Origin of the sequence: Streptomyces sp. NPDC006326, assembly GCF_040612915.1 — a bacterium.
Classification (GTDB): Bacteria; Actinomycetota; Actinomycetes; order Streptomycetales; family Streptomycetaceae; genus Streptomyces.
The window spans coordinates 169,881-226,432 of sequence record NZ_JBEXRC010000002.1 but is presented as its reverse complement, the minus strand read 5'-3'; the positions used below and the strand labels follow the sequence as shown (position 1 = coordinate 226,432).

52 protein-coding genes and 1 riboswitch (2 of these 53 cut by a window edge) are annotated in these 56,552 nt (G+C 69.9%); of the genes, 25 read left to right on the top strand and 27 right to left on the bottom strand.

Going from position 1 to position 56,552, the window contains the following annotated elements; genetic code table 11:
• The 6 genes from yidC to ABZ128_RS02690 form a co-directional block, all read left to right on the top strand.
• On the top strand, positions 1-437 hold the 3' end of the coding sequence (yidC, locus tag ABZ128_RS02715) for a membrane protein insertase YidC (protein WP_356845645.1). The gene continues 667 nt to the left of window position 1, outside the view; only the last 437 of its 1,104 coding nucleotides appear in the window; its start codon lies off the left edge, out of view; its stop codon occupies positions 435-437.
• A 15-nt stretch (positions 438-452) separates the two neighbouring features.
• Positions 453-965 (top strand): R3H domain-containing nucleic acid-binding protein, encoded by a 513-nt coding sequence (locus ABZ128_RS02710; RefSeq protein ID WP_030153171.1) that lies wholly within the window; start codon positions 453-455, stop codon positions 963-965.
• Positions 966-1,075: 110 nt separating this feature from the next.
• Positions 1,076-1,816 (top strand): 16S rRNA (guanine(527)-N(7))-methyltransferase RsmG, encoded by a 741-nt coding sequence (gene rsmG, locus ABZ128_RS02705; protein WP_356845644.1) that lies wholly within the window; start codon positions 1,076-1,078, stop codon positions 1,814-1,816.
• Positions 1,817-2,081: 265 nt separating this feature from the next.
• Complete coding sequence (locus tag ABZ128_RS02700) at positions 2,082-3,197, top strand: ParA family protein (protein WP_356845643.1); 1,116 nt, start codon at positions 2,082-2,084, stop codon at positions 3,195-3,197.
• A complete protein-coding gene (locus tag ABZ128_RS02695) occupies positions 3,194-4,300 on the top strand; it encodes a ParB/RepB/Spo0J family partition protein (RefSeq protein WP_356845642.1) in 1,107 nt (368 codons plus the stop codon). Before ABZ128_RS02700 ends, ABZ128_RS02695 begins: the two co-directional genes overlap by 4 nt.
• Before the next feature lie 126 nt (positions 4,301-4,426).
• Complete coding sequence (locus tag ABZ128_RS02690; protein WP_356845715.1) at positions 4,427-5,044, top strand: GNAT family N-acetyltransferase; 618 nt, start codon at positions 4,427-4,429, stop codon at positions 5,042-5,044.
• A gap of 91 nt (positions 5,045-5,135) precedes the next feature.
• Here the strand turns inward: ABZ128_RS02690 and trxA are convergent, their stop codons facing one another.
• From trxA to ABZ128_RS02655, 7 genes are all read right to left on the bottom strand, one after another.
• Positions 5,136-5,477 carry a thioredoxin gene (gene trxA / locus ABZ128_RS02685; RefSeq protein WP_356845641.1) on the bottom strand — a complete coding sequence of 114 codons (342 nt, stop codon included), beginning with the start codon at positions 5,475-5,477 and terminating at the stop codon, positions 5,136-5,138.
• A 64-nt stretch (positions 5,478-5,541) separates the two neighbouring features.
• Positions 5,542-6,501 carry a thioredoxin-disulfide reductase gene (trxB, locus tag ABZ128_RS02680; protein WP_356845640.1) on the bottom strand — a complete coding sequence of 320 codons (960 nt, stop codon included), beginning with the start codon at positions 6,499-6,501 and terminating at the stop codon, positions 5,542-5,544.
• Positions 6,502-6,625: 124 nt separating this feature from the next.
• Complete coding sequence (locus tag ABZ128_RS02675; RefSeq protein WP_356845639.1) at positions 6,626-7,549, bottom strand: hypothetical protein; 924 nt, start codon at positions 7,547-7,549, stop codon at positions 6,626-6,628.
• Positions 7,546-8,247 (bottom strand): RNA polymerase sigma factor SigM, encoded by a 702-nt coding sequence (sigM, locus tag ABZ128_RS02670; RefSeq protein ID WP_356845638.1) that lies wholly within the window; start codon positions 8,245-8,247, stop codon positions 7,546-7,548. Before sigM ends, ABZ128_RS02675 begins: the two co-directional genes overlap by 4 nt.
• 101 nt (positions 8,248-8,348) lie before the next feature.
• The gene (locus ABZ128_RS02665) at positions 8,349-10,067 is read right to left on the bottom strand and encodes a protein kinase family protein (protein ID WP_356845637.1); all 1,719 of its coding nucleotides are present in this window, start codon (positions 10,065-10,067) and stop codon (positions 8,349-8,351) included.
• A 117-nt stretch (positions 10,068-10,184) separates the two neighbouring features.
• A complete protein-coding gene (gene murJ, locus ABZ128_RS02660) occupies positions 10,185-12,359 on the bottom strand; it encodes a murein biosynthesis integral membrane protein MurJ (protein ID WP_356845636.1) in 2,175 nt (724 codons plus the stop codon).
• 46 nt (positions 12,360-12,405) lie between these two features.
• The gene (locus ABZ128_RS02655; protein ID WP_356845635.1) at positions 12,406-14,670 is read right to left on the bottom strand and encodes a DUF6049 family protein; all 2,265 of its coding nucleotides are present in this window, start codon (positions 14,668-14,670) and stop codon (positions 12,406-12,408) included.
• 185 nt (positions 14,671-14,855) lie between these two features.
• Between ABZ128_RS02655 and ABZ128_RS02650 the strand changes: the two genes are divergently transcribed.
• Positions 14,856-16,322: a CCA tRNA nucleotidyltransferase gene (locus tag ABZ128_RS02650; RefSeq protein WP_356845634.1), complete on the top strand. Its 1,467-nt coding sequence runs from the start codon at positions 14,856-14,858 to the stop codon at positions 16,320-16,322.
• Positions 16,323-16,365: 43 nt separating this feature from the next.
• On the opposite strand, the gene ABZ128_RS02645 is transcribed toward ABZ128_RS02650, so the two are convergent.
• From ABZ128_RS02645 to ABZ128_RS02635, 3 genes are all read right to left on the bottom strand, one after another.
• Complete coding sequence (locus tag ABZ128_RS02645) at positions 16,366-17,658, bottom strand: MFS transporter (protein ID WP_356845633.1); 1,293 nt, start codon at positions 17,656-17,658, stop codon at positions 16,366-16,368.
• 86 nt (positions 17,659-17,744) lie between these two features.
• Entirely contained in the window at positions 17,745-18,827 is a 1,083-nt protein-coding gene (locus ABZ128_RS02640) for an inositol-3-phosphate synthase (protein ID WP_356845632.1), read from the bottom strand.
• 49 nt (positions 18,828-18,876) lie between these two features.
• Positions 18,877-19,479, bottom strand: coding sequence for a helix-turn-helix transcriptional regulator (locus ABZ128_RS02635; protein WP_356845631.1), 603 nt, complete (start codon positions 19,477-19,479; stop codon positions 18,877-18,879).
• Positions 19,480-19,753: 274 nt separating this feature from the next.
• Here ABZ128_RS02635 and ABZ128_RS02630 point away from each other — a divergent pair, with 274 nt between their 5' ends.
• On the top strand, positions 19,754-22,327 hold the full coding sequence (locus tag ABZ128_RS02630) for a transglycosylase domain-containing protein (RefSeq protein WP_356845630.1): 2,574 nt from the start codon (positions 19,754-19,756) through the stop codon (positions 22,325-22,327).
• A gap of 81 nt (positions 22,328-22,408) precedes the next feature.
• Positions 22,409-23,869, top strand: coding sequence for a glycosyltransferase 87 family protein (locus ABZ128_RS02625; RefSeq protein WP_356845629.1), 1,461 nt, complete (start codon positions 22,409-22,411; stop codon positions 23,867-23,869).
• 31 nt (positions 23,870-23,900) lie between these two features.
• Here ABZ128_RS02625 and ABZ128_RS02620 read toward each other — a convergent pair whose 3' ends face one another.
• The 3 genes from ABZ128_RS02620 to ABZ128_RS02610 form a co-directional block, all read right to left on the bottom strand.
• Positions 23,901-24,932: an alanine racemase gene (locus ABZ128_RS02620; protein ID WP_356845628.1), complete on the bottom strand. Its 1,032-nt coding sequence runs from the start codon at positions 24,930-24,932 to the stop codon at positions 23,901-23,903.
• A 68-nt stretch (positions 24,933-25,000) separates the two neighbouring features.
• Positions 25,001-26,119: a peptidoglycan bridge formation glycyltransferase FemA/FemB family protein gene (locus ABZ128_RS02615; RefSeq protein WP_356845627.1), complete on the bottom strand. Its 1,119-nt coding sequence runs from the start codon at positions 26,117-26,119 to the stop codon at positions 25,001-25,003.
• Positions 26,120-26,251: 132 nt separating this feature from the next.
• The gene (locus ABZ128_RS02610) at positions 26,252-26,575 is read right to left on the bottom strand and encodes a hypothetical protein (RefSeq protein WP_356845626.1); all 324 of its coding nucleotides are present in this window, start codon (positions 26,573-26,575) and stop codon (positions 26,252-26,254) included.
• Between the two features lie 251 nt (positions 26,576-26,826).
• Here ABZ128_RS02610 and rpsF point away from each other — a divergent pair, with 251 nt between their 5' ends.
• From rpsF to rplI, 4 genes are all read left to right on the top strand, one after another.
• A complete protein-coding gene (rpsF, locus tag ABZ128_RS02605) occupies positions 26,827-27,117 on the top strand; it encodes a 30S ribosomal protein S6 (RefSeq protein ID WP_004950685.1) in 291 nt (96 codons plus the stop codon).
• A gap of 72 nt (positions 27,118-27,189) precedes the next feature.
• Positions 27,190-27,777 (top strand): single-stranded DNA-binding protein, encoded by a 588-nt coding sequence (locus ABZ128_RS02600; protein ID WP_356845625.1) that lies wholly within the window; start codon positions 27,190-27,192, stop codon positions 27,775-27,777.
• Positions 27,778-27,820: 43 nt separating this feature from the next.
• Complete coding sequence (gene rpsR / locus ABZ128_RS02595) at positions 27,821-28,057, top strand: 30S ribosomal protein S18 (protein WP_005315025.1); 237 nt, start codon at positions 27,821-27,823, stop codon at positions 28,055-28,057.
• Between the two features lie 18 nt (positions 28,058-28,075).
• Positions 28,076-28,522 (top strand): 50S ribosomal protein L9, encoded by a 447-nt coding sequence (gene rplI / locus ABZ128_RS02590; RefSeq protein ID WP_030292603.1) that lies wholly within the window; start codon positions 28,076-28,078, stop codon positions 28,520-28,522.
• A 114-nt stretch (positions 28,523-28,636) separates the two neighbouring features.
• Here the strand turns inward: rplI and ABZ128_RS02585 are convergent, their stop codons facing one another.
• Positions 28,637-29,974: an MATE family efflux transporter gene (locus tag ABZ128_RS02585; RefSeq protein WP_356845624.1), complete on the bottom strand. Its 1,338-nt coding sequence runs from the start codon at positions 29,972-29,974 to the stop codon at positions 28,637-28,639.
• A gap of 452 nt (positions 29,975-30,426) precedes the next feature.
• Between ABZ128_RS02585 and dnaB the strand changes: the two genes are divergently transcribed.
• Together dnaB and ABZ128_RS02575 are read left to right on the top strand one after the other, a co-directional pair.
• A complete protein-coding gene (dnaB, locus tag ABZ128_RS02580; RefSeq protein WP_356845714.1) occupies positions 30,427-31,884 on the top strand; it encodes a replicative DNA helicase in 1,458 nt (485 codons plus the stop codon).
• A 9-nt stretch (positions 31,885-31,893) separates the two neighbouring features.
• Positions 31,894-33,282 carry a serine hydrolase domain-containing protein gene (locus ABZ128_RS02575; protein ID WP_356845623.1) on the top strand — a complete coding sequence of 463 codons (1,389 nt, stop codon included), beginning with the start codon at positions 31,894-31,896 and terminating at the stop codon, positions 33,280-33,282.
• A 21-nt stretch (positions 33,283-33,303) separates the two neighbouring features.
• Here ABZ128_RS02575 and ABZ128_RS02570 read toward each other — a convergent pair whose 3' ends face one another.
• The 3 genes from ABZ128_RS02570 to ABZ128_RS02560 all read right to left on the bottom strand — a co-directional run bounded on the left by ABZ128_RS02570 (position 33,304) and on the right by ABZ128_RS02560 (position 35,952).
• Positions 33,304-34,476, bottom strand: a complete 1,173-nt coding sequence (locus ABZ128_RS02570) for a winged helix DNA-binding domain-containing protein (protein WP_356845622.1) — start codon at positions 34,474-34,476, stop codon at positions 33,304-33,306.
• A gap of 54 nt (positions 34,477-34,530) precedes the next feature.
• Entirely contained in the window at positions 34,531-34,992 is a 462-nt protein-coding gene (locus ABZ128_RS02565; protein ID WP_356845621.1) for a GNAT family N-acetyltransferase, read from the bottom strand.
• 72 nt (positions 34,993-35,064) lie between these two features.
• Positions 35,065-35,952 carry a GNAT family N-acetyltransferase gene (locus tag ABZ128_RS02560; protein WP_356845620.1) on the bottom strand — a complete coding sequence of 296 codons (888 nt, stop codon included), beginning with the start codon at positions 35,950-35,952 and terminating at the stop codon, positions 35,065-35,067.
• Between the two features lie 175 nt (positions 35,953-36,127).
• Between ABZ128_RS02560 and ABZ128_RS02555 the strand changes: the two genes are divergently transcribed.
• Entirely contained in the window at positions 36,128-36,778 is a 651-nt protein-coding gene (locus ABZ128_RS02555) for an HAD-IB family phosphatase (RefSeq protein WP_356845619.1), read from the top strand.
• 117 nt (positions 36,779-36,895) lie between these two features.
• Positions 36,896-38,101 (top strand): globin domain-containing protein, encoded by a 1,206-nt coding sequence (locus ABZ128_RS02550; RefSeq protein ID WP_356845713.1) that lies wholly within the window; start codon positions 36,896-36,898, stop codon positions 38,099-38,101.
• Between the two features lie 37 nt (positions 38,102-38,138).
• Here ABZ128_RS02550 and ABZ128_RS02545 read toward each other — a convergent pair whose 3' ends face one another.
• The 4 genes from ABZ128_RS02545 to ABZ128_RS02530 all read right to left on the bottom strand — a co-directional run bounded on the left by ABZ128_RS02545 (position 38,139) and on the right by ABZ128_RS02530 (position 41,385).
• A complete protein-coding gene (locus ABZ128_RS02545) occupies positions 38,139-38,618 on the bottom strand; it encodes an NUDIX hydrolase (protein ID WP_356845618.1) in 480 nt (159 codons plus the stop codon).
• Positions 38,619-38,705: 87 nt separating this feature from the next.
• Positions 38,706-39,611, bottom strand: coding sequence for a LysR family transcriptional regulator (locus ABZ128_RS02540; RefSeq protein ID WP_356845617.1), 906 nt, complete (start codon positions 39,609-39,611; stop codon positions 38,706-38,708).
• Between the two features lie 180 nt (positions 39,612-39,791).
• Positions 39,792-40,994, bottom strand: a complete 1,203-nt coding sequence (locus ABZ128_RS02535; protein ID WP_356845616.1) for a cystathionine gamma-lyase — start codon at positions 40,992-40,994, stop codon at positions 39,792-39,794.
• Positions 40,995-41,001: 7 nt separating this feature from the next.
• A complete protein-coding gene (locus tag ABZ128_RS02530) occupies positions 41,002-41,385 on the bottom strand; it encodes a phage holin family protein (RefSeq protein WP_356845615.1) in 384 nt (127 codons plus the stop codon).
• 89 nt (positions 41,386-41,474) lie between these two features.
• On the opposite strand from ABZ128_RS02530, the gene ABZ128_RS02525 reads away from it, so the two are divergent.
• The 4 genes from ABZ128_RS02525 (at position 41,475) to ABZ128_RS02510 (ending at position 43,739) form a co-directional block, all read left to right on the top strand.
• Entirely contained in the window at positions 41,475-41,792 is a 318-nt protein-coding gene (locus tag ABZ128_RS02525; protein WP_356845712.1) for a cupin domain-containing protein, read from the top strand.
• 149 nt (positions 41,793-41,941) lie between these two features.
• A complete protein-coding gene (locus ABZ128_RS02520; protein WP_356845614.1) occupies positions 41,942-42,169 on the top strand; it encodes a DUF5326 family protein in 228 nt (75 codons plus the stop codon).
• A 286-nt stretch (positions 42,170-42,455) separates the two neighbouring features.
• Positions 42,456-43,193, top strand: coding sequence for a helix-turn-helix domain-containing protein (locus ABZ128_RS02515; RefSeq protein WP_356845711.1), 738 nt, complete (start codon positions 42,456-42,458; stop codon positions 43,191-43,193).
• A gap of 96 nt (positions 43,194-43,289) precedes the next feature.
• Positions 43,290-43,739, top strand: a complete 450-nt coding sequence (locus ABZ128_RS02510; RefSeq protein ID WP_356845613.1) for an SsgA family sporulation/cell division regulator — start codon at positions 43,290-43,292, stop codon at positions 43,737-43,739.
• Positions 43,740-43,758: 19 nt separating this feature from the next.
• Here ABZ128_RS02510 and ABZ128_RS02505 read toward each other — a convergent pair whose 3' ends face one another.
• Entirely contained in the window at positions 43,759-45,174 is a 1,416-nt protein-coding gene (locus ABZ128_RS02505) for a YibE/F family protein (protein WP_356845612.1), read from the bottom strand.
• Positions 45,175-45,246: 72 nt separating this feature from the next.
• A riboswitch (TPP riboswitch) is annotated at positions 45,247-45,393 on the top strand.
• Between ABZ128_RS02505 and thiC the strand changes: the two genes are divergently transcribed.
• Positions 45,388-47,175, top strand: coding sequence for a phosphomethylpyrimidine synthase ThiC (gene thiC, locus ABZ128_RS02500; RefSeq protein ID WP_356845611.1), 1,788 nt, complete (start codon positions 45,388-45,390; stop codon positions 47,173-47,175). It overlaps the preceding riboswitch by 6 nt.
• A 77-nt stretch (positions 47,176-47,252) precedes the next feature.
• Here the strand turns inward: thiC and ABZ128_RS02495 are convergent, their stop codons facing one another.
• From ABZ128_RS02495 to ABZ128_RS02480, 4 genes are all read right to left on the bottom strand, one after another.
• Positions 47,253-48,383 carry a glycosyltransferase gene (locus ABZ128_RS02495; RefSeq protein WP_356845610.1) on the bottom strand — a complete coding sequence of 377 codons (1,131 nt, stop codon included), beginning with the start codon at positions 48,381-48,383 and terminating at the stop codon, positions 47,253-47,255.
• A 148-nt stretch (positions 48,384-48,531) separates the two neighbouring features.
• A complete protein-coding gene (locus ABZ128_RS02490; protein WP_356845609.1) occupies positions 48,532-49,374 on the bottom strand; it encodes a hypothetical protein in 843 nt (280 codons plus the stop codon).
• 149 nt (positions 49,375-49,523) lie between these two features.
• A complete protein-coding gene (locus ABZ128_RS02485; RefSeq protein ID WP_356845608.1) occupies positions 49,524-50,783 on the bottom strand; it encodes a metallophosphoesterase in 1,260 nt (419 codons plus the stop codon).
• Positions 50,784-51,012: 229 nt separating this feature from the next.
• Complete coding sequence (locus ABZ128_RS02480) at positions 51,013-52,128, bottom strand: LacI family DNA-binding transcriptional regulator (RefSeq protein ID WP_356845607.1); 1,116 nt, start codon at positions 52,126-52,128, stop codon at positions 51,013-51,015.
• Positions 52,129-52,489: 361 nt separating this feature from the next.
• Here ABZ128_RS02480 and hisC point away from each other — a divergent pair, with 361 nt between their 5' ends.
• A complete protein-coding gene (hisC, locus tag ABZ128_RS02475; RefSeq protein WP_356845606.1) occupies positions 52,490-53,569 on the top strand; it encodes a histidinol-phosphate transaminase in 1,080 nt (359 codons plus the stop codon).
• 34 nt (positions 53,570-53,603) lie between these two features.
• Here the strand turns inward: hisC and ABZ128_RS02470 are convergent, their stop codons facing one another.
• The gene (locus ABZ128_RS02470) at positions 53,604-53,972 is read right to left on the bottom strand and encodes a cyclophilin-like fold protein (protein WP_356845605.1); all 369 of its coding nucleotides are present in this window, start codon (positions 53,970-53,972) and stop codon (positions 53,604-53,606) included.
• A gap of 191 nt (positions 53,973-54,163) precedes the next feature.
• On the opposite strand from ABZ128_RS02470, the gene ABZ128_RS02465 reads away from it, so the two are divergent.
• On the top strand, positions 54,164-55,669 hold the full coding sequence (locus ABZ128_RS02465; protein WP_356845604.1) for a cytochrome ubiquinol oxidase subunit I: 1,506 nt from the start codon (positions 54,164-54,166) through the stop codon (positions 55,667-55,669).
• Positions 55,670-55,685: 16 nt separating this feature from the next.
• On the top strand, positions 55,686-56,552 hold the 5' portion of the coding sequence (cydB, locus tag ABZ128_RS02460; protein WP_356845603.1) for a cytochrome d ubiquinol oxidase subunit II. It continues 135 nt past the right edge of the window; the window shows 867 of its 1,002 coding nt (coding positions 1-867); the start codon lies at positions 55,686-55,688; the stop codon falls past the right edge of the window.

Sequence of the window (56,552 nt, the reverse complement as noted above, 5' to 3'; positions counted from 1 at the left end):
TGATCTTCGCGTTCATGGGCATCAACTTCCCCGTGGGTGTCCTCGTCTACTGGCTGACCACCAACGTGTGGACCATGGGCCAGCAGATGTACGTGATCAACCAGAACCCGACGCCGGGCAGCAAGGCGCAGGACCAGTACCTGACCCGTCTGCTGAAGCACGTCAGCTCGCACGGCGACGTCAAGGGCCGGGGCAAGAAGAAGATCGTCGCCGCGATCGTGGCCAAGGGGCCGGACCGCAACGACAACGAGCGCAAGTTCATCACGGCGCTGACGAAGCAGGGTCTGGCCGCCCAGCCGGACGGTTCCGTGGTCAAGAGTGTCGTGGCCACGGCGGACGCCGACTCGGCGAGCAGCGGTACGCCCAAGCGGCAGCAGCCGAAGCGGCAGACGAAGGCGCAGCGTCAGACGCCCCCCAAGCCCTCTTCCAAGAAGTAAGAAGGAGTCCCTCCCGTGACGGAAGGCACCACCACCGCCGCCGCTGAGAGTGGCGACACCCTGACCCGCCTTGAGCAGGAGGGTGAGATCGCGGCCGACTACCTTGAGGGTCTGCTGGACATCGCCGACCTGGACGGTGACATCGACATGGACGTCGAGGCCGACCGGGCCGCGGTGTCGATCGTCAGCGACTCCGCCAGCCGTGACCTCCAGAAGCTCGTGGGTCGTGACGGAGAGGTTCTGGAAGCTCTCCAGGAGCTGACGCGCCTCGCCGTGCACCGGGAGACCGGGGACCGCAGCAGGCTGATGCTGGACATCGCCGGCTTCCGCGCCAAGAAGCGCGAGGAGCTGGCGGCCCTGGGCGCCCAGGCCGCGGCGGACGTGAAGGCGTCCGGTGAGCCGCTGAAGCTGGCGCCGATGACGCCGTTCGAGCGCAAGGTCGTCCACGACGCCGTGGCGGCCGCCGGTCTGAAGAGCGAGTCCGAGGGCGAGGAGCCGCAGCGCTTCGTCGTTGTGCTCCCGGCCTGACCGCACGTCCGAGTGTTCGGCCCCGTCTGTCTCGCAGGCGGGGCCGATGTTTGTCAGCCTGGCAGTGCCGGTCCGGCGGTGTCGGGCAGCAGTGCCCTTTTTCACGATCCATGCGGTACGGAAGGACGGTCCCCGTGACGGAGGCAGCGGAGCTTCCCCCGGCGCCTGAGGAGGCGCGCGCGGTATTCGGCGAGTTTTTCCCGGAAGCTGTGCGGTACGCGGAGCTGCTGGCGGACGCGGGGGTCAAGCGCGGCCTGATCGGGCCGCGTGAGGTACCGCGCCTGTGGGAGCGGCACCTGTTGAACTGTGCGGTGCTCTCCGAGGTGGTGCCCGAGGGCGTCACCGTGTGCGACGTGGGTTCGGGGGCCGGCCTGCCCGGTATTCCGCTGGCCCTGGTGCGCCGGGATCTGAAGATCACCCTGCTGGAGCCGCTGCTGCGTCGGACGACCTTCCTCCAGGAGGCCGTGGAGCTGCTCGGGCTGGACCATGTCACGGTGGTGCGCGGTCGGGCCGAGGAGGTGCTCGGCAAGGTGCAGCCGGTGCACGTGGTGACGGCGCGGGCGGTGGCTCCGCTGGACCGGCTGGCCGGCTGGGGCGTACCGCTGCTGCGTCCCTACGGCGAGATGCTGGCGCTCAAGGGCGACACCGCCGAGGAGGAGCTGGTGGCGGCGAAGGTCGCCCTGGCGAAGCTGGGTGTGGTGAAGACCTCGGTGCTCCAGGTGGGTGAGGGCGTGGTGGATCCGCTGTCCACGGTGGTCCGCGTGGAGGTCGGGGAGAGCCCGGGCGGTGTGCGGTTCGCGGCGAAGCGGGCCAAGGCGGCCCGGGTGGGGCGTACGCGCAGGCGTCGTTGATCCTCGGCCGCGGTGATCGTTTGCCTGTCTTTTCGGGGCTGTTGGGCCCTATAGGTATGGATTTCGGAGTGTCGTAGCGGCCCGGAGACCCCGTCCGGGCATCGTGTTTCACGTGAAACGTCGCTCTCTGCTGCACGGAATCATCAGCCGCGGTCGTGCGGCTGCGTCCCCGCTTCACCGGAAGGAGGAGGGGGGGACGGAGTTGTCCACATCGGTGGATTCATCCACAGGAGTACGGGCCCCGCTGGTTCGCGACCCCGGTGACATGGCAGGCTCTGTTCATCGCGAGCCTGATGCCGAGGAGAGTGACACCGTGCGGTCCGACGCCAACCTCGCGGGGCCGATGGCCGACCCGGTCCCCGGTCCCCGCTCTGAATTCACCGATGTGGACGTCCCACCAGGGGCTTCCGCGGCGGTGACCGGGGGAGAAACACCGCCCCCGCCCCTGGTGGACAATGACACGCCCATCGGCCGGGCCGCCCAGATGGCGGTGGACGCCCTCGGACGCGCCGGTGACGGGCTGCCCCGGCCGGAACAGACCCGGGTCATCGTGGTCGCCAACCAGAAGGGCGGCGTGGGGAAGACCACGACGACCGTGAACCTGGCGGCCTCTCTGGCCCTGCACGGCGCTCGGGTCCTGGTGATCGACCTCGATCCGCAGGGCAATGCATCGACGGCCCTGGGCATCGACCACCACGCGGATGTCCCCTCGATCTACGACGTGCTCGTGGACAGCCGGCCGCTGCTGGAGGTCGTCCAGCCGGTCGTGGACGTGGAGGGACTCTTCTGCGCTCCGGCCACGATCGATCTGGCCGGCGCGGAGATCGAGCTGGTTTCGCTGGTGGCCCGCGAGAGCCGGCTTCAGCGGGCGATCCAGGCGTACGAGCAGCCGCTCGACTACATCCTGATCGACTGCCCGCCCTCGCTGGGACTGCTCACGGTGAACGCGCTGGTGGCCGGAGCCGAGGTACTGATCCCCATCCAGTGCGAGTACTACGCCCTGGAGGGGCTGGGCCAGCTGCTGCGGAACGTGGACCTGGTCCGGGCCCACCTCAATCCGGCGCTGCATGTCTCGACCATCCTGTTGACCATGTACGACGGCAGGACGAGGCTGGCCTCGCAGGTGGCGGAGGAGGTGCGCACGCACTTCGGCAACGAGGTGCTGCGGACGAGCATCCCGAGGTCGGTGCGGATTTCCGAGGCGCCGAGCTACGGGCAGACGGTGCTCACCTATGACCCGGGTTCCAGTGGCTCCCTCTCCTACCTGGAAGCAGCGCGCGAGATCGCGCTGCGGGGGGCCGGAATCCATTACGACGCCCAGCACGCCCACACGGGCGCGGGCATGAACAGCACGCAGAGCATGGCGGAGGGGATCCAGTGAGTGAGCGACGTAGGGGTCTGGGGCGGGGGCTCGGCGCGCTGATTCCCGCGGCGCCCCAGGAGAAGACGCCGTCGGTGGCCGGCTCGGGGTCGACGTCCCCGTCGGCGGTGCCGGTGCTGACTTCGGAGCGAGGGATCGCGGCGGCGAAGCTGGCCTCGCTCGCGCAGGCCGGATCGGCGGCGGTCGGCGATGTTTCACGTGAAACATCGGCGGTCGCGGTGGTGGCCGAGCCGGAGAAGGCCGAGCCCGAGACCGGCAGTGTGGCGGGGGCGACCTTCGCCGAGCTGCCCATGGACGCGATCACGCCGAATCCGCGACAGCCCCGAGAGGTGTTCGACGAGGACGCACTGGCGGAGCTGGTGACCTCCATTCAGGAAGTCGGTCTGCTCCAGCCGGTGGTGGTGCGGCAGTCGTCGCCCGGGCGCTACGAGCTGATCATGGGCGAACGCCGCTGGAGGGCGTGCCGGGAGGCCGGGCTGGAGCGCATCCCGGCGATCATCCGCGCGACGGACGACGAGAAGCTGCTGCTGGACGCCCTGCTGGAGAACCTGCACCGGGCCCAGCTGAACCCTCTGGAGGAGGCAGCCGCCTACGACCAGCTGCTCCAGGACTTCAACTGCACGCACGACCAGCTGGCGGACCGGATCGGCCGGTCGCGTCCGCAGGTCTCGAACACCTTGCGCCTGCTGAAGCTGTCGCCGTCGGTGCAGCGGCGGGTGGCTGCCGGCGTCCTGTCTGCGGGGCACGCGCGGGCACTGCTGTCGGTGGAGGAGTCCGAGGTCCAGGATCGCCTGGCGCACCGGATCGTCGCCGAGGGACTGTCGGTCCGGGCGGTCGAGGAGATCGTCTCCCTGATGGGCTCCGAGAACTCGGCGGTGGTGAAGCCGAAGGGCCCTCGGGCCGGAGCCCGGGTGGCCCCGGCGCTCAGTGAGCTCGCGACCCGTCTGTCGGACCGCTTCGAGACCCGGGTGAAGGTGGACCTGGGCCAGAAGAAGGGAAAGATCACCGTCGAGTTCGCCTCGATGGAGGATCTGGAGCGGATTCTGGGGACGCTGGCACCGGGCGAGGGCCGGGTGCTGGAACAGGGTCTGTCCGGGGAGTAGATCCCCGGGACATCGAGGGGCGGGTCATGCCGGTGGAGCCGGAGTGGCCCGCCCCTTCGTGTGCAGGGGGACCGACCGTCTTGTTGTGCGCTCGAAGAACGAATGGCCTGTGGATACCATGCGGTCATGGGGCGTCGGTTGGTACCACTCACGCTGGACAACCTCCAAGACCTGCCTCCACGTTGCAGATCCTGTGTGTTCTGGGAGCTGGATCCGGTCACGGGTGAGGCCGCCGTGAAGGCGGGGAACTCGGAGCTGGAGAAGGAAGCGTGGATCTCGGCCGTCCTTCTGGAGTGGGGTTCGTGCGGCCGGGTGGTCTACGTGGACGACGTTCCCGTGGGATTCGTCCTGTACGCGCCGCCCGCCTATGTGCCGCGGTCCACGGCCTTTCCTACCAGCCCGGTGTCTCCGGATGCCGTACAGCTGATCACTGCCTGGATCATGCCCGGATACCAGGGACAGGGGCTGGGGCGGGTGATGGTCCAGACGGTGGCGAAGGATCTGCTGCGGCGCGGCTTCCGGGCCATCGAGGCCTTCGGTGACGCCCGGTGGGACGGGCCGGCCTGTCTGCTGCCGGCGGATCACCTGCTTGCGGTCGGCTTCAAGACGGTGCGCCCGCATCCCGCGCATCCCCGGTTGCGGCTGGAGCTGCGGTCGACGCTGTCGTGGAAGGAAGACGTGGAAATGGCGCTGGACCGGTTGCTGGGTGCGGCACGCAAGGAGCCCGCACTGCGGCCGCTGTGAGCCGCCAGACATGCGAACGGGGCCGCCCCTTGAAGGGGCGGCCCCGTTTCACGTGAAACATTCCCGGCTACCGCCGGACGAGCTCAGACCATCAGGCGGTCTTGACCTCGATGAAGCCGTCCAGGTCACGCAGGATGGCGGCCTTCGGCTTGGCACCGACGATGGTCTTGGCGACCTCGCCGCCCTGGTAGACGTTCAGCGTCGGGATGGACATGACGCCGTACTTGGCGGCCGTGGCCGGGTTCTCGTCGATGTTGAGCTTGACGATCTCGATCTGGTCGCCGTACTCGGCCGCAATGGCCTCAAGCGAGGGGGCGATCTGGCGGCACGGACCGCACCAGGCTGCCCAGAAGTCCACCAGTACGGGCTTCTCGCTCCTGAGGACTTCGGCGTCGAAGTCGGCGTCGGTCACGTTCTTGAGGGTGCCGGCCACAGCGGCCTCCTAATTCTTCCTGCGGGGTGTGGGGTTGTGCTGGGGGGTGTCTGAGGGTCTCGGGTCAGACCGTCGCGTGGGCCTTCTCGGCATCCGCGAGGGCGGCGAGGAAGCGCTCGGCGTCGAGGGCAGAGGCGCAGCCGGTGCCCGCGGCGGTGATGGCCTGACGGTACGTGTGGTCCACGACGTCGCCGGCGGCGAACACGCCGGTGAGGTTCGTCCGCGTGGAGGGCGCCTCCACCTTGAGGTAGCCCTCCTCGTCCAGCACGAGCTGGTCCTTGAACAGCTCGGTGCGCGGGTCGTGGCCGACGGCGATGAAGAGGCCGGTCACGGGCAGCTCGGAGGTCTCACCGGTCTTGGTGTTGCGCAGGGTGAGGCCGGTGAGCTTCTGCTCGCCGTGGATTTCGGCGACCTCGCTGTCCCAGGCGAACTTGATCTTCGGGTCGGCGAAGGCGCGGTCCTGCATGGCCTTGGAGGCGCGCAGCGTGTCGCGGCGGTGGACGATGGTGACGGACTTGGCGAACCGGGAGAGGAAGGTGGCTTCCTCGATCGCGGTGTCGCCACCGCCGACGACGGCGATGTCCTGGTCCTTGAAGAAGAAGCCGTCACAGGTCGCGCACCAGGAGACGCCACGGCCCGAGAGCGCGTCCTCGTTGGGCAGGCCCAGCTTGCGGTGCTGCGAGCCGGTGGCCACGATGACGGCCTTGGCGCGGTGCACGGTGCCCGCGGTGTCGGTGACGGTCTTGATCTCACCCGTGAGGTCAACGGCCACGATGTCGTCGGGGACGAGCTCGGCGCCGAAACGCTCGGCCTGGCCGCGCATGTTGTCCATGAGGTCGGGGCCCATGATGCCGTCCTGGAAGCCGGGGAAGTTCTCGACTTCGGTGGTGTTCATCAGCGCGCCACCGGCGGTGACGGCGCCTTCGAAGACCAGCGGCTTGAGCGAAGCGCGTGCGGTGTACAGGGCGGCGGTGTAACCGGCCGGCCCGGAGCCGATGATGATCACGTTTCGTACGTCGCTCACGGGTTTCTTCCTCGTCTCTGTGGACTGCGCGCTGCTTGCCGGGGGCCGGTGTGGAGTCCCACCCGACCCAACGGATCCTACGGCGCATGCATTCCCGGTCCGTCCCGGTACGGACCCCAAGCTGTCAGCTCCGGGGGTAGGTCCTGGTCAGCAGCAGCTTGCCGGGGGCGGCCGCTGCCGCGTCCCGGCAGCCCGCGTCCACGAGGTAGGCGTCGACCCGGGCGGAGTCGCCGGGGTGCGGCAGGACGAGCAGATAGACGGCCGTGCCCTGGTAGTTGCCCTGTTCGCTGGCGAGCGGGTGGTCCGGTCGGCCGGTGGCGTCCTGCACACAGGAGGGGACCGGCTCGGCGGCGGCGCGGTCACCGGGGGCGAGCCCCGGACCGGGGCTGGTGGAGTCCGTCCCGTACGTGTTGTTCTCGTCGGGTGCCGTCTTCGCCGTCTGGCCGGGGAGGAGGAGGCGGTGGACGCTCTCCTTCAGCCCTTGGGCGGTATAGCCGCCGTCGACGGGGGCTTCGGCGGATGAGCTGGTGGCGGAGTTGCGTGCGGCGGTGTCCGGCTCGTTCGGACCGAGCAGGTTGCCGGCCAGGAAGATCCCGAGCGCACACACGGCGGCTCCGGCGAGGCCGGTGAGGACGGCGATCCGGCGGCGGGCCCGTCGGCGTCCGGGGCCGGTTGCGCCGACCGGGTGACCGGCCGGACGGGGGGTGGCCGGACCGGCGGTCGCGGCGGATGTTTCACGTGAAACATCGCGCGGGGCTCTCGGGGCGTCGCCGGGGGCGGAACCGGGCGTGGTGGAGTCGAGCAGCGCCTCGGCGGCGAGGGCGGCATCGATGCGCCCGGAGACGTCGGCGGGCATCCGGGGCGGCCCGGGCAGGGTGCCGAGGAGCGACCGGATCTCCTCCAGGGACGCGAGGACGTCGGCGCACAGGTCGCACTCGGCCAGGTGGCGGCGGACTTCGGCGGTCCGGACCGGGGAGAGGAGCCCCTCGGTCAGGTCGGAGATCTCCGAGACCTCCGGGTGCCGGATCGTGCCGGTCGTGGGAGTCACGTTCGTCCACCTCCGCCCTTCACCGTGTCTGCGTCCGGCGCTGCCTGACTGGGGTCTGCCGCTGGTGGGACGGCTGCCCCCGGCGTCCGGTTCCTTCCCCGCTCGGAGGCGCTGTTATCCACGGCATTCGAGCGCAGATGAGTGACCAGCGGAGCCAGTTTGGCCCGGCCGCGGGCGCACCGGCTTTTCACGGTGCCCGGGGGGACGTCGAGGATGCGGGCGGCTTCGGCGACGGGGTATCCCTGCATGTCGACGAGGACCAGGGCGGCCCGCTGGTCGGCCGGGAGGGTGCCGAGGGCGGCGAGGAGCTGGCGGTGGAGGTCGTGGCGTTCCGCAGGTGCCTCGGCGGACTCGTGGGGCTCCAGGAGGTGCTCCAGGCGCTCGGTGTCGTCCAGCGGAGCCGTCCGGCGGGAGGCGGCCTTGCGGGCCCGGTCGATGCAGGCGTTGACGGTGATGCGGTGCAGCCAGGTGGTGACGGCGGATTCGCCGCGGAAGGTGTGGGCGGACCGGTAGGCGGACACGAGGGCGTCCTGCACGGCGTCGGCGGCCTCCTCCCGGTCGCCGAGGGTACGCAGCGCAACGGCCCACAGCCGGTCCCGGTGGCGGCGTACGAGCTCCCCGAAGGCATCCGGATCTCCGGCCGCGTGCCGGGCCAGCAGCTCCTGGTCGCTGTCCCCGCCGGTCGTCGCGTCGTGCATCACACCTCCCCTCCGGAAGGGAGAGTACGGGTCGGGCGGGACGAATACGAGGGCCCGCCACGTGGCGGCGCAGCGGGCCCGGCGGGTGTTGGGGTCCGGTCCTATTCGGCCGTACCGAGCACCTTGATCTCGTTGATGCCGCCCCGATAGCCGCCGCCGGAGTCGGGCAGGGAGGTGATGTGGACCAGCAGGAAGCGGGTCTTCACCGGGGTCTCCAGGGTGGTCTTCAGGTTCTTCCCCGTGATGCCCAGCTTGACGATCTCGTGGGAGAAGTCCGAGAGGGAGTGCGCCGGGGAGGCCTCCGGGGCGGCGGCCCGCACCTCGACCTTCTGCCCTGCCGCGTACAGGTCGACGTCGACGCCGGCCACGTCCTGGACGCTGCCGAGATCGACCACGATTCCGCTGCCGTCGTCGTAGTCGTCCAGGTTGCCGAAGTTGGCGTAGCCGTAGAACACCTTGGTGATCCAGGCGGTGCCGGCGTTGCCGTCGACGGCCTTGTCCACGTCCTCCGGCTTGATCGGCTCCTTGCCGAAGACGGTGGCGTTGCTGATACGCAGCGGCTTGCCCGGCTTGATCTCCTTGGGGGCGTCGTCGGGCTTCGTCTGCGGGGTGGAGCCGCTGCTGCCGGAGCCGCCGTTGTTGCGGCCGAGGAGTGTGTCGGCGAGCTGCCAGCTGCCCAGGCCGAGGGCGGCGATCAGCAGGGCCGCGACAGCCCACTTGAGAGCCTTGCCGGTGCGGCTCTGCAGCGGGGGCGGCGGCGTGACGGCGACGGCCTGGGTGGCGGGCATGCCCGTGGGCATGGGCCGGCCGTAGCTGCCCTGCTGGTAGGTGGTGTGCTGGTACTCGGGGGGCGGGGTGAAGGCGGGCTCCGGCGGCCGGATGCGGGGCATCGCGGCGACGGCCTTGGCCAGTTCCTCCGGAGTGGTGCAGGGCGGCTCCTGGCGGGAGGCCGTGGCGCCGTCGTTGGCGAGGGCGCGCATCGCCAGCTCCCCCAGGCCCCGGTGGACACCGGCGCGGACCTGGTCCGGGGCGAGCAGGCCGACGCCCTTGGGCAGGCCGGTGAGGCCGTAGGCGTCGTTCTCGTAGGGCCAGCGCTGGGTGAGCGCGGCGTAGAGCAGGGCGCCGATGGCCTCGGTGTCGGTGCGCTGCGGGGTGTCGCTGGTGATGCCGCGCAGGGCGGCGTTCACCGCGAGGCCGCGGATGCGGTACTGGCCGGTGGAGGTGCGCAGTATCGCGCTGGGCGTCAGGCGCAGATGGGCCAGGCCCTCGCGGTGCGCGGCGGCCATGGCCTGGGAGACCTGGCTGACGAGCTGGTAGGCCTCGTGGGGTTCGAGGGGGCCGGAGGCGAGGAGGGTGGTCAGTTCGGTGGCGTCGGGCAGCCATTCGTGGACCACGTAGACGAGGTCGTTCTCCTCGACCGCGTCGAGGACGTGGACGAAGCGCGGGTCGCCGAGCAGAGCCGAGGAGCGCGCGGCGGCCAGGACGGCGCGGGCCCGTGGGTGGTCGGCGGGGAGCAGGTGGACGCCCACGGCCCGGCGCAGCTTCTCGTCCATGGCGCGCCAGCTGCTGAATCCGTCCAGACGGGTGACGCACTCTTCCAGGCGGTAGCGCCTGGCGAGCTTGTGGCCGCTGTGGAGTTCGGGTACGGCTGCGGAAGCCGTTTTTCTGCGTTCGCCGTCCTTGTCTGGCATGGATCCGTCCGCGGCTCGTCCGTTCTGGGTGTCCACCCCGTCGGCCGTGGCCTTCGCCGCATCTGCGGCCAGCGGCTTGTCGCCGCTGTTGTCGGCCACGTCGACGGCAGCCGTGCTACGTTCCGCCACCGTCGTTCCTGCCTCCCCATCCGTTACGCGCTGTCGGCCAGTCTGCGAAGCCATGCCAATTGTGCCCACAGTCCGGCCCTATGCACGACACGCGAAAGGGTCCGACGGTTGTGCGCATCAGCGTCCCAGGCGTCCACGGACCATGCCGACCATGGCGTTGAGCTCTTCGATCCGCATCCGCTTGGCCGCGACGAGGAACACCACGGCCAGGGCGACGCCTCCGGCAGCCAGGGCGGCAAGGGAACCGGTGACTCCGCTGCCGAGCCACTGGGTGACCCCGTAGGCGGCTGCGCCCGCCACGGCTGCCGCGGGGACGCACGCACCCGTCAGGCGGGCGTAGGTGCGCATCACGTGGGCACCGTCGAGGTCGCCGCCGAGCCGCTTGCGCAGCCGGCGCCAGGCGACACCGACGCCGACGGTGTAGCCGAGGCCGTAGGCGGCGGCCATGCCGACCACGGCCCAGCGGGCGGGCAGCACGAAGAACGCGGCAGTGGAGACGGCCGCGTTGACGCCGGCGACGATGACGGTGTTGTAGAAGGGCGTACGGGTGTCCTCGTAGGCGTAGAAGCCGCGCAGGACGACGTACTGGACCGAGTAGGGGATCAGGCCGAGGCCGAAGGCCATCAGGACGTAGCCGATGTTGCGGGCGCCCGCGCCGGATCCGGCGTAGAGCAGGGTGGCCATCGGGACACCGAGCGCGAGGAACGCGAACGCGCAGGGCACGATCGCGACGGCCGAGGTGCGCAGCCCGTAGGAGATGTCGTCGCGGACCGCGGCGGCGTCCCCGTCGTGCGCGGAGCGGGAGATGCGGGGCAGGACGGCCGTCATGACGGAGACGGTGATGATGGCCTGCGGCATCTGCCACAGCAGGAGTGCGTAGTTGTAGGCGGTGATGCCCGTGCCCGGGTGGCCCTGCTTCTCGGCGACCGAGCCGGCCCAGGTCGCGAGCTGGGTCACGACGACCAGGCCGACCTGGTTGGCCAGGACGAAGAAGAACGTCCACTTCGCCAGGCGGGCGGCCTTGCCCAGGCCGTGGCCCCTCCAGTCGAAGCGCAGCCGCGGCGTGAAGCCGGCGTCGTGCAGGTAGGGCAGCATCGCGAGGGCCTGGACGGTCAGGCCCAGCAGGGTGCCGATGCCGAGGAGGCGGATGCCCTCGGGGGTGACGGTGGTGGCGCTGACCCCGGAGGTGGTGAAGCCGCCGAAGGCCCAGATGAAGGCGCCGAACGTGGCGATGACGACGATGTTGTTGAGGACGGGGGTCCACATCATTGCGCCGAAGCGCCCGCGGGCGTTGAGGATCTGACCGAGCACCACGTGGACGCCCATGAAGAACATGGTGGGCAGGCAGTAGCGGGCGAAGGCGACCGCGACGTCCATCTGGTGGGGGTCGGAGGCGATCTTCGGCGACATCATCGTGATGAACACCGGTGCGGCGAGGACGCAGAGGGTGGTGATGGCGGCCAGGAGGACGACGACCAGCGTCAGGAGCCGGTTGGCGTAGGCCTCACCCCCGTCGCTGTCGTTCTTCATGGCCCGGACCAGCTGCGGGATGAAGACGGCGTTGAGGGCGCCGCCGCCGACCAGCACGTAGATCATCGTGGGCAGGGTGTTGGCGATCTGGTACGTGTCGTTGAACGTGCCGACGCCGATGGCCCCGGCAATGACCAGGGTCCGCAGGAAGCCGGTGATGCGGGAGACGATCGTGCCGGCGGCCATCAGCGCGCTGGACTTCAGCAGGCTGGAGGCGCGCCCCGCGGGCTTGCTCGGTGCCGGGACGGCGAGCGGGGCCTCTTCGGCGGGGGTGCCGGGCGTCGCCTGCTGGTCCCGGTAGAGGTGGGCGAAGGCGTCGGGCTCGGGCTCCTCGTCCGCGGCCTGGCTGACGAGCGAGTCCACGCCGACGAACTGCGTGGTGGCGGCGCGGTCGCCGTAGGGCAGGTGACGGGAGGGCCCGGACGGCTCGGGAGGCGGGGTCTGGGCCCATACGCGCGGGTCGGGACCGTGGGCGGGCGTCTGCGGCGCCCCGTAGAGCGGGCCGGGCTCCTGGTAGGTGCCGGGCGGCGGCGGGGGGTGCGAGGCGCGGTCGTAGAGCGCCTCGGCGACCGGGTCCTGAGCCGAGAGGTCCTGCGAACGGTACGGGTCGTGCTCGTAGGCGTCCTGGAGGTACGGGTCGCGGTCCGGTGCGGGCGAAGGCACGGGAACCTGCCCGGGCACGGGGGTGCCCGGGCCAGTGCCCTGGGAGGGCGCGGGCCCGCCAGTGCCCTGCGCGCGGTCACCGTCGTACGGCGCGTTCATCGAAACCCCACCTCATCGTCCCCAGGCCGACCGGCCACGGCATCGCTCAATGGTCCACTGTCTCACCGGTGCCGGACGGGCCGGTGCTTTGCGGTCCGGTGTCCGGGGTCCCGTCACTCGGCTGCGTGCTCTCCCCGGCGGCCGCGCGGGCCGCGACGCGCTTGCGGCTGGCGTACATCTTGATGCCCGCCAGAACGAGGAGGAGGACGCCGCCCGCGATGACCAGCATCACGGTGGGGGTGATCTCGGTGGCCTCGACGGTGAACCTGCGTTCCTTGCCGTAGGGCACGCCGTCCTTGGTGAAGAGCTGCGCGGTGACCTCGACCGGGCCGCTCGCGGTGGCGTTGGCGGTGAACTTTACCGTCTGGCTGTGACCGCCCTGGACGGTCACCTCCTGCTCGGCCTGTCCGCTGTCGCCGAACATCAGGCGGGTGGGGTTGGCGGACTTCACGCGCAGGACCAGGCCGTGAACGTCCTGGACGAGGCTGTTCTGGACGCTGACCGGGATGGTCGCGCTGTGCCCGGACAGGGTGGCGTCCGACTTGGGGACGACCTTGACCTTCTCGGTGAGGCCGATCAGGTAGTCCTGCACCTGGTCCCGGTAGAGCCGGGCCTCCTCGGGGCGGCCGCGCCAGGAGGTGGACATCTCCCGGTTGGTGGTGTTGCCGAAGGGGATCTCGACGCGGTCGGGCGCCGTGAGGATCACCTTGAAGTGGTCCAGGGTGTTCTGGGTGGTGCGGATCTTCTCGAAGGCCGAGACCGGCAGTTCCGTCTTGTGCAGGGCCTCGGGGTACTGCCCGGCGCCCGGGACCTGCGTGTTCACCCCGGCGTCGGGCTTGGCGGCGGCTGCCGCGTCGAGGTCGGCCGGCTGGGTCCAGCGGCCGGCCTGCAGGCCCCGCAGCGCCTCCGCCATCGTCTGCGCCTGGCTGGCGGAGGGCATCCGCTGCGGGGTCACGACGAAGCTGCGCTGGTTGTCGGTCTTCTGCAGGTTGAGGGCGAGGCTGTGGGCGAGGAACTGCTGCACGGCCAGGGTGGAGCTCGCTGCGCTCAGCATGTCGCCCTCGAAGGCGGTGGAGAGCTCGGCGTCGGCGACGACGGCCGTGGCGCCCGCACCGATGGGCCGGGCTGCCGAGGGGGTGTAGCCGAGGGCGCCGGTCTCCTGGAGGCTGTCACTGCGGGTGAGGACGTTGTGGGCGCCGGCCGAGGTGGCGACGTTGACGATCGCCGGGTCGATGGCGCCCTCCAGGGGCCACGAGAAGTCGGTGGACGGAGTGACGTGCAGGACGGTCTCCACGGCCTGCTTCGCCTTGTCGGTGGCGGGCCGGAGCTGGCCCAGGGTGCCCGAGACGTCCTTGCCCTGGTGGGCGAGGGAGGCGATGTCCGGGTCGGCGAACGGCAGGGCGACGACCTTCTTGCCCTGGACGGCCGCCTCCAGGGAGCTCAGCCACTGCTCGGCGACGGCCTTGTTCTTGCCCTGGACGATGCGCCCGTCGGGCGTCCGGTACCGGTACCCCTTGGTCATGGCGTCGACCGTGTAGAGCAGGTCCGGGTCGATGACCCAGGTGACGGGCAGTTCCCTGCCGAGCGAGACCATCCGCTCCAGGCGGCCGCCGGTCCCGAGCTCGGCGGCGAGGGAGTCGTCGAGGAAGACCGGGGTCTGCACCTCGTCCGAGCCGGTCTCCGCGGTCAGGTGCGTGGAGGAGATCAGCGGCCACAGGTAGGTGAGCTGTGAGCGCTTGGCGGCCGGCTCCGGCTGCCAGGGCAGGAAGGTCCGCCTGATGCCGAGGACCTGCTCGTACGGGCGGGAGTCGGTCTCCCCTGACACGGAGACACCCAGCTGGTACACGCCGTCCTTGTCCAGCTCCAGCTTGGCCACCGGGACCCGCAGGGTGAAGTCCTGGCCGGCCTTCGAGGGCAGCGAGGCGATCTTCACGGAGTAGGCCTGGTCGATCTCTGCCGGGTCCGTGCCCGCCCGGAAGCCGCTGCGCTCCGCCGCCTCGTCGATGGAGGACCGGTCCCCCAGCGCGGGACCGACCCGCAGCCCCACGTGGGCCCCGTTGATCGTTTCGCGGCCGTTGTTGACCACGGTGCCGGAGATGGTGAGGGTGTCGCCCTTCACGGGGGCGGTGGGGCTCAGGCCGGTCAGCTGGACGTCGACCGAGGACGTCTCCGCCGCCCGCGCCAGGGGGACGGGTGAATGGACCAGAGCGGCGAGCAGAGGTGTCCCGGCCAGCAGGGCGATGGTGCGCCGCAGCCAGCGGCGCCGGGCAGGTGCGGGGGAGGTCCCCTGGATGTCTGCCGCCTCGGCCACGCGCTAGCCCGTCCCTCGAAGTGTCAGTGGTCGTCGTCTGTGCGTCCACGCATGGTAACGAGACCCGCTGTGCGCGAGTGCCGCGCCTTGCTCCACATGATCGGGTCCGGCTCCCGGGTGCCGGAGGGCGGGGTGGCCACAAACACGGAAGCTCTCGCCGGGCCGGGCACGTACCCTTTTCTGTTGTGCCGAACGCCAACGAAGACAATCCCAGTGCCCTGAGTCAGGTGCAGCGCCGCGCGGTCAGTGAACTGCTGCGGGTCGCCCCTGTCGCCGACGAGCTCGGCCGCCGTTTCCAGGAGGCGGGTTTCCGTCTCGCCCTGGTCGGCGGGTCCGTCCGCGATGCGCTGCTGGAGCGTCTCGGCAACGACCTCGACTTCACCACCGATGCCCGGCCCGAGGACGTCTTGAAGATCGTCCGGCCGTGGGCCGACTCGGTGTGGGACGTCGGCATCGCCTTCGGCACCGTCGGGGCACAGAAGGAAGCCCGCGTCGGGGATGCCGACCGCACCTTCCAGATCGAGATCACCACGTACCGCTCGGAGGCGTACGACCGCACCTCCCGCAAGCCCGAGGTCTCCTACGGCGACTCCATCGAGGAGGACCTGGTCCGTCGCGACTTCACGGTGAACGCGATGGCCGTCGCGCTGCCGGAGAAGGAGTTCGTGGATCCGCACGGCGGTCTGGAGGACCTCCGGGCCGGCGTGCTGCGTACCCCCGGAACCCCGGAGGACTCGTTCTCCGACGACCCGCTGCGGATGCTGAGGGCGGCCCGGTTCGCCGCTCAGCTCGACTTCGAGGTGGCGCCCGAGGTGGTGGCCGCGATGAAGGCGATGTCCGAACGGATCGAGATCGTCTCGGCGGAGCGGGTGCAGGGCGAGCTGAACAAGCTGCTGCTCTCCGCGAACCCGCGCAAGGGCCTGGGGCTCCTCGTGGACACCGGGCTCGCCGCCCACGTCCTGCCCGAGCTGCCCGCGCTGCGGCTGGAGAGCGACGAGCACCACCGGCACAAGGACGTCTACGAGCACTCGCTGATCGTCCTGGAGCAGGCCATCGCGCTGGAGGAGGACGGCCCCGACCTGGTACTGCGCCTGGCCGCCCTGCTGCACGACATCGGCAAGCCCCGTACGCGCCGGTTCGAGAGCGATGGACGGGTCTCCTTCCACCACCACGAGGTGGTGGGTGCCAAGATGACCAAGAAGCGCATGACCGCGCTGAAGTACTCCAACGACATGGTCAAGGACGTCTCCCGGCTGGTGGAGCTGCACCTGCGCTTCCACGGCTACGGGGACGGGGAGTGGACCGACTCCGCGGTGCGCCGCTACGTCCGGGACGCGGGTCCGCTGCTGGAGCGCCTGCACAAGCTCACCCGGTCCGACTGCACCACGCGCAACAAGCGCAAGGCCAATGCCCTCTCCCGTACCTACGACGGTCTGGAGGAGCGCATTGCGCAGCTCAAGGAGCAGGAAGAGCTGGATGCGATCCGGCCCGACCTGGACGGGAACGAGATCATGCAGGTCCTGGGGGTCGGTCCGGGTCCGGTGATCGGCAAGGCCTACGCGTTCCTGCTCGATCTGCGGCTGGAGAACGGCCCCATGGGACGGGACGAGGCGGTCGCCGCGCTCAAGCAGTGGTGGGCCGCGCAGGGCTGAGCTCCGGGCCGTCCGCGGCGGAGCTCTTCCGCGGACGGCCGGTTCAGCCCTCGGTCCGGGGCGATGTTTCACGTGAAACATCGCGCTGCCGGGCGAGGAGGACCACGGTCAGGGCGTAGAGCGCGGCGACGCTCACGACCAGGAGGACGGACCGCCCGTCGGGGGGCAGCATCAGCGCGGCCACGGCGGCAGCCCCGACGAAGGCGACGTTGACCAGCACGTCGTAGACGGAGAAGACCCGGCCCCGGTAGGCGTCGTCCACACGGAACTGCACGACCGTGTCGGTGGAGATCTTGGCTCCCTGAGTGGCGAGCCCGAGGACGAAGGCAGCGACCAGCATCGGGCCCGGTGCGAAGAACAGGCCGAGTGCGGGGACCAGGACCGCGGCTCCGCCGGCGCAGGCCATGGTCCAGCCCCGGGTGCCCAGCCTGCCCACCATCCAGGGGGTGACCAGGGCGGCGGCGAAGAAGCCGGCCCCTGAGGCGCCCACGGCGACGCCCAGCAGGGCGAGGCCCTCGGACTCGCTCGCCGACCAGGAGTAGCGGCAGAGCATCAGCAGGGCCACGGTCAGTGCCCCGTAGCAGAACCGCATCATCGTCATCGCGGTGAGTGCCTGGGCGGCTTCCCGCCGCCGGTGCAGATGCCTCAGCCCCTCGGCCATCCCCCGGACGGTGAGGGCGACTGCGTCGAGGGCCGAGGGATGGACCACGCCGGGCGGGTGGTCGGGTCCGAGGAGCCCGGCGGCCAGCCTCAGGGAGACGAGGGCCGCGCACAGGTAGAAGGCGGCGCCGAGCAGGACGACCAGGGCGTTGGATCCGGAGGCCAGCAGGCGCAGGAGGAAGGCCAGCCCTCCGCCGGCGGTTGCGGCCAGGGTTCCGGCGGTGGGGGACAGGGCGTTCGCCGTGACGAGCTGGTCGGGGGCTACGACACGGGGCAGCGAGGCCGCGAGCCCGGCCAGGACGAAGCGGTTGACCGCGGTCACGGAGAGCGCGGAGGCGTAGAAGAGCCAGTCGGGGACGTGCGCGACGATCAGCACGGCCGTGACGCAGGCGAGGAAGGCCCGCAGGAGATTGCCGTAGAGCAGGACCTGGCGGCGGCGCCAGCGGTCGAGCAGAACCCCGGCAAAGGGTCCGATCGCCGAGTAGGGCAGCAGCAGTACCGCCATCGCCGAGGCGATGGCGGCGGGCGAGGTCTGCTTTTCCGGGGAGAAGACCACATAGGTGGCGAGCGCCACCTGGTAGACGCCGTCGGCGGCCTGGGAGAGCAGCCGTACGGCGAGCAGGTTGCGGAAATCCCTCAGGCGCAGGAGTACGCGCAGATCACGTACGACAGGCATGAGGGAAAGGGTCACATACGCGGAGGGTCCCCGGGCATATTGCCCGGGGACCCTCCGCGGAAGAACAGCCGAAGACCAGGTGTCCTCTAGCGCTCGACCTCGCCCTTGATGAACTTCTCGACGTTGGCCAGCGCCTCGTCGTCGAAGTACTGCACCGGCGGGGACTTCATGAAGTAGCTGGAGGCCGACAGGATCGGGCCACCGATGCCGCGGTCCTTGGCGATCTTCGCGGCGCGCAGGGCGTCGATGATGACACCGGCGGAGTTCGGGGAGTCCCACACCTCAAGCTTGTACTCAAGGTTCAGCGGAACGTCGCCGAAGGCACGGCCCTCAAGGCGGACGTAGGCCCACTTGCGGTCGTCGAGCCAGGCCACGTAGTCGGACGGGCCGATGTGGACGTTCTTCTCGCCGAGCTCACGGTCGGGGATCTGCGAGGTGACGGCCTGCGTCTTGGAGATCTTCTTCGACTCCAGGCGGTCGCGCTCCAGCATGTTCTTGAAGTCCATGTTGCCGCCGACGTTGAGCTGCATGGTGCGCTCAAGACGGACACCGCGGTCCTCGAACAGCTTCGCCATCACGCGGTGCGTGATGGTGGCGCCGACCTGCGACTTGATGTCGTCGCCGACGATCGGGACACCGGCCTCGGTGAACTTGTCGGCCCACTCCTTGGTGCCGGCGATGAAGACCGGGAGGGCGTTGACGAAGGCGACCTTGGCGTCGATGGCGCACTGGGCGTAGAACTTCGCCGCGTCCTCGGAGCCGACGGGCAGGTAGCAGACGAGAACGTCGACCTCGCGGTCCTTGAGGACCTGGACCACGTCGACCGGGGCCTCGGAGGACTCCTCGATCGTCATGCGGTAGTACTTGCCCAGGCCGTCCAGGGTGTGGCCGCGCTGCACGGTCACACCCTTGTTCGGGACGTCGCAGATCTTGATGGTGTTGTTCTCGCTGGCGCCGATGGCGTCCGAGAGGTCGAGGCCGACCTTCTTCGCGTCGACGTCGAACGCGGCGACGAACTCGACGTCACCCACGTGGTAGTCGCCGAACTGGACGTGCATCAGACCGGGGACCTTGGCCGCCGGGTCGGCGTCCTTGTAGTACTCGACGCCCTGCACCAGCGAGGCGGCGCAGTTGCCCACGCCGACGATGGCTACGCGAACCGAACCCATTCCGGTTGCTCCCTGTTTGTTCTCGGACGAGGCCTGCGAGATGCAGGCCTCACTTTGCAGTTTCGTCGGGCGGACCGGACCGTCTCCGGTCCCGTCCCGCCCGCTCGCTCTCGATGAGCTCGTTCAGCCAGCGCACTTCGCGCTCCACGGACTCCATGCCGTGCCGCTGCAGCTCAAGCGTGTAGTCGTCGAGGCGCTCCCGTGTCCGGGCGAGCGAGGCGCGCATCTTCTCCAGGCGCTCCTCCAGCCGGCTGCGGCGGCCCTCCAGGACCCGCATGCGCACCTCTCGCTCGGTCTGACCGAAGAAGGCGAAGCGGGCGGCGAAGGACTCGTCCTCCCAGGTTTCGGGGCCGGTGTGGGACAGGAGCTCCTCGAAGTGCTCCTTACCTGCTGCCGTCAACCGGTAGACGATCTTGGCGCGGCGCCCTGCGAGTGAAGCGGCGAGAGCGTCTTCCGGGGCGTTTCCCGGCTCTTCGATCAACCAGCCGTTGGCGACCAACGTCTTGAGGCAGGGATAGAGCGTTCCGTAGCTGAACGCCCGGAACACCCCCAGCGAGGTGTTGAGCCGCTTGCGCAGCTCGTAGCCGTGCATGGGGGATTCGCGAAGCAGGCCGAGGACGGCGAATTCGAGGATGCCTGAGCGCCTGCTCATCCGCCTGCCCTCCTTCGCCCCTGAGTCTTTATACCGAGCTGATGTATCGGCTCGATACATCCAGACGATAGAACGGGCCGCCCCCGGCGACAAGTGGCGATCTGGTGACCGGCGTCACATCACCAATTCGTACGAGGCGACTTGCCTGTTTTGGGGTGAACTTCGGCACTGTTCGGGTTTTGCGCGTGCGTAGTCTGTGCGCCATGACAACGGGGGGAACCGGAACTCACCTGCCGCTTCCAGGCCACTCGCCTGCCCGAGGAGTAGTCGTTCGATGAGCGAGCACCGCCGCAAACCGCCGCAGCCCGAAGGTGGCGGACGCGCCGCGGCCCGTCGGGCCGCCCAGCAGCGCCCTGGCCGGGGCGCCGGGCCCGCACGGGACGTCCCGACCGCGTCACCCAGCGGACCCTACGCAGCGCAGCCCGGCCACGGCAGCCGCGCCGAGGCCCGCCGGGCCGCCCAACGAGGGCCCGCGGGCCGCGGACGCGGCACGGGCCGCGGCGGCAGAGGCGGAACCGGCCGCCCGGACAGCCGGTTCATCAACTACCCGCGCTCCGACAAGGAGGGCTGGAAGCGCTTCCTGCCCTCCTGGAAGCTCGTCGGCGGCACGGCCCTGGGCTTCTTCGCGATCATCACGGCGGGCGCCGGCATCGGTATCGCCGCCGTGAACACGCCCGACCCCAACCTGGCGGCGCAGGCGCAGAACAACGTCTTCTACTGGGCGGACGAGGGCGGCCAGCCGGGAGCGCAGATGGTCGCCACCGGCGGCTCCATGAACCGCCAGATCGTCCCCATCGACCAGATCCCCAAGTCGATGCGCAACGCCGTGATCGCCGCCGAGAACGAGTCCTTCGAGACGGACAAGGGCGTCGACCCGATGGGCATCGCCCGCGCCGTGTGGAACATGGCGAAGGGCGGCTCCACCCAGGGCGGCTCCACCATCACCCAGCAGTACGTGAAGAACACGTACCTGGACTCCGACCAGACGCTCAAGCGGAAGGTCACCGAGCTCTTCATCTCGATAAAGCTGGGCGTGTACGAGGAGAAGGACACCATCCTCGCGGGCTACCTCAACACCGCCTACTACGGGCGCGACGCCTACGGCATCCAGGCGGCGGCCCGGGCCTACTTCGGCAAGGACTGCAAGGACCTCAACCCGTCCGAGAGCGCCTTCCTCGCCTCCGTCCTCAAGGGGCCCAACCTCTACAACCCCGACGGCGGCATCGGCACCGCGGCCACTCCCGAGCAGAACGAGAAGCGGGCGCGGCTGCGCTGGGCCTGGGTCCTGGACCGCGAGGTCGCGGTGGGCCGGATGGAGAAGTCCGAGCGGGACAAGTACAAGGACTTCCCGGCCCGTGTCGACTCCGAGCAGGCCCGCAGCCTCGCGGGCCAGACCGGCTACCTGGTCGAGACGGCCAAGCAGTACGTGATGAAGGTCGCGCACCTCACCCCCGAACAGATGGCGCGCGGCGGCTACCAGATCCACACCACCTTCCAGAAGTCGAAGGTGGACGCCCTGTCCAAGGCCGTCGAGGAGACCCGCAACGACTTCCTCGACGAGAAGAAGCGCCCCGAGTACGACACCTTCGTCCAGTTCGGCTCCGCCTCCGTGGACGTCAAGAGCGGGGCGATCGTGGCCCTGTACGGCGGCCCCGGCATGGACAAGAAGTACTTCAGCAACAACGCCAACACCACCGGTGTCCCGGTCGGCTCGACCTGGAAGCCGTACGTGCTGGCGGCGGCCATGCAGTACGGCACCCAGAACTCCAGGGGCAAGGGCATCTCGGCCGACAGCAAGTACAACGCCGACGACCTGACCGTGATCAACAACCGCGACGGCAAGCCGCTGCTCGGCTCCGACGGCAAGCCGTTCCGGCAGAAGAACGAGAGCACCACCCCCTACGGGTACGTGACCCTCAACGAGGCGATGGAGAAGTCCATCAACGTGCCGTTCGCGCAGCTGGTCTTCGACGTCGGCCACAGCAAGGTGCGGCAGGTGGCCGAGGCCACGGGCATCCTCAAGGACTCGATGGACCCGAACAACAACGCCTCCTTCGCCCTCGGAACCTCGACGCCGAGCGCCATCCGCATGGCCGACTCGTACGCCACCTTCGCCGCCTCCGGTACCCACCACGAGCCCTTCTCCGTGACCAAGGTCGAGAAGGACGGCAACGCCCTGCCCGGTTTCGAGCCCCCCAAGGAAGAGCGGGCGATGGACAGCTCCATCGCCGACAACATCACCAAGGTCCTGCGCAACGTCGTCGAGAACGGCACCGGAACCAAGGTCAAGAAGCTCGGCCTCAACCGGCCGGCCGCCGGAAAGACCGGCACCACCGACCAGAACAAGTCGGCCTGGTTCGTCGGCTACACCCCGGAGCTGTCCACCTCGGTCACCCTCTTCCGTACCGACCCGAACTCGGCGGACAAGAAGCTGATCTCCATGAACCACGTGGGCGACATCGACTCCATCCACGGTGGTGACATCCCGGCGGAGATCTGGACCAAGTACATGAAGGAAGCGCTCAAGGGCACCCCGGTCACCGACTTCCCCGAGGCGGACCCCATCGGCGTGACCGCGGACGCCTCCGGGGCTCCCTCCCCCACCCCCTCGGCGGCGGTCCCGCCCTCGATGTCCCCGTCGCCCTCGATGAGCCCGTCCCCGTCCCCCAGCCCGACCCCGTCCCGGGGCGGCAAGCCGTCCTGCAAGCCGTGGGACCTGTACTGCGTGCCCGATCCCACCGGAACTCCCACGGGCGGGGGCACGGGTTCGCCGTCACCGACCGGCTCCGGCAAACCCGGCCGCCCGGGCGGCACCGGCTGGGGCAGCAGCCTCGGCACATCGGGCTAGCCCGCCCCGCTCCGACGAGGGCCGTCGCACCCGTTGCGGCGGCCCTCCCCCGTGCCCGCCCCCGTACGGCAGGATGAGCCCATGACGAAGGTGCACGAGGACCGGCCCGTACTGCCCACCCAGCAGGACGAGGTCGCCGCGGCCGGGAGCGAGCTCATCGGCGGCCCGCTGGGCCGCCACGCCCGGACGGGCGGACACTGGCTGAGCCCGGTCCGCGTGGTGGTCCTCGTGGCTCTGGGCATGTTCGCGCTGGGCATGGTCCAGAAGCTGCCCTGCTACGACTGGGCGTGGTTCCGCGGAGCCGGCTCTCAGTACACGCACGCCTGCTACTCCGACATCCCTCACCTGTTCGTGGCGCGCGGCTTCGCCGACGGCCTCACGCCCTACTTCGACCGGCTCCCCGGCGACATGGAGTACCTCGAATACCCGGTGCTGACCGGGCTCTTCATGCAGGTGGCCTCCTGGCTGACCCCCGGCGGCGGCAGCATGCAGCACCGCGAGCAGATGTACTGGATGGTCAACGCGGGCATGCTGATGGCCTGCGCCGCGGTGATCGCCGTCTGCGTGGCTCGCACCCACCGCCGCCGGCCCTGGGACGCGCTGCTCCTCGCCCTCGCTCCGGCCTTCGCGCTCACCGCGACGATCAACTGGGACCTCCTGGCGATCGCCCTGACCGCTGCCGCGATGCTGATGTGGTCCCGCGGCCGCACACTGCTCTTCGGCGTCCTGATCGGCCTGGCCACCGCGGCAAAGCTGTATCCGGTCCTGCTGCTCGGGGCGGTGTTCGTACTCTGCTGGCGGGCCGGGAAGTGGAGGGCGTTCGGCTCCGCCGTGCTCGGGGCGGCGGTCTCCTGGCTCGTGGTGAACCTGCCGGTCATGATCCCCGCCTGGGACGGCTGGAAGAAGTTCTACACCTTCAGCCAGGAACGCCCGATCGACTTCGGGTCCGTATGGCTGCTGATCTCCCAGCGCTCCGGGAACCCCCTGGAGGACGCCAACACGTACGCGACCGGACTGACCCTGCTGCTGTGCGCCGGCATCGGCGTGCTCACGCTGACGGCCCCGCGGCGCCCGCGCTTCGCGCAGCTGGCCTTCCTCGTCGTGGCCGTCTTCATCCTGGCCAACAAGGTCTACTCGCCGCAGTACGTGCTGTGGCTCATCCCGCTCGCGGCCCTCGCCCGGCCCCGCTGGCGCGACTTCCTCGTCTGGCAGGCCGGCGAGGTCGTGTACTTCCTCGGGATCTGGCTGTACCTCGCCTACACGACCAGCGGGGACAAGCACCAGGGCCTGCCGGTGGAGGGCTACCAGCTGGCCATCGCCGCGCACCTGCTGACGACCCTCTACCTGTGCGCGGTCGTCGTACGCGACGTCCTGCTGCCCGACCGGGACGTCGTACGCCGTGACGGCTCGGACGACCCCTCCGGGGGCGTGCTGGACGGAGCCGAGGACGTGTTCGTGCTGTCCGACGCCGCGAGGGCGCCGCAGGATGCAGCGCCCTCGCAGGGACAGCGGGTTGAGTGGGGCACGGCCCCCCGGGACTGACCGGCGTCGCGCCGCGCCCGTCCCGGGCCGATCAGGCGTCCATCACCCGGTCGAACTGGGTGGTGGTGTGCCGCAGGTGGGCCACCAGCTCGTCGCCGACCTTCGGCTCCGGCGCGTCCGAGGGCACGAACAGGATCGAGACCTGCATGTGCGGTGGCTCCGCGAACCAGCGCTGCTTGCCCGCCCACACGAACGGCGACAGGTTCCGGTTCACGGTGGCCAGGCCCGCCCGGGCGACGCCCTTGGCGCGCGGCATCACCCCGTGCAGGGCCTTCGGGGCCTCCAGGCCCACCCCGTGCGAGGTGCCGCCCGCGACCACGACCAGCCAGCCGTCCGAGGCGGCCTTCTGCTGGCGGTAGCCGAACCGGTCGCCCTTGGTGACGCGCGTGACGTCCAGGACGGCGCCGCGGTATTCGGTCGCCTCGTGGTCGCCCAGCCACAGCCGGGTGCCGATCCGGGCCCGGAAGCGGGTCTGCGGGAACTGCTGCTGCAGCCGCGCCAGCTCCTCGGCCCGCAGGTGGCTGACGAACATGGTGTGCAGCGGCAGCCGGGCCGCGCGCAGCCGGTCCATCCAGCCGATGACCTCTTCGACGGCGTCCGAGCCGTCCGGCCGGTCCAGCGGCAGGTGCAGGGCGAAGCCCTCCAGCCGGACGTCCTCGACCGCCGAGTGGAGCTGCCCCAGGTCCTGTTCGGAAATGCCGTGGCGGCGCATCGAGCTCATGCACTCGATGACCACGCGGGCGCCGACCAGGCCGCGGACCCCGTCGAGCGAGGACACCGAGCGGATGACCCGGTCCGGCAGCGGCACCGGGTCCTCGCCGCGCCGGAACGGGGTGAGGACGAGCAGGTCGCCGCTGAACCAGTCCTTGATGCTGGCGGCCTCGTACGTCGTCCCGACGGCCAGGATGTCGGCGCCCATCCGGGTCGCCTCCTCGCACAGCCGCTCGTGCCCGAATCCGTAGCCGTTGCCCTTGCAGACCGGGATCAGTCCGGGGAACTGGTCCTGGACCTGCTTCTGGTGCGCACGCCAGCGCGCGGTGTCGACGTAGAGCGTGAGCGCCATGCCCGTCCGGAGCCTCTCTCGAAAAGCTGCGTGTGCAGCGGTGCGGTGTGGTGGGGTGCGGCGGCAGGTCAGCGACGGGACATGTAGATGTCGAGCGCCTTGTGCAGCATCTTGTTGAGCGGGAAGTCCCACTCGCCGACGTACTCGACGGCCTCGCCGCCCGTGCCGACCTTGAACTGGATCAGGCCGAACAGGTGGTCGTTCTCGTCCAGCGTGTCACTGATCCCGCGCAGGTCGTACACGCCGGCACCCAGAGCGTACGCATCGCGCAGCATCCGCCACTGCATCGCGTTCGACGGCCGCACCTCGCGCTTGTGGTTGGCGGACGCGCCGTACGAGTACCAGACGTGCTGGCCGACGGTGAGCATGGTGGCGGCGGCCAGGGGCTCCCCGTCGTGCTTGGCGATGTAGAGCCGCATCCGGTTCGGGTCCTCGGAGTTGAGGGCCGTCCACTGGCGCTGGAAGTAGCTCAGCGGCCGCGGGCGGAACTTGTCGCGCTCGGCCGTGATCTCGTACAGCTCCTGCCACACCGGCAGGTCCTCGTAGCCGCCCTGGACGACCTCGACACCGGCCTTCTCGGCCTTCTTGATGTTGCGGCGCCACAGCTGGTTGAAGCCCTTGAGGACGTCGTCCAGCGAGCGGTTGGCGAGCGGCACCTGGAAGACGTAGCGGGGCTGTACGTCGCCGAAGCCGGCGCCGCCGTCCTCGCCCTGCTGCCAGCCCATCCGGCGCAGCTTGTCGGACACCTCGAAGGCGCGGGGCTCGATGTGCGAGGCCTCCACGTCGCGCAGGCGCTTGACCTCGGGGTCCTGGATGCCGGCCTTGATCGCGGCGGCGTTCCAGCGGCGGATGACGACGGGCGGGCCCATCTTCACCGTGAACGCGCCCTGCCGCTTGAGGTGGGCCAGCATCGGCTGGAGCCATTCCTCCAGGTTCGGGGCGTACCAGTTGATGACCGGACCCTCGGGGAGGTACGCGAGGTACCGCTTCACCTTGGGCAGCTGCCGGTACAACACGAGTGCGGCGCCGACGAGTTCATCGTTCTGGTCGAACCAACCGAGGTTCTCGGACCGCCACTCGTTCTTCACGTCGGCCCACGCCGGGACCTGGCAGTGGCTCGCCGAGGGCAGGCTCTGGAGGTATCCCAGATGCTGCTCTCGGCTGATGGTCCTCAGGGACAGGCTCATGCGGGGCGTCTCCTCCGGCGGCTTCGCTGGCTATGGCGCGAAGCCTACTGCGACAAGGGCGCCACCCTTCTGGGGGACGGGCCGTGCCCGGGCCGGGTGCGGGCCGGCGCCCTGTCGCGGAGGAGTCCCCGGTCAGCCCAGCCAGCCGCCGAAGAGGCCGCCGTGCGCCATGCCGAGGAAGAAGCCGATGGCCGAGGCCCCAAGGCCGATGATCAGTGCGAAGCGCTCGCGTGTCGTGACGGAGATGAACTGCCCGTACGCGCCGGTCAGGATTCCGATCAGCCCGGTCCACGAGCTGAGCAGGTGAAGGTTGTGGAAGAACGCCGTGACGAACGCCACGGCACCGAGGACCAGAGTGACCGCCAGCAGGGTGTCCTGCAGCGGATGGGGCTTGCCGTCGGTCGAGAAGAGGGAGATCGACTGGGACGAGGGCTGGCGTCGCATTGCCTGTGCCATCGGAAGGCACCTCCTGGCTGAGCAGAGCGGTGCTGCGGCGGAGGTCACCGACAGAGCCGGAGACATAGCACCGCGCACACCCGGTGCATACAGAGTGTGGCCTCTTCCTGCCGGATTTCAACCGGAAGGAGTCGAGCAGGTAGTCTGTACGGTCTGCGCGGTGTCTGCTCTGTGGACACCGTGCGCACGCATCACGACCCTCCTGCCACGGAACGACCGTGGCCGCTGAGTCCAAAGGAGGTGGGTTCCACATGCGTCACTACGAAGTGATGGTCATCCTCGACCCCGATCTTGAGGAGCGCGCTGTCTCCCCGCTGATCGAGAACTTCCTCTCCGTCGTCCGTGAGGGCAACGGAAAGGTCGAGAAGGTCGACACCTGGGGCCGTCGTCGTCTCGCTTACGAGATCAAGAAGAAGCCCGAGGGCATCTACTCGGTCATCGACCTCCAGGCCGAGCCTGCGGTCGTCAAGGAGCTTGACCGACAGATGAACCTGAACGAGTCGGTTCTCCGGACCAAGGTCCTTCGCCCCGAGACCCACTGAACTCCGGTTCAGCGGTAATCGGGACCGAGTAGCACAGCAGCCCAGCAGCAATCCCCGCCGAGAGGTTCACCCATGGCAGGCGAGACCGTCATCACGGTCGTCGGCAATCTCGTCGACGACCCCGAGCTGCGCTTCACCCCCTCGGGTGCGGCGGTCGCGAAGTTCCGTGTCGCGTCCACCCCCCGCACCTTCGACCGTCAGACCAATGAGTGGAAGGACGGCGAGAGCCTGTTCCTGACCTGCTCGGTGTGGCGGCAGGCGGCCGAGAATGTCGCCGAGTCCCTCCAGCGGGGCATGCGCGTCATCGTGCAGGGCCGGCTGAGGCAGCGGTCGTACGAGGACCGTGAGGGTGTCAAGCGCACGGTCTACGAGCTGGACGTCGAGGAAGTCGGCCCCAGCCTGAAGAACGCCACGGCCAAGGTCGCCAAGACCACGGGTCGCGGCGGCCAGGGCGGGTACGGCGGCGGCCAGCAGCAGGGCGGCGGCGGTGGCTGGGGCGGAGCCCCCAGCGGCGGCGCACCCCAGGGCGGCGGAGCTCCCTCCGACGACCCGTGGGCGTCCAGCGCGCCGGCCGGCGGCCAGCAGCAGGGCGGCGGGGGCGGCTGGGGCGGAAGCTCCGGCGGTTCCGGCGGCGGCTACTCGGACGAGCCTCCCTTCTAGGGAAGCCCGCATCCAAACTTCTTGATCACACAGGAGAGACACCATGGCGAAGCCGCCTGTGCGCAAGCCTAAGAAGAAGGTCTGCGCGTTCTGCAAGGACAAGACCGCGTACGTGGACTACAAGGACACGAACATGCTGCGGAAGTTCATTTCCGACCGCGGCAAGATCCGTGCCCGCCGCGTCACCGGCAACTGCACGCAGCACCAGCGTGACGTCGCCACGGCCGTGAAGAACAGCCGTGAGATGGCGCTGCTGCCCTACACGTCCACCGCGCGATAAGGAAAGGGTGACCGACCAATGAAGATCATCCTGACCCACGAGGTCTCTGGCCTCGGTGCCGCCGGCGATGTCGTCGACGTCAAGGACGGTTACGCTCGCAACTACCTGGTCCCGCGCGGTTTCGCGATCCGCTGGACCAAGGGTGGCGAGAAGGACGTGGCGCAGATCCGCCGCGCCCGCAAGATCCACGAGATCGCGACCATCGAGCAGGCCAACGAGGTCAAGGCCAAGCTTGAGGGCACGAAGGTCCGTCTGGCCACCCGCTCGGGTGACGCCGGCCGCCTCTTCGGCTCCGTGACCCCGGCCGACATCGCCACGGCGATCGAGGCTTCCGGTGGTCCGAAGGTCGACAAGCGCCGCGTCGAGCTGGCTGCCCCGATCAAGACCCTCGGTTCGTACCAGGTCTCCGTGCGTCTGCACGCCGAGGTCGCCGCGAACGTGGGCGTCGAGGTTGTCGCCGCCTAAGTGCTGCGTATGAAGGGCCGCACCCCCTGGGGTGCGGCCCTTCGTCGTTTCTCGTTGTTTCACGTGAAACGTCGCCCCCGGCGGGCCGTGTTTCACGTGAAACAACGTCCGGGCTCAGCGGGTCGCGCCTGCCACCAGCCACCGGCCCGAGCGAGCGCGCAGCTGGAGGGTGGCCATCCGGACCAGCATCATCACCGTCATGGCCCACCACAGGGTGGTCAGGCCGCCGCCCACGACCGGGACGAGCAGAGCGGCCGGGGTGAAGACCGCCAGGGTGACGAGCATGGCCCATGCCAGGTAGCGGCCGTCGCCCGCGCCCATCAGGACCCCGTCGAGCACGAACACGACGCCGGCGACCGGCTGGGCGACGGCCACGACGAGCAGGGCGGGCAGTAGGGCGTCCACGACCGCCTGGTCGCTCGTGAAGAGCGGGATGAACAGGGGGCGCGCGGCGACCACCAGCGTGCCCAGCAGGACGCCGCAGACGATCCCCCACTGCACCATGCGGCGGCAGACGGCCTTGGCGCCGATGGTGTCACCGGCGCCGAGGTAGCGGCCGATGATGGCCTGCCCTGCGATGGCGATCGCGTCCAAGGCGAAGGCCAGCAGGCTCCAGAGCGAAAGCAGGATCTGGTGGGCGGCGATGTCCACGTCGCCGAGGCGAGCCGCGACCGCGGTCGCGAGCATCAGAACGGCGCGCAGGGAGAGGGTCCGGACGAGCAGGGGCACGCCGGCCTGGGCGCAGGCCCGTATGCCGGTCGCGTCGGGCCGCAAGGACGCCCCGTGTCGGCGCGCTCCTCGGACGACCACGGCGAGGTAGACGGCTGCCATGGCGCCCTGGGCGAGGACCGTGCCCCAGGCCGATCCGGCGATGCCCAGGCCGGCTCCGTAGACGAGAGCGGCGTTGAGGCCCGCGTTGAGGGCGAAGCCGCCCACGGCCACGTAGAGCGGGGTCCGGGTGTCCTGGAGGCCGCGGATGACACCGGTGGCGGCAAGGACCATGAGCATGGCCGGGATGCCGAGGGCCGAGATCCGCAGATAGGTGACCGCGTAGGGGGCGACGGTGTCGGAGGCCCCGAAGAGGGCGACGAGCTCGGGCGCCGTGGGCACGACCGCGGCGACGACGGCCGTGCCGAGCAGGAGGGCGAGCCACATGCCGTCCATGCCCTGACGGATGGCTGCCTGCAGATCGCCGGCTCCGACCCTGCGGGACACGGCCGCAGTGGTGGCGTAGGCGAGGAAGACGAAGACGCTCACTGCGGTGGTGAGCAGAGCAGCGGCGATGCCGAGGCCGGCCAGTTGGGGGGTGCCGAGGTGCCCCACGATGGCGCTGTCGGCCATGACGAACAGGGGCTCCGCGACGAGCGCGCCGAAGGCCGGGACGGCGAGCGCGAGTATCTCTCGGTCGTGCCGTCTCGGGGCAGCCTCCGGCCGGACGAGGGCTTGGGTCATGAGTCCAATCTAATCTTCCACAGGTAATAGACGCAAGGTGCATGTAGTCCTTACTTCAACACCTGCTGCGACGTTCTGGGCACCCCATTGGAGGCGAACTCGAACCTGGCGCCAAGAAAATTTCGACCCACAGGGCGCGGAGAGGAAAACCGCAGGTCACATGGGGTGCAGGGGGTGGCTGGGTGATTTTGTCCACAGCGTCGTCCCCCGCTCCGTGCACAGCTTCCGGGGACTTACCCACAGCATTCGCTCCGTCATCCACATCTCATCCACACAGCCTGTGGATAACAAGATTGGCTGACGTCGCTCCCGGGCCTACCGTTGGGCGTTGCCCGGCTCGGCCACCGCCGGTCCGGGCGTCCCGAATGTCAGAGCCGTGTCGTAGAAACTGTCGCACGGCGAGGTCCGCGTTGCGGACGGGAGGAGGCGGCCCGGTGAGCATGCCCGAGCCCTTGGACGACCCCTGGGCCGACAGCGGTCCCGGTGACCGTCTGCCCACCCGTTCCCGCCGCGGCAGCGAGGGCCGGGGCAGGGACGAGCAGCACGAGCGGGGTCGCGAGGGAGGCTCCTGGGACGGCGGCGGCGGGTTCGAGCGCGTTCCGCCGCAGGACCTCGATGCGGAGCAGTCCGTACTCGGCGGCATGCTGCTGTCCAAGGACGCGATCGCCGACGTGGTCGAGGTGATCAAGGGGCACGACTTCTACCGGCCCTCGCACGAAACGATCTACCAGGCCATCCTCGACCTCTACGCCAAGGGGGAGCCGGCCGACCCGATCACGGTGGGCGCCGAGCTGACCCGGCGCGGCGAGATCAGCAAGGTCGGCGGCGCCTCCTACCTGCACACCCTCGTGCAGTCGGTACCGACCGCGGCGAACGCCGAGTACTACGCGGAGATCGTCCACGAGCGGGCCGTCCTGCGCCGCCTGGTCGCCGCGGGTACGAAGATCACGCAGATGGGATACGCGGCGGACGGTGACGTCGACGAGATCGTCAACAGCGCCCAGGCCGAGATCTACGCCGTCACCGAGCAGCGGACCTCCGAGGACTACCTGCCGCTCGGCGACATCATGGAGGGTGCGCTCGACGAGATCGAGGCGATCGGCTCCCGCAGCGGCCAGATGTCGGGTGTCCCCACCGGCTTCACCGACCTCGATTCGCTGACCAACGGCCTGCACCCGGGCCAGATGATCGTCATCGCCGCCCGTCCCGCCATGGGCAAGTCGACGCTCGCCCTGGACTTCGCCCGGGCCTGCTCCATCAAGAGCAACCTGCCGAGCGTCATCTTCTCCCTCGAAATGGGGCGCAACGAGATCGCGATGCGCCTGCTGTCCGCCGAGGCGCGGGTGGCGCTCCACCACATGCGCTCGGGGACGATGACGGACGACGACTGGACCCGGCTCGCCCGCCGGATGCCGGACGTCTCCGCTGCCCCTCTCTACATCGACGACTCGCCCAACCTGTCGATGATGGAGATCCGGGCCAAGTGCCGGCGCCTCAAGCAGCGCAACGACCTCTCGCTCGTCGTCATCGACTATCTCCAGCTGATGCAGTCGGGCGGCTCGCGCCGTCCCGAGAGCCGCCAGCAGGAGGTCTCGGACATGTCCCGAAACCTCAAGCTGCTGGCCAAGGAGCTTGAGGTCCCCGTGATCGCGCTGTCCCAGCTGAACCGTGGTCCCGAGCAGCGCACCGACAAGAAGCCGATGGTCTCCGACCTGCGTGAGTCGGGCTCGATCGAGCAGGACGCCGACATGGTCATCCTGCTGCACCGTGAGGACGCGTACGAGAAGGAGTCGCCCCGCGCCGGTGAGGCGGACCTGATCGTGGCCAAGCACCGCAACGGCCCGACGGCGACGATCACGGTCGCCTTCCAGGGCCATTATTCGCGGTTCGTGGACATGGCCAACACGTAGCATCCGTCCATGGATGCCCACGCTGAAGACCTGGATCTGCTCCCCTCCACGCGGCGCGCGCTGCGGCACCGTATTGCCGTCGCCCAGAGCGAAGGCCGTGCGCCCTCGGTGGTGGCCGCGGTCCTGCGGGACGGTGCGGTGGTCTGGGAGGGCTCCCGGACCTCGGTCGAGGGGCACGGGCCGGACGGGAACGTGCAGTACCGGATCGGCTCGATCACCAAGACTTTCACGGCCGTTCTCGTGATGCGCCTGCGGGACGAGGGTCTGCTGGGGCTGGGGGATCCCCTGGAGAAGCACCTGCCGGGGTCGGGGGCCGGCGAGGTGACCGTCGGACAACTCCTGGCGCATACGGGCGGGCTCGCGGCGGAGACCCCGGGTGAGTGGTGGGAGCGGACCCCGGGTGCCCAGCGTCCGGAGCTCGCGGACGTGCTGGGGGAGGAGCCCTTCCGTTTCGAGCCCGGGCGGCGCCACCACTACTCCAACCCGGGCTACACCCTGCTGGGTTCACTCGTCGAGGCGGTGCGCGGCAAGCCCTGGGAAGAGGTGCTGCGGACCGAGGTGCTGGACCCGCTGGGACTGCACCGGACGACGGCGCAGCCGCAGGCTCCGCACGCGGGCGGATGGGCCGTGCACCCCTGGGCGGACCTCATGATGCCGGAGCCCGCGCAGGACCTGGGCCTGATGGCCGCGGCCGGCCAACTGTGGTCGACCACCCAGGACTTGGCACGGTTCGCCCGGTTCCTGCTGCGGGGTGACGAGCAGGTCCTGAGCCCGGAGACGGTACGCGAGATGCGGACGTCGGCGGCTCCCCCGGAGCCCGGCTTCGCCGACCTGGGATACGGGCTGGGGCTGCAGCTGGCGGAGAGCCGCGGACGCCGGCTCGTCGGACACAGCGGCTCGCTGCCGGGCTTCGTCGCAGGTCTGTGGGCGAGCGAGGCGGACGACCTGGCGGCCGTCGTACTGGCGAACTGCACCTCCGGCCTGCCGGCCGCGACGGTGGCCATGGACCTGGTGAACCTGGTGGCAGACGCGGAACCGCGGATGCCCGAGCCGTGGAAGCCGTTCCCCGAGGAGCATCCGGTGGCGCTGGACCTGTGCGGCCCCTGGTACTGGGGTACGGCGCCGCACCTCGTGCGGCTGACCGCCGACGGGCTCCTGCACCTGGGACCGGTGGGCGCGATGGGGCGTACGGCCCGCTTCCGGGCGGAGCCGGACGGCACCTGGCGGGGCCTGTCCGGCTACTACGCGGGCGAGACGCTGCGCGCGGTACGGCGGACGGACGGTGCCGTGAGCCACCTCGACCTCGGGTCGTTCGTGTTCACGCGGGAACCCTATGACCCGGAGGCCCCGGTGCCCGGCGGCGTGGACCCGCAGGGCTGGCGCGGCATCGGCCGCTGAGACCGCGCGCTCCTCGGCTGCCTAGGCGGTGAGCTCCCGCTCCAAAGGAGTGCGAAACCGCGGGGTGATGCGGGCGTCGCCCACCCAGCGGCCGAGGCGGGCGGCCTCGGTGGTGATCGCCTCCTCGGCGGTGCGACCGCGGTCGGCCAGCAGCCGCCAGACGATCTCGCCGTCGGCGCGCTGCGCCCAGCCGCCGACGATCTCCCCGTTCCACCAGACGGTCGGACCGATGTTGCCGGCGTAGTCGAAGAGGATGCTCCGGTGGGCGGCGTCCAGGTGGAAGCTTCGGTCCGCCCAGCCCATGCTGCTGGGGTCGAGGCCGGGGAGGAAGGCGGCCCAGGGCTCGGGAGCGGATTCGGACCCGGTGTCCCCCGGGCTGACGAGAGCGAGGGTGCCGTCCTCCAGGCGGACCTGGTCGGGCCCGACGGCGGCGAGGGCCTTGCGGACGTCGGTGAGGTTCCAGCCGGTCCACCAGGCGAGGTCGGCCTCCGTGGCCGGCCCGTAGGAGCGGAGCCAGCGGCGGGCGATCTCGGCGCGGGCTTCGGCGGCGGGTACGTCGGGCCAGGGTGCGGTGTGCACCCAGCGGTACTGGCTGGAGGTCCACGAGCCGCGCGGCCGGTCCCGGCGGATCCTGCCGTCGGCGGCCAGGAGGCGGATGACGCGGGTGGCGACGCCGGTCTCGGCCTCGTACTTCTTTCCCCGCCCGACGGTGATCTTCCGGCGGAGGGCCGGTACAGCGGCCGAAAGCTGGCTGCCCGTGGAAGGGCCTCGCGTGTCCAGGGCGTCGAGTGCGGCTGCCTCGGCCTGGGCGAGCCAGTCGGCGTCGAGGCCTTGGCCGTCCTCCTGGAGGTGTTTGAGCAGCGTGCGCCGTTCCTTCAGGGCGATGCCGCGTGCGGTGGAGGCGTACACGTACGGCGCAAGGGCGGTGGACACGGCGAACAGCGTGTTGCGCATGCTCAGCAGCCGGACGAGGCTGACGTCCTCGTACAAGGCCTTCTCGATCACGGCGGGGCCCCCCTCCGCCAGGCGGGCGCGGGCGGAGAGGAAGACGGTCGCCGCGTCCGTGGCGTGGAGGGCGACCACTGCGTCCGCCACCTCGGGCACCGCGTCGGCGTGGGCCGAGGGGGCCAGACAGTGGCGACGGCCGAGCCGGTTCCGGCGCTCGGCGACCGTGATGAGGGGAAGGGCGCTCATCTTCCCGATCGTAGGCCGGGCCGGCTGTACGGGCCCCGCTCTCGACGTGTTCGATCAGAGGGGGAGTTTGAAGCCGACGTGGGACGCGGTGAAGCCGAGCCGCTCGTAGAAGCGGTGCGCGTCGGTCCGGGTCGCATCCGAGGTCAGCTGGACGAGTTGGCAGTTCTCCCGCCGGGACTGGTCGATGGCCCATTGGATGAGCCGGGTGCCCAGACCACCGCCCCGCTCGTCGGCGTGCACCCGCACGCCCTCGACCAGGGAGCGGGTGGCTCCCCTGCGGGACAGGCCCGGGATGACGGTGAGCTGGAGGGTGCCCACGACACGGCCCGCGCGGACGGCGACGACCAGGTGCTGGTGGGGGTCGTCCGCCAGACGCTTGAGGGCCGTCAGGTAGGGGGTGAGATCGCCGGGGGACTCCCGAGTGGCCCCGAGGGGGTCGTCCGCGAGCATCGCCACGATGGCGGGCAGGTCTTCTTCGGTGGCGGGCCGGATGTCGAACTCGGCGGCGTCAGCCATGGAGTGTTCCTTTCCTGGAGCTACGGGGGGCCGGTCGGGGCCGGGCCCGGCCCCGACTCCGCGGGACATCCGCTAGCCGGCTGCCACGGTGAGCGGGGCCCAGCGGCGGGTCCAGTCGCCGGGCAGGCCGGGCAGGCCGCGGGTCATGACGGCATTGAAGGCCACCGAGACCATGCCCCGGTTCTTGAGCCAGGCGAGGAGTTCCTCGTGCCGTACGTCGATGTCGGTGCGCAGGGGCCGGTCGGTCGTGGCGGCCAGCGCACCGACGAGCGCCTGGGCGCCGGCTGTGTCGCGCGCGACCAGCGGGCCCACGACATGGGTGTCCATGTTGGGCCAGAGCGCACCGTATCCGAGGAGGTTGCCGCTCTCGTCCTCCGCCACCAGCAGCCGGTCCGCGAAGGCGGGAAGCCGCGTGATCATGTGGGTCCGGTCGGTACCGAACACCTCGGTGTCCAGGCGGAGGATGCGCGGGATGTCCTCGCCGGCGGCAGGCCGCACCCGTACCCCATCCGGCTTCGAGACTGCGGCGTCGGCTCGGAAGTCCCCCATGAGCATCTCGGCGCGGCCCGTGGTCTCGAAGCCGAGTTCCTCGTAAAGAGGACGGCCGTACGGCGTGGCGTGCAGGGTCAAGGGGATGCCCATGAGCACCCCGTCGCAGATGTGCGTCATCAGGCGGCGCCCCAATCCCTGGCGGGCGTAACGGCCGGCGACGAGGACCATCCCGATGGCGGCCAGGTCCGGCTTCGCGTGAGGGCTTCCGTACGAGGTGACAACGCAGGCGGCGGCAAGGCCCTGCCCATCGGGAGCATCGATGCCATAGCCGTTTCCGGCGGCGAGCAGCAGCCCCCACTTGTGATCCTCGCGGGGCCAGCCCCGGTCTTCGGACAGGTCGGCGCAGCGGCGGAGATCGTCCACAGTCAGCGCACGGATCGGCAGGTCGGTGAGGTGTGGTCGTGTCACCGGCTCAGCCTGGATCATCAAAGTGTGGCCCGTCCAGGGGATTTGAGATCTACGTTTCACGTGAAACGAGGTGGCGTTCCCAGGGCAGGAACCGATGTTTCACGTGAAACCACGAGACGTTTCACGTGAAACAGACCTCGCTCTCCCGGCGACGAACAAGCTAGCCTCGGCTGCCATGACCCTCCTGCATCTCTTCGATCTCGACGGCACGCTGATGTATGGCTCGGCGGCGCCGACCGAGATCTCCCGGCAGCTCGGCCTCGGTGCGGAGATCGCCGAACTGGAGCGGTCCTTCAGTGCGCGGGAGATCGGGCCGCACGAGTTCTCGGTGGCCGTGCACCGGCTGTGGGCCGAGCTGACGCCCGCGCATGTCCGGGCGGCCTTCGACGGCTCTCCGTGGCTGACCGGGATCCGCGAGGTGTGGCAGGAGATCCGCGAGCGCGGGGACTACTGCGCGGTGATTTCTCTGTCGCCGTCCTTCTTCGTGGAGCTGCTGCTGGAGTGGGGCGCCCATGCCGCGCACGGCTCGGTCTTCCCCGAAGTGCCGTTCACCCGGCCCGTGGACAGCGCGGGAATCCTGACACCGGAGGGCAAGGTGACCGTGGCGGACCAGCTGTGCGCGCGGTTCGGGGTCAGCCGCGCGGACTGTGTTGCCTACGGGGACTCCGTGACCGATGCGATCCTCTTCGAAGCCGTCTCGGTGTCGGTTGCCGTCAACGCGCCTGCCTCCCTGGCGGAGCGGGCGACACACGTGTACGTCGGGCGGGACCTGCGGGAGGCGTACCGGCTGGTGGACATGGCACGCACGGGAGTCCCGGCATCTTAGGGGGAGGCGGGTCCGAAACGCGGATTTTCCGCGTTTCCCCGCGAGCGGCCAGGGGGGCTGGCAGGCTGTGAAGCCCGGAACCACGGATTCGAAGGCCGTGGCGTGCTTACCGACGAGATGCTCGAAGCGAGGCACCACATGGACGCTCCGCCCACCAGACCGGCCACACGGACGGGCCGGATACCGTCCGGGGGCGGTGCGGCCGAGCCCTCTCCGGACGCAGTGCTGATCCGCCGGACCCTTGAGGACATCGCGCCGGTCGCCGACAAGGTGACCTCCTACTTCTACGCCCTGGTCTTCACGGGGCATCCCGAGGTACGCGGCATGTTCCCGGCCGCCATGGACGCACAGCGCGATCGGCTGCTGAAGGCCCTGCTGACGGCCGCCGAGCACATCGACAACCCGGACGTGCTCGTCCCCTATCTCCGGCGGCTGGGCACCGGCCACCGCAAGTACGGCACGATGGCCGGGCACTACCCGGTGGTCGGTGAGGCGTTGATGTCGGCGCTGGCCCGGTACGCCGAGCGCAGCTGGGGTCCCGAAGCGGAGGCCGCATGGGTGCGGGCCTACACGTCGATCTCCCAGATCATGATCGACGCGGCAGCGGAGGACGAGATGAAGTCCCCGGCCTGGTGGCATGCCGAGGTGGTCTCCCATGATCTGCGGACTCCGGACATCGCGGTCCTGACGGTCCGCCCTGATCAGCCGTACCCCTTCCTCGCGGGCCAGTACACGAGCCTGGAAACCCCGTGGTGGCCGCGGGTCTGGCGGCACTACTCCTTCGCCTCGGCCCCGCGCGCCGACGGACTGCTCTCCTTCCACGTCAAGGCCGTTCCGGCGGGCTGGGTCTCCAACGCCCTGGTCCGCAATGCGCGCCCCGGCGACGTACTGCGGCTCGGGCCGCCCGCCGGATCCATGGTGGTGGACCACAGCACCGACAACGGGATGCTCTGCCTCGGCGGCGGTACGGGCATCGCGCCGATCAAGGCGCTGATCGAGGACGTGGCCGAGCACGGCGAGCGCCGCCGGGTCGAGGTGTTCTTCGGAGCACGCCGGGACGACGACCTCTACGACAAGGACACCCTGCTGGGGCTCCAGCGCTCGCATCCGTGGCTTTCGGTGCGCCCGGTGGTCTGCGAGGGCTTGGCCGGACAACTGCCCCAGGCCGTGGGGGAGCACGGGCCGTGGAGCTCGTACGACGCGTTCATATCGGGGCCGCCCGCGATGATCCGCAGCGGTGTGGACGAGCTCAGGCGGATCGGCATACCCCGTGAGCGGATCCGCTACGACGCGCTGGAGGGACTGGCGGGCGTCGCCGGCTGAGACCGGCGGGCGCCCGCCCTTCTCTTGCAGAACAGGATCAACCCAGGTCGGGGGCGTGCATGGCGCGTACGCCCTCGATGTTCCCGTCGAGGTAGTGGCGCAGGGACAGCGGAACGAGATGGACGGCGGCGATACCGACCCGGCTGAAGGGCACGCGGACGATCTCGTATTCGCCCGCCGGCTCGTCGACCTCGGGACCGTGCCGCTGGCTGGGGTCCATCGATTCGAGGTGGCAGACGAAGAAGTGCTGCACCTTGACGCCGGTCACTCCGCCACCGGCGATGTGCTCGACGGTGTCGACGAAGCAGGGCACCACATCGGTGATCTTCGCGCCGAGTTCCTCGTGGACCTCGCGGTGCAGGGCGTCGACGACGGTGGCGTCCGAGGGCTCCACCCCACCGCCGGGGGTGACCCAGTACGGGTCGACGCCGGGCTTGGTGCGTTTGATGAGGATCAGGTCGTCACCGTCGAGCAGGATCGCGCGGGCGGTGCGTTTGACCACGGGACGTTCGGTCATGGGAGAAGAGTGGCCCAGAGTTCCGTTCCTGAAACGCGCCCCCGGGAAACGGCCCGCAGGTGGGGCCCTGTCCGCGGGCCCCGGGTCTCACCAGTGGGCGGCGGCGCGCAGCAGCTGGTCGTGGGCACGGGCAAGGTGGGCGAGGGAGAGGCTGCCGGCCCGCACCACGAGGAACCAGGTGCGCAGCGGGGGTACGGGCGGTTCCAGCAGGGAGACGATCTGCCCGCGGTCCAGCGCGTCCTGGCACAGGTAGCGGGGCAGTACCGCGAGCCCGGAGCCGGACCGGACGCATTCCAGTACCGCCCTCAGGTCGGGGGCGACGACCGTGGCCGCGTCGGGGCGGGTGCCGGGGCGGGTCTCGAAAACGGTGGCCCAGTAGCGGGTGACGAGCGGCAGGCTCTCGTGGACCTCGACGAGAGGAATCCCGTCGAGGGCCGCCGGCCCCTTGTCGCGGAGCCGGTCCGGATCGATGAGGGCGGCCCAGTACGGCGCGGTGACCAGGACGTGCTCCTCGTCGCACAGGGGCGTGGCGCTGAACAGGGCACCGCGGGGGCGGGCCGTGGTGACGACGAGGTCGTGGTGGCCGGAGGCGAGCCCGTCGAGGATCTCCTCCGTCCCGGTCAGCAGGGCGGTGCGCAGGGTGTGGCCCTGGCCGACGAGGGGTGCCAGGGCGGGCAGCACCCGCAGGGACAGGAACTCCGGTGGGCCGGCCAGGTGCAGGGTGCGTAAGGCCCCGGCGGCCTCCCGCTCGACCTCGGTGATCCGCAGCAGGGCGTCGAGGTGGGGGGCGGCCTTGTGGGCCAGTTCGTCACCGACGGCCGTGGGGGTGACCCCTCGGGCACGTCGGTGGAACAGGGGCCGGCCGAGCTGGCGTTCGAGAGTGCGGATCTGCGAGGTGACGGCGGGCTGGGACAGCCCGAGGAGCGCGGCGGCCCGGGTGAACGAGCCGGCCCGGTGCACGGCGACGAACGTACGCAGCAGGGCCAGGTCCATGAAGGCCCCCTCTCGGTGGGACCTTCAACTATAAATATGCCGATAGGCCCCTGTCGTTACCGTGATTGGACTCTGACGCTGAGTCAACTAGCCTTGTCGTCGTGGTTCTTCGTGCAGGAACCCGAGGCGGTCCGAGCCAGGAGGGGGGAGGCTCGGACCGCCGTCTCGTTTCGCCGCTGCTCACGCCCCCGCGGCCGCGGATTCCAGGGCGCGCAGCACGTCCGCGACCAGGTCCTCGGTGTCCTCGGCCCCGGCGGAGAACCGGATGAAGCCCTCCGGGACGGCGTCCCCGCCCCACCGACCGCGCCGCTCGGCGGTGGACCGTACCCCGCCGAAGCTGGTGGCGTCCTCGACCAGTTGCAGGGCGGCCATGAAGCGCTCGGCGTGCGCGCGGTCCGGGAGCGTGAAGGAGACGACCGAGCCGAAGCCCCGCATCTGCCGGGCGGCGGGCTCGTGCGAAGGGTCGGAGGGCAGGCCCGGATAGCGCAGACCGGCCACCTCGCCGCGGTCGACGAGGGCCTCGGCGACGGCCAGTGCATTGGCCCACTGCCGCTGGGCGCGCAGCTGGAGCGTGGCCAGCGAGCGGTGGGCGAGCCAGGCCTCCATGGGACCCGGGATGGCGCCGACGATCTTGCGCCAGCGCCGGACGGCTGCCGCGAGCCGGGGATCGCGGCAGACGACGTACCCGAGCAGCAGGTCGCCGTGGCCGGTCAGGCCCTTGGTGCCGCTGGCGACGGAGAAGTCCGCGCCCAGGTCCAGGGGGCGCTGGCCGAGCGGGGTGGCGAGGGTGTTGTCGACGGCCACGAGGGTGCCGCCCGCACGGGCCGCCTCGGCCAGGCGCCGGATGTCGCAGACGTCGAGCCCGGGGTTGGACGGGGTCTCGATCCACAGCAGGCGCGCCCCGTCGAGCACGGCGAGCTGCGCGTCGTCGCCCGTCGGGGCCGTGCGGACGTGGACGCCGTACGCCTCAAGCTGTTCCCGGACCAGGGGCAGCGCCTGATAGCCGTCGTCGGGCAGGACGACCGTGTCCCCGGCGCGGGTCTGGGAGAGGAGGACGGCGGAGACGGCGGCCATGCCGGAGGCGAAGACGACCGTGTCCACCCCGTCCTGGCCGGGCGCCTCAAGTTCCCCGATGGCGCGCTCCAGCAGGGTCCAGGTCGGGTTGGTGTCGCGGCCGTAGGTGTACGGACCTTCGACCGCGCCGGGGAGGTGGAAATGGGCGGCGAAGACCGGCCCGGGCAGGGGCGGTTCGTTCTTGACGGGGTCGGGAAGTCCGGCCCGGACGGCCCGTGTGCCGTCGCCCGGCCGGGACGCTGCTGCCCTGACCGCCTCGGTGGGGGCGCCGCGGTCGCCGTCGTGCTGGTCGCGCTGGGGGTGGTTCATGCGCTGTTCAGTCCTTGTCCGGCAGGGCCACGTTCACGGCCCAGGACACGACGGAGATGATCAGGCCGCCGATCAGGGCGCTCCAGAAGTTCTCCACGTCGAAGCTGAGGTCCAGCTGCTTGGCCAGCCACGAGGTCAGCAGCAGCATCAAGGCGTTCACGACGAGGGTGAACAGGCCGAGGGTGAGGATGAACAGGGGCAGCGAGAGGAGCTTCACCACCGGCTTGACGATGAAGTTCACCAGGCCGAAGACCAGCGCGACCAGGATCAGCGTCAGGGTCCTGCGGCCCAGGGAGCTGCTGTGGTCGTCGAGGGTGATGCCGGCGACCAGCCAGATGGCCACGGCGAGGGCTGCCGCGTTCGCGAGCGTCTTGACTACGAAATTCGTCATGTGTCTGATCGTGGCAGAGAAGATCCCCGTGGAACATGCGCAGATCAGCGGATGCCGGGGAACCTGACGAACACGAGGGGCACGACACGATGAAGGCCTTCCGGCTGGACGAGCTTGAGGCGGAGCGGCTCGCGAACGACGGCGCCTACCTGCAGTTCCTGCGCGAGCGGAACATGTCGGTGGGGCTGTACGCCCTCGATGCCGGCCAGAGCGACCCGCAACAGCCGCACCGCCAGGACGAGGTGTACTTCGTCGTGAGCGGGCGCGCCTCGATCACGGTGGGCACGGAGACGACGGCGGTGGCCCGCGGCAGCGTGGTCTACGTTCCGGCCGGGGTCCCCCACAAGTTCCACCACATCACGGAGGACCTCAAGGTGCTCGTGGTGTTCTCACCGCCGGAGGCGTGACGGCCCCTCTGCGGGAGGGCCCGGGTCCCCCGCCCCCTAGGGGGCGGATCAGGGGACTGCGGGGGCTCCTGGGCCCCCGGCCCGGTCCGTGGACTCCTAGCATCGAGAGCAGGAAGTCAACGGACGAGGAAGAGGAAGAGGTCGAGGACATGGACGGCATCCGCGAGACGCTGGCAGGCATGCCCTGGTGGGTGAAGTGGGTCGCCATCCCGCTTCTGGTGGTCTTCGTGTTCGGCGGCGTCATCACCAGCATCCTCAGCGCGCTGATCGGCTTCGTCTTCGACGTGCTGCTCTTCGTCGCTCTCGTGGGCGCCCTGGTCTTCCTCGTGAAGAAGTTCAGCGGGAACGGCGCGAAGTCCTCCTCCGGCGAGTGGTAGGTCCCGGCCCCGTCGGGTGGTGACTAACCCAGGTGGGCGAACATGAGGTGCGAAACCCCTCACACCGTTGGAATCGGCGGATAGAGTGGCAATCTGTGCCGATCCCTGGGCACCGAACGCCGGTAGATCCGCTCTGACCTGCGGTGATGTCTAGGACCAGCCGAGCACGACCCCCAGGAACCACGGACCGTGCGGGGGCGGCCCCCGCAGGGCGGGTCACTCCGAGGCCCGCCGCCACGCCTGGGGGTGAGCTTTGTCTTCGCTTCACAACGCCGGTGTGCCGACGCTGATCGGGTCGGTGCAGAGGGCGCTGAGGCTGCTCGAAGCGGTGGGTTCCCACAGTGAAGGGGCCCCGGCGAAACAACTGGCCCGCGAGGCCGGGCTCCCCCTTCCCACCGCTTACCACCTGCTGCGCACCCTCACCCACGAGGGATATCTGCGCCGCGAGGGCGGGGTGTTCGTCCTCGGTGACGCCGCCGGGCGGCTGGCACGCGCCGGGCTGCAGCAGAAACGTCGCAGCATGATCCTCGAATCGCTGGCCCACTTCCGCGACGCGGTCGGGGCCCCCGTCTACTTCGCGGTGTTCCGCGAGGGTGAGATCGAGGTCGTCGGCGTCTCCGACACCCCGGCCAACCCCGCCTGTGAGGAGTGGGCCGATTTCCGCGAGACCGGCCACGCGCACGCCATCGGACAGTGCCTGCTGGCGCAGCTCGACGAGGAGACGCGCAAGGACTACTACGACCGCCACCCGGTCGGCCCCCTCACCGCTTACACGGTCCGGGACCAACGCGCGCTGGAACACCGGATTGCGTCCCTGGGCCGGATGCAGCCGGTTACGGAGCGTCAGGAGTACGTGCTCGGCACGGTGTGCGCCGCGATCCCCATCACGGCCGGCGATACGGCCGCAACGATGGCGATTTCCCTTCCCTTGCACCAAGAAGACCGATTGCGCTCTGCGGTTGATCGGCTACGGAGTGAAGTAGGCGCGCTGTTGAGCACCCTCTCGTTCTCTATCAGTATCTGAAATCTCACTCCTTGTGATCTGCCAGCGCTTACACCACCCTTGTCAAGAGGTCCCTGGGGATCATTCCTGGCCACTTCCACTACAGCGGGGTAGGCAATGCGCGAGTCGGTACAGGCAGAGGTCATGATGAGCTTCCTCGTTTCCGAGGAGCTCTCGTTCCGGATCCCGGTGGAACTCGGGTACGACGCCCGTGATCCCTATGCCGTACGCCTGACCTTCCACCTCCCCGGAGACGCCCCCGTGACCTGGGCGTTCGGCAGAGAACTGCTGCTCGACGGCATCAACAAGCCCTGTGGCGACGGTGATGTGCACATCGCCCCCACCGACCCCGACGAGCTGTCAGACGTCCACATCCGCCTCCAGGTCGGTGCCGACCGAGCCCTGTTTCGTGCGGGTGCGGCTCCGCTCGTCGCCTTCCTCGACCGGACCGACCGGCTGGTCCCCCTCGGTCAGGAGCGCAGCCTCGGCGACTTCGAGGGGCACCTCGACCAGGCGCTCGGCAAGATCCTGGCCGAGGCCCAGCAGAACGAGCGGAACGCCGGCTGACCTCTCGCGGCGCCGGGCGTCAGCGCTTGCGGCGCCGGCCCCGGCCCGTGCGGACCGGCCCCGACGCCGCCGCACCGGCCGGGGACCCGGGCCGGTCGGCGGACACGACCAGGGCGGCCAGTGCGGTGGTGACCGGGACCGAGGCCACCAGGCCGATCGACCCCACCAGGGTGCGGACGATCTCCTCCGCGACGAGCTCGCTGTTGGCCACCGAGCCCACGCTGCTGTTCGCGATCGAGAACAGCAGCAGCAGGGGCAGTGCGGCGCCCGCGTAGGCGAGGACCAGCGTGTTGACCACCGACGCGATGTGGTCGCGACCGATCCTGATGGCCGCCCGGTACAGGGCGCGCGAACCCATAGACGGGTCGGCCTGGTGCAGCTCCCACACGGCGGAGGTCTGGGTGACCGTCACATCGTCGAGCACGCCCAGGGATCCGATGATGACGCCTGCGAGCAGCAGGCCGCTCATGTCGATGGCGGGGTAGAGCCCGTGGATCAGTCCGGTGTTGTCGTCCGTGTTCCCGCTCAAGAAGGCCCAGTCGATGAACAGCGAGCCGAGCAGCCCGATCAGCAGCAGCGACACCAGTGTGCCGAGGACGGCGACCGAGGTCCGGGCGGTCAGTCCGTGGCACATGTAGAGCGCGATGAGCATGATCGCGCTGGCCCCGATGACCGCGACCACCAGCGGATTGGAGCCCTGCAGGATGGCCGGGAGGATGAAGAGTGTCAGCACTCCGAAGCTGACGACCAGTGCGATCAGGGCGAACACGCCGCGCATCCGGCCGACGACGACCACGGCCACGGCGAAGATCCCGGCCAGCAGCGCCAGCGGGAGTTTCCGGTTCACGTCGATCACGGAGTACTGCAGGTCCCGGGGCGCGTCCGGGGCGTAGGCCACGACCACCTCCTGGCCGTCCGCCAACTGCCGCGGGGCGCCGGGCTGGACGATCTCGGTGAAGGTGCGCCCCTTTTCAGGGCCGGTGCTGACCTCGACGGTGGCCTTCTTGCACTGACCGGTCTGTGCTGCCTGCGCTTCCCGGCCTTCCGGGGTGGAGGTGTCGCCGGTGGGCGGAACCTGCGAGACGTTCACCGATTTGCAGTCGACCTGTTCGAGGGCGACGACCTTGCCCTGCTGGGTCTGGCGGTCGAAGCCCACACCGGAGCGCTCGTGGGCGGGGGCGCCGCCCGGCCAGAGCACCGCCATGCCGACGAAGACCGCGGCGGCGAAGGGGATCAGTACGGCCGCGATGACCCGGCGCAGATGCCGGGAGACGGGAGCCGCCGGTCCGTGGCCGTGACTGTGTCCATGGCCGTGTCCATGACTGTGCCCGGAACCGTGGGGAGGCCCGGGGGCGTGCCCCGGACCCGCGTGCGCGTGGCCCGGGTGACCGGAGGGCTCGGAGTGATCGGCGGGGGGCTGCGGCGAGGACGTCACCGGCAGATCATCGCAAGAGTTGAGGGGGCCCACTGTTCAGCACGCCACAGATGACGCTAGCGTGGGGGCACCTTTGCACAACGCGGGAGCTCGGAGCACCGGGCTGAGAGGACGCTGATCACCGTACGCGCCGCAGTACAGGCGTACGGGAAGAGGCTGCGTCGACCGCCGAACCTGTTACCGGGTAATGCCGGCGTAGGGAGATCAGGTCTCATGACCATTCAGGACGCACGCACGCCTGCCGTCAGCCAGGACGCCGACGGCCAGACCGAGCGCCAGCCGGGCTGGCACAAGGGGTACGTGGCGGGCTCCCGCCCCGACATCCGGGTGCCGGTCCGCCAGGTCCACCTCACCAACGGCAAGGACGTCACGCTCTACGACACGTCCGGGCCGTACACCGACCCCCAGATCGAGACCGATGTACGCCGCGGGCTGCCGCCGCTGCGGGAGAACTGGATCATCGGCCGCGGTGACACCGAGGAGTACGCGGGCCGCCCCGTCCGCCCCGAGGACGACGGCATCAAGCACACCTCGCCGCGCGGGGGCCTCAAGAACCTCGACGCGGTCTTCCCGGGCCGCCCCCGCCAGCCCCGCCGGGGCCGCGACGGCGCCGCCGTGACGCAGCTCGCCTACGCCCGCCGCGGCGAGATCACCCCGGAGATGGAGTACGTCGCCATCCGGGAGAACGTCTCCCCCGAGGTGGTCCGTGAGGAGATCGCCGCAGGTCGCGCCGTGCTTCCCGCGAACGTGAACCACCCGGAGATCGAGCCGATGATCATCGGCAAGCGCTTCCTGGTGAAGGTCAACGCCAACATCGGCAATTCCGCGGTCACTTCCTCCATCGAGGAGGAGGTGGAGAAGATGACCTGGGCGACCCGCTGGGGCGCGGACACGGTCATGGACCTCTCCACCGGACGCAACATCCACACCACCCGTGAGTGGGTGCTGCGCAACTCCCCGGTCCCGATCGGCACGGTGCCGCTGTACCAGGCGCTGGAGAAGGTCGACGGCAAGGCCGAGGACCTCACCTGGGAGATCTACAAGGACACGGTCATCGAGCAGGCCGAGCAGGGCGTGGACTACATGACGGTCCACGCAGGCGTGCTGCTGCCGTACGTGCCGCTGACGGCGCGCCGCAAGACGGGCATCGTTTCGCGCGGCGGCTCGATCATGGCGGCGTGGTGCCTCGCGCACCACAAGGAGAACTTCCTCTACACCAACTTCGAGGAACTCTGCGAGATCCTCGCGACGTACGACGTCACCTACTCCCTCGGTGACGGCCTGCGGCCCGGCTCCATCGCGGACGCCAATGACGCGGCGCAGTTCGCCGAGCTGAAGACGCTGGGTGAGCTGAACACGATCGCCAAGCGCCACAACGTGCAGACCATGATCGAGGGCCCGGGCCACGTCCCGATGCACAAGATCAAGGAGAACATCGACCTCCAGCAGGAGATCTGCGAGGAGGCGCCGTTCTACACGCTCGGCCCGCTGACCACGGACGTCGCTCCCGCGTACGACCACATCACCTCGGGCATCGGCGCCGCGATGATCGCCTGGTGGGGCACCGCGATGCTCTGCTACGTGACGCCGAAGGAGCACCTGGGTCTGCCCAACCGCGACGACGTGAAGACCGGCGTCATCACGTACAAGATCGCGGCGCACGCCGCGGACCTGGCCAAGGGGCACCCGGGCGCCCAGGAATGGGATGACGCCCTGTCGGACGCGCGGTTCGAGTTCCGCTGGGAGGACCAGTTCAACCTGGCTCTCGACCCGGACACGGCCCGCGAGTTCCACGACGAGACCCTTCCGGCCGAGCCGGCCAAGACCGCGCACTTCTGCTCCATGTGCGGCCCGAAGTTCTGCTCGATGAAGATCTCCCAGGACATCCGCCGTGAGCACGGCGGGGACCTGAAGGCCGAGGAGATCGAGGCGGGCATGGCGGAGAAGTCCGCCGAGTTCGCAGCGAGCGGCAACCGGGTGTACCTGCCGCTGGCCGACTGATCACAACGCTGCCGTGGCGCTGGACCGGGGAGAGGAGGGGGCTCCCCGGTCCAGCGCTGCTGCCTGAAGCGTCCTGGTTATACCGGCGCCGGGTGCGATGTTTCACGTGAAACAGGGATGGCCGCGCCGAGACGGGATGCGGCGAAGACCCGGTTGATCTCCGTCTGCCGACGGTAGGACGCCGGTAGGTCGGGCAAGGCCAGCAGCCGGTCGCACATCCGCAGCGAGGTCTCGGTGTCGCCGACCCAGTAGGCGGTGATCGAGTGCTCGAAGAGCAGGCCCCAGCGGTAGACCCAGGGCTGGACGAAGAGCAGGTCCGCCGGAGCCGGGCGGTCCAGAACGACTGTGGTGACCGCGTGGGCCGCGTGGTGCCGGCCCTGCAGGCGCAGCCGTGATGCGAGTTCGTAGCAGGCTTCCAGGCGGCTGGGGCGGCATTCCCAGGCCCGGGTGAAGGCGTCCATCGCGGAGGGCCAATCGCCCGACTCCGCGCTCAGAATGCCGATTTGGAGCAGGGCGAAGTAGACCTCTTCCTCCCAGCCGCCCATCGCCGCCCGCCGCTCGTAGAGCCGGAGGGCCGCCGGGGCGTCGCCCATGTCGCGCATCGTCTGGGCGAGGTAGAAGACGGTCCTGGTGTTGGAGGGGTCCCGCTGGAATTCGGCGCCCAGGAGGCGGGCGTCGCGTTCGAACGTGTCGTGACGGGAGCCGCCGTCCGCGTGGTCCTCGATCACGAGGGCGTCGAGGTTCTCCTGGATGCCGGGGCGCGGATCGTATTCACCGGGACGGTCGCACGTGAGGTACTCGTGGGTGGCACCCTCGTACCGCCATGCAAGGTCGCCACGGACCAGGCGCTTGATGCGGTATTCCGTCGTGCCCTCGTGGCGCAGCATGTACGACTGCGCCGTGAGCGGGGGGAGCGGCCCGGTGCGGCGCAGGACGAGGTCGGCGTCGAGCAGCAGCAGGTAGTCGGCCTTGCCGCGGGCGTGTGCGATGTTGAGGCTGCGGTTGTGCCCGAAGTTGACCCAGGGTTCCTCGTGGAGCTCGCCGGGGATCCCTCCCAGGCTGGTGCGGATCAGCTGCTGGGTGCCGTCCGTGGACCCGGTGTCGGAGATGACCCAGGTGTCGATGAGATCCCGTACCGAGTCGAGGCAGCGTTCGATGACGGCGGACTCGTTCTTCACGATCATGCAGAGGCAAATGGTCGGCTTCACGGCCGCTGACCCTAGGGACGGCGCGGGGCGGGGCAGAGGCGGCTCGCCGCGGCGCGGACCCGGTGGCCCTTTGGGGCACGGCCAAGTGGGGGGTGGAAGGCGTGGACCAGCGGCCGCACGAAACCGACGGGCGTGCCGATGATCACCGTCACTGTGCCCCGTGCTCCGGACCCCCGAAGTCCGGGCCGGTGAAATCCGGCGGTGTGTAGCCGGGCCGGGGCCCCTGCGAGGCGGTGCCCGGACTGGTGAAATCGGGGCGGGTGTATCCCAGGTCGGGGATGCGCCGGGCTCCTGGCCCACGGGGCGGCGGATACACGGGGCCGGTGTTCGGATCGGCCAGCGCCTCCCGCAGGAACGGCATGATGCCCCGCTCCAGAAGGGCATGGCGCCAGGCCTCACGTGCCAGTGCCACATCGTCGGGTATCGCTGCGGTCCCGGCCTCGGCCACCACCTCGGTCGCCCGGTTGCGCAGAGCCGTCACCAGCAGGGCGATCACCGCGAACAGCAGCGTGACCACGGTCAGCGCACCGAACAGCCACCCCGCCGTCAGCATCGTGTCGGCGAAGGCCGGCTCCGGCTCGACCATCTTCAGCGTGTAGCCGACCAGCAGGAAGATCAGCATGGCGGCGCCGGCCAGCAGCGGTGCGAGCACCGCGACCACGGCGCTGATCCCCGCACCGTCGCCGTCGCCTTCCGTACCCTCCTCACCGAGACCGCCCGGAGCCCGGCTCCCCGCGGAGCCTGGTGTGGAGAGGATCTCGTCGCGCCGTTCCCCGCGGACCTTCACGTAGTGGTCGTACTCGGCCGCGGCGGCGGCCGTCAGCAGTGCGCTGGCCCCGATGGCCATGGTGCGCAGTTGTTCGGCGTTCAGCCGTTCGCCCAGAGCAGCGAGTTCGGGCCGCTCGTGCGCGGTGCGCAGCGCCTCGTCGAGGAGCCGATCGAACTCCGGTCGGTCTTCGGTCAGCAGGTGCGGAGCGCTGTTCATGTGCATCCCCCGATGCTCCGTGGAGGCCGGTATGCCCGCGTAGAACGAGGCGCCGGCACAAACGGAGGAGAGCCTGCTACGGATAGAGCGATGGTAGAGCGACCATGCCACGCCGTGACAGGGGCTTTCCCGAATTACCCCGCTTCTGACAACCCTCAGGCGGTCAGCGGGAGTTGCACGACCAGCAGCTTGCCCGCCATCGTGACCCCGCCGTCCATCGCGATGGCGAGGCCGTCGGCGTACACGTGGGGTCCGTCCACGGCCTCCGGGCCGCGGGAGTCGTCGCCGTCCTCGGTGCCCACCTCGCCGAGCAGGTACGGGATGGGGCTGTGCCCGTGCACGACGCGCCCGCCGCCGTAGGTGCCCAGCAGTTCGCGTACGGCCTGCGGCCCCGTCTCCTCGTCGCGGAAGGCGAAGCGCTTGGTGAACTTGCGGAACAGGTCCCAGGTGATGTCGGCGTCGTTGCGGTTGAGCAGCTCGTGGATGGTGTCGTTGACGTCCTCGATGGAGTCCCCGTAGTCGAGGTAGGCGGTGGTGTCGGAGTGCAGCAGCAGGTGCCCGTCCACCAGCACGGCCGCGTCCAGCCGCGACATCCACTGTAGGTGTACGTCCTCCAGGCGCTCCATGTCGGTGCGCTGGCCGCCGTTGAGCAGCCAGGCCGCCTGGAAGGTGGCGGTGCCCGCGCCCGAGGCGACGGGGGTGTCGCCGAACCGCTTGGCGCCGATGAGCAGCAGCTCGTGGTTGCCCATGAGCGCCTTGCAGTAGCCGCCGGCCGCCGCCGCCTCGGCGGAGAGCCGCATGACGAGGTCGATGACGCCGATGCCGTCGGGGCCGCGGTCGGTGAAGTCGCCGAGGAACCAGATGCGTGCGTTGCCGGCCGACCAGCGGTGGTCGGCGTCGATGAGGCCTTGGGCCTGGAGCTCGGCGACGAGTTCGTCGAGGTAGCCGTGGACGTCGCCCACGACGTAGAGCGGGCCGGGGCCCGAGGCGGGCTGGGCCTCCTGGGGCACGTACTGGACCTGGACGGTGTCGCCAGGGCCGCCCATTCCGCCGCGCGTGATGATCGGCAGGTCGCGCTGGGTGGGCGTGTAGCCCTCGGGGTCGTCCTCCTCGGGCTCCTGGCCGGCCTGCCCCTGAGGGGTCTGCGGAACCTGAGTCGCCTGAGCTGCCTGGAGGCCCTGGTGTCCGGGCGGGCAGGAGGGCTGCAGGGGAACCGAGTGCTGCGGGGGTGCGGAGGGCTGCGGGGGTGCCGTGGGCGCGCCTTCGTCGTAGTACGCCGGGTACTCCCCGTAGACGGGAGCCTCGTCGGGACGCCCGGTGGGCACGCCGTACGGGGCGGGCTCGGTGACCGGCACCCGGAAGTCCCGCAGCGTCTCCGTCCGCATCGCGGGTCCCTGACCGGCCCCCTGAGTCATCGACCCCTCCACCACCGTCGCGCTGCCGTACACCTGCGGACCCTCCTGCCTCCGGGCGGAGGGTCCGTGATGTCGTGCGCCCATCATAGGAATGCGGCTCGCGCTGTGTGACGCACCAGGGGTGGTGAATCCTGGGCGGAACCGATCGTTCCTGCCGCTTTCTCCCGATATCGGTGTTGCTGAAATCCTCGGCAGGGCTGCCGCCTCCGCAGATGTGGCGGAAAGCCGGTCAGTCCTGGGCCGGTGACCGGGGCGGACTGACGGTCGTACGCGGCTGCCTGCGCTGCGAGGACGTGCGGACGATGAGCTCGGTCGGGACGACCTGTTCGACCGGCCGCCCGGTGTCGACCCCCTCGATCGCGTCGATGAGCAGCTGCACCACGGCGGTGCCGATGCGGCGCGGCTTGAGGGAGAGGGTGGTGATGGGCGGTTCGGTGTTGGCGTACACCGTGGACTCGCTGCAGCACACGAGCAGGAGGTCCTCGGGTACGCGCAGCCCGTAGCGCCGGGCGGCGGCGAGCAGGTCGGTGCCGTTGGGGTCGAAGAGGCCGTAGACGGCGTCGGGCCGGTCGGGGCGGGCGAGCAGCCGGTCGGCGGCGACGGCCCCGGCGCACGGGTCGTGGGCGGGGTAGGACTCGTAGACGGGGTCCTGTCCGACGCGCTCGCACCAGTTGAGGTAGGCGGTGGTGGAGAGCCGGGTGTAGGTGTCGGTGCTGGTGCCGGTCAGCAGCCCGATCCGGCGGGCGCCCGCGGCCGCGAGGTGGTCGAGCAGGTTGAGTACGGCGGCTTCGTGGTCGTTGTCGACCCAGGCGGTGATGGGCAGGGAGCCGGCCGGGCGGCCGTCGGAGACGACGGGGAGGCCCTGGCGGACCAGTTCGGTGACCACGGGGTCCTGGTCGGAGGGGTCGATGACGACGGTGCCGTCGAGGGCGACGTTCGACCACACGTCGTGCCGGGAGGTGGCGGGGAGGATGACGAGGGCGTACCCGCGGGCGAGCGCGGCGGAGGTGGCGGCCCGTGCCATCTCGGCGAAGTATGCGAATTCGGTGAAGGTGAAAGGTTCATCCCCGTACGTGGTCACGGTCAGGCCGATGAGCCCCGACTTGCCGGTACGGAGGGTGCGGGCGGCGGCCGAGGGGCGGTAGCCCAGCCGGTCGGCGACCTCGCGAACGTGGCGGCGGGTGGCGTCGGGCAGCCGTCCCTTGCCATTGAGCGCGTCGGAGACGGTCGTGATCGAGACGCCCGCCGCAGCGGCCACGTCCCGGATGCCGGCGCGGCCCTGTCGGCCCGCGGCCCGCCGGGTGGTCTCGGTCCGGCTCACCTGATGCTTCCCTGCTGCTGTCATGGCGAGCCGATAGTAGGGCTCGGGGCGGTGGGTGGTCCGGATGCATATGCACGCGTTGACAGGCACGTTTCTGCACGGTTCGCCACCCTCAATGACCTTGGAATGCAAGCCATTTGAGGGATGCCGGTGACCAGGTCGCTTGTTCGCGGGTACGAGCATGCCAAAGCGGCCTGGTCTCGGGACGGTCTCAACTCACCTGTACGAGGGATGCGCGCCACGGCGCGGGCCACCAGCGCGTGCATATATGCGTGCGCTCCCTCGCATTCCAGGCGCCTCCATTTTCGTCAGGGCCGAATCTTCATAAGGTAAGGAGTATTGAGTCGACGGCGACGTCGTACGGGACGGTCTAGGAGGACCTGCGGTGAGCGAGAAGAGCCCGAAGCTGCGCGCCGAGCTGGACGGCATTCCCACCTACAAGCCCGGGAAGCCCGCTGCCGCGGGCGGTCCCGTTGCGTACAAGCTGTCCTCCAACGAGAACCCGTACCCGCCGCTGCCGGGGGTTCTGGAGAGCGCGGTCGCGGCAGCCGGCCAGTTCAACCGCTACCCCGACATGGCCTGCACCGGCCTGGTCAACGAGCTCGCCGAGCGGTTCGGGGTTCCGGTCGAGCACATCGCCACGGGCACCGGCTCGGTGGGCGTGGCCCAGTCGCTGATCCAGTCGACGGCAGGTCCGGGCGACGAGGTCATCTATGCCTGGCGGTCCTTCGAGGCCTACCCGATCATCACCCAGATCTCCGGTGCGACGGCCGTGCCGGTGCCGCTGACCGAGGGCGACGTACACGACCTGGACGCGATGGCGGACGCGATCACCGAGCGGACCCGGCTGATCTTCGTCTGCAACCCCAACAACCCCACCGGCACCGTCGTGCGCCGGGCGGAACTGGAGCGCTTCCTGGACCGCGTCCCGACGGACGTCCTGGTGGTCCTGGACGAGGCCTACAAGGAGTTCATCCGCGACCCCGAGGTCCCGGACGGCATCGAGATCTACCGCAGCCGCCCGAACGTCGCCGTGCTGCGCACCTTCTCCAAGGCGTACGGGCTCGCCGGGCTGCGCGTCGGCTTCGCGATCGCGCACGAGCCCGTGGCGGCCGCGCTGCGCAAGACGGCGGTGCCGTTCGGCGTGAGCCAGCTCGCCCAGGACGCGGCGGTCGCCTCGCTGCGTGCCGAGGACGAGCTGCTGGGCCGGGTCGGCTCGCTGGTGTGCGAGCGTCAGCGGGTCTACGACGCGCTGGTCGGCCAGGGCTGGACGGTGCCGGTGACCCAGGCGAACTTCGTGTGGATGCGGCTGGGGGAGCGGACCGTCGAGTTCGCGGCGGCCTGCGAGAAGGCCGGTGTGGTGGTCCGGCCCTTCCCGGGCGAGGGCCTGCGGGTCACGATCGGTGAGCCCGAGGCGAATGACGTCTTCCTGCACACGGCGGAGGCGTTCTTCAAGGAGCTGTGACCCCCGGAAGGGAGCTGTGAGCCCCGGAAGGGGGCTAGACCAGCTCCACGCGGATGGGGTCGCCGTCGCGGACGGTGGACAGCAGGCGGGGGTCGCCGTCGAACGAGCCGAGCACGTTGCACGGGCTCGCCAGGCGGCTCTCGCCTCCGCGCGAGATGGGCGTGGGGCCGTAGGGCAGCGCGAGCGCGTCGCCCTCGGTCCAGAACGCGACCGTGCCGGGGTCGACGACCTGTCGGGCGTCGGCCTCCAGCGCCACGGAGACGCCGGTGTCGAAGTAGACCTCCTCGCCCCAGGTGTTCGCGGACGCGGAGATCGGGAGCGCGTTCGCCAGGGCCTTGGCCGTGGGCGTGTCGTCGAGGGTGGCGGTGAGCTGGCCGGCGGGCCAGGAGATTCGTATCTGCATGGCTGTATTCAACAATCTGTTGAATTAGTTGGCTAGGGGGTACCCCCGCCTGAAAGGTCCGGAAGGCGGTGCGCCATAATGCTTGTGAATGTGAACGCGTTCACAAGCGTGTCCTGCTTCCTCCTCATATAGGGGGAACCCGCCAGGCAGTCTGCCCGCTGTGACCACGGCGACGACAAGGAGAAGACGACGTGGACCTAGCTTTGGCGCCCGAGACATTGGCGCGCTGGCAGTTCGGCATCACCACCGTCTACCACTTCCTCTTCGTTCCCCTCACGATCTCGCTGGCCGCGCTGACCGCCGGTCTGCAGACCGCCTGGGTGAGGACCGAGAAGGAGAAGTACCTCAAGGCCACCAAGTTCTGGGGCAAGCTGTTCCTGATCAACATCGCGATGGGCGTGGTCACCGGCATCGTCCAGGAGTTCCAGTTCGGCATGAACTGGTCCGCCTACTCGCGGTTCGTCGGTGACATCTTCGGTGCCCCACTGGCCTTCGAGGCGCTGATCGCCTTCTTCTTCGAGTCCACCTTCATAGGTCTGTGGATCTTCGGCTGGGACAAGCTGCCCAAGAAGATCCACCTGGCCTGCATCTGGATGGTCTCGATGGGCACCGTCCTGTCCGCGTACTTCATCCTCGCGGCGAACTCCTGGATGCAGCACCCGGTCGGCTACCGGATCAACGAAGAGCGGGGCCGCGCCGAGCTCACCGACTTCTGGCGGGTGCTCACGCAGAACACCGCGCTCACCCAGTTCTTCCACACCATCACGGCGGCCTTCCTGGTCGGCGGCGCGTTCATGGTCGGCATCGCGGCCTTCCACCTGGCCCGCAAGCGGCACGTCCCCGTGATGAGGACCTCGCTGCGGCTCGGCCTGATCACCCTGATCATCGCCGGCATGGGCACCGCCATCAGCGGCGACCTGCTCGGCAAGGTGATGTTCAAGCAGCAGCCGATGAAGATGGCCGCTGCCGAGGCGCTGTGGGACGGCGAGGCACCCGCGCCGTTCTCCGTCTTCGCCTACGGGGACGTGGAGAAGGGCCACAACAAGGTGGCCATTGAGATCCCCGGCCTGCTGTCCTTCCTGGCCAACGACGACTTCTCCTCGTTCGTCCCGGGCATCAACGACGTCAACAAGGCGGAGCAGGAGAAGTTCGGCCCGGGTGACTACCGGCCGAACATCCCGGTCGCGTACTGGGGCTTCCGCTGGATGATCGGTTTCGGCATGGCCTCCCTCGGGGTCGGCGTGCTGGGGCTCTGGCTGACCCGGAAGAAGTTCCTGCTGCCGCCGGCCCTGCGGACCGGTGAGGACGAGGTGCCGAACCTGGTCCTGTTCAAGACCAAGGTGCTCAGCCCGCGGTTCGCCGGCTGGTACTGGGTCGTGGCGCTCTGGACCATGGCCTTCCCGCTGATCGCCAGCTCCTGGGGCTGGATCTTCACCGAGATGGGCCGCCAGCCGTGGGTCGTCTACGGCGTTCTGCGCACCCGGGACGCGGTCTCCCCCGGTGTCTCCCAGGGCGAGGTCCTCACCTCGATGATCGGCTTCACCCTGCTCTACGCCGTGCTCGCCGTGATCGAGGTCCGGCTCCTGGTGAAGTACGTCAAGGCAGGGCCGCCCGAGCTCACCGAGGACGACCTCAACCCGCCCACCAAGATCGGCGGGGACGACACCTCCGACCGGCCGATGGCCTTCTCGTACTGAGGCTGGGGAGATCACCATGGAACTTCACGACGTCTGGTTCGTCCTCATCGCCGTCCTGTGGACCGGTTACTTCTTCCTGGAGGGCTTCGACTTCGGGGTCGGCGTACTGACCAAGCTCCTCGCCCGCGACCGCACCGAGAAGCGTGTCCTGATCAACACGATCGGACCCGTGTGGGACGGCAACGAGGTATGGCTGCTCACGGCCGGCGGCGCGACCTTCGCCGCCTTCCCCGACTGGTACGCCACGCTCTTCTCCGGCTTCTACCTGCCCCTGCTGGTCATCCTGGTCTGCCTGATCGTCCGCGGCGTCGCCTTCGAATACCGCCACAAGCGGGAGGAGGAGCGCTGGCAGACCAACTGGGAACACGCGATCTTCTGGGCCTCGCTGATCCCGGCGTTCCTCTGGGGCGTGGCCTTCGCCAACATCGTGCGCGGGGTGAAGATCGACCAGCACAAGGAGTACGTCGGGACCTTCCTCGACCTGTTCAACGGCTACGCGCTCCTCGGCGGCCTGGTCACCCTCACCCTGTTCACCTTCCACGGGGCGGTCTTCGTCTCGCTCAAGACCGTCGGCGAGATCAGGGAGCGCTCGCGTGCACTGGCAACCCGGCTGGGCGTGGTCACCGCCGCGCTGGCACTGGGCTTCCTGGCCTGGACGCAGGTCTCGCGCGGTGACGGCTGGAGCCTGATCGCGGCCCTCACCGCCGTGCTGGCGCTGCTGGCCGCCCTGGCAGCGAACCTGGCCGGGCGCGAGGGATGGTCCTTCGCCTTCTCGGGGATCACCATCGCGGCGGCCGTCGCGATGCTCTTCCTGACGCTCTTTCCGAACGTCATGCCGTCCTCCCTGGACGACGCCTGGAGCCTGACGGTCTCCAACGCCTCG

Bases quoted from the DNA above. Each gene is read 5' to 3' on its own strand.
- ABZ128_RS02570 (WP_356845622.1), bottom strand. From the start codon at position 34,476: ATGAGCGCCCTTCCCCTCATCACGGTCGCCGAGCGCCGGAACCGGCTC.
- ABZ128_RS02470 (WP_356845605.1), bottom strand. From the start codon at position 53,972: ATGCAGATACGAATCTCCTGGCCCGCCGGCCAGCTCACCGCCACCCTC.
- ABZ128_RS02535 (WP_356845616.1), bottom strand. From the start codon at position 40,994: ATGAACCACCCCCAGCGCGACCAGCACGACGGCGACCGCGGCGCCCCC.
- ABZ128_RS02610 (WP_356845626.1), bottom strand. From the start codon at position 26,575: ATGGCACAGGCAATGCGACGCCAGCCCTCGTCCCAGTCGATCTCCCTC.
- sigM (WP_356845638.1), bottom strand. From the start codon at position 8,247: ATGCACGACGCGACGACCGGCGGGGACAGCGACCAGGAGCTGCTGGCC.
- ABZ128_RS02490 (WP_356845609.1), bottom strand. From the start codon at position 49,374: ATGCACATGAACAGCGCTCCGCACCTGCTGACCGAAGACCGACCGGAG.
- ABZ128_RS02520 (WP_356845614.1), top strand. From the start codon at position 41,942: ATGGACGGCATCCGCGAGACGCTGGCAGGCATGCCCTGGTGGGTGAAG.
- ABZ128_RS02485 (WP_356845608.1), bottom strand. From the start codon at position 50,783: ATGACTCAGGGGGCCGGTCAGGGACCCGCGATGCGGACGGAGACGCTG.
- ABZ128_RS02700 (WP_356845643.1), top strand. From the start codon at position 2,082: ATGGCAGGCTCTGTTCATCGCGAGCCTGATGCCGAGGAGAGTGACACC.
- ABZ128_RS02565 (WP_356845621.1), bottom strand. From the start codon at position 34,992: ATGGCTGACGCCGCCGAGTTCGACATCCGGCCCGCCACCGAAGAAGAC.
- rplI (WP_030292603.1), top strand. From the start codon at position 28,076: ATGAAGATCATCCTGACCCACGAGGTCTCTGGCCTCGGTGCCGCCGGC.
- ABZ128_RS02640 (WP_356845632.1), bottom strand. From the start codon at position 18,827: ATGGGTTCGGTTCGCGTAGCCATCGTCGGCGTGGGCAACTGCGCCGCC.
- rpsR (WP_005315025.1), top strand. From the start codon at position 27,821: ATGGCGAAGCCGCCTGTGCGCAAGCCTAAGAAGAAGGTCTGCGCGTTC.
- ABZ128_RS02630 (WP_356845630.1), top strand. From the start codon at position 19,754: ATGAGCGAGCACCGCCGCAAACCGCCGCAGCCCGAAGGTGGCGGACGC.
- ABZ128_RS02635 (WP_356845631.1), bottom strand. From the start codon at position 19,479: ATGAGCAGGCGCTCAGGCATCCTCGAATTCGCCGTCCTCGGCCTGCTT.
- ABZ128_RS02545 (WP_356845618.1), bottom strand. From the start codon at position 38,618: ATGACCGAACGTCCCGTGGTCAAACGCACCGCCCGCGCGATCCTGCTC.
- ABZ128_RS02585 (WP_356845624.1), bottom strand. From the start codon at position 29,974: ATGACCCAAGCCCTCGTCCGGCCGGAGGCTGCCCCGAGACGGCACGAC.
- ABZ128_RS02555 (WP_356845619.1), top strand. From the start codon at position 36,128: ATGACCCTCCTGCATCTCTTCGATCTCGACGGCACGCTGATGTATGGC.
- ABZ128_RS02615 (WP_356845627.1), bottom strand. From the start codon at position 26,119: ATGAGCCTGTCCCTGAGGACCATCAGCCGAGAGCAGCATCTGGGATAC.
- ABZ128_RS02540 (WP_356845617.1), bottom strand. From the start codon at position 39,611: ATGGACCTGGCCCTGCTGCGTACGTTCGTCGCCGTGCACCGGGCCGGC.
- rsmG (WP_356845644.1), top strand. From the start codon at position 1,076: ATGCGGTACGGAAGGACGGTCCCCGTGACGGAGGCAGCGGAGCTTCCC.
- murJ (WP_356845636.1), bottom strand. From the start codon at position 12,359: ATGAACGCGCCGTACGACGGTGACCGCGCGCAGGGCACTGGCGGGCCC.
- ABZ128_RS02550 (WP_356845713.1), top strand. From the start codon at position 36,896: ATGCTCGAAGCGAGGCACCACATGGACGCTCCGCCCACCAGACCGGCC.
- ABZ128_RS02510 (WP_356845613.1), top strand. From the start codon at position 43,290: ATGCGCGAGTCGGTACAGGCAGAGGTCATGATGAGCTTCCTCGTTTCC.
- rpsF (WP_004950685.1), top strand. From the start codon at position 26,827: ATGCGTCACTACGAAGTGATGGTCATCCTCGACCCCGATCTTGAGGAG.
- ABZ128_RS02620 (WP_356845628.1), bottom strand. From the start codon at position 24,932: ATGGCGCTCACGCTCTACGTCGACACCGCGCGCTGGCGTGCGCACCAG.
- ABZ128_RS02480 (WP_356845607.1), bottom strand. From the start codon at position 52,128: ATGACAGCAGCAGGGAAGCATCAGGTGAGCCGGACCGAGACCACCCGG.
- ABZ128_RS02600 (WP_356845625.1), top strand. From the start codon at position 27,190: ATGGCAGGCGAGACCGTCATCACGGTCGTCGGCAATCTCGTCGACGAC.
- ABZ128_RS02690 (WP_356845715.1), top strand. From the start codon at position 4,427: ATGGGGCGTCGGTTGGTACCACTCACGCTGGACAACCTCCAAGACCTG.
- thiC (WP_356845611.1), top strand. From the start codon at position 45,388: ATGACCATTCAGGACGCACGCACGCCTGCCGTCAGCCAGGACGCCGAC.
- ABZ128_RS02530 (WP_356845615.1), bottom strand. From the start codon at position 41,385: ATGACGAATTTCGTAGTCAAGACGCTCGCGAACGCGGCAGCCCTCGCC.
- ABZ128_RS02525 (WP_356845712.1), top strand. From the start codon at position 41,475: ATGAAGGCCTTCCGGCTGGACGAGCTTGAGGCGGAGCGGCTCGCGAAC.
- ABZ128_RS02625 (WP_356845629.1), top strand. From the start codon at position 22,409: ATGACGAAGGTGCACGAGGACCGGCCCGTACTGCCCACCCAGCAGGAC.
- ABZ128_RS02575 (WP_356845623.1), top strand. From the start codon at position 31,894: ATGGATGCCCACGCTGAAGACCTGGATCTGCTCCCCTCCACGCGGCGC.
- ABZ128_RS02645 (WP_356845633.1), bottom strand. From the start codon at position 17,658: ATGCCTGTCGTACGTGATCTGCGCGTACTCCTGCGCCTGAGGGATTTC.